General features: G+C 64.6%; 54 protein-coding genes (2 of these 54 running past the window's edge). 30 read left to right on the top strand and 24 right to left on the bottom strand.

From position 1 onward, the window contains the following. Nucleotides 1-190 carry the 5' portion of a hypothetical protein gene (locus J2X11_RS12970; protein WP_309971713.1) on the bottom strand. The gene continues 107 nt to the left of window position 1, outside the view, so 190 of the gene's 297 nt are visible here — the first part of the coding sequence; the start codon lies at nt 188-190; its stop codon lies beyond the left edge, outside the window. Continuing rightward, entirely contained in the window at nt 187-573 is a 387-nt protein-coding gene (locus J2X11_RS12965; protein ID WP_309971711.1) for a hypothetical protein, read from the bottom strand. The genes J2X11_RS12970 and J2X11_RS12965 overlap by 4 nt, the downstream gene beginning before the upstream one ends. Before the next feature lie 150 nt (nt 574-723). On the opposite strand from J2X11_RS12965, the gene J2X11_RS12960 reads away from it, so the two are divergent. The 7 genes from J2X11_RS12960 (at nt 724) to guaA (ending at nt 10,735) form a co-directional block, all read left to right on the top strand. Next, on the top strand, nt 724-1,368 hold the full coding sequence (locus J2X11_RS12960; protein WP_309971709.1) for a response regulator transcription factor: 645 nt from the start codon (nt 724-726) through the stop codon (nt 1,366-1,368). Further along, nucleotides 1,365-3,113 (top strand): sensor histidine kinase, encoded by a 1,749-nt coding sequence (locus J2X11_RS12955; RefSeq protein WP_309971707.1) that lies wholly within the window; start codon nt 1,365-1,367, stop codon nt 3,111-3,113. Before J2X11_RS12960 ends, J2X11_RS12955 begins: the two co-directional genes overlap by 4 nt. A gap of 106 nt (nt 3,114-3,219) precedes the next feature. After that, complete coding sequence (efeO, locus tag J2X11_RS12950; RefSeq protein WP_309971703.1) at nt 3,220-4,356, top strand: iron uptake system protein EfeO; 1,137 nt, start codon at nt 3,220-3,222, stop codon at nt 4,354-4,356. Between the two features lie 12 nt (nt 4,357-4,368). Then, nucleotides 4,369-5,664, top strand: coding sequence for an iron uptake transporter deferrochelatase/peroxidase subunit (gene efeB / locus J2X11_RS12945; RefSeq protein WP_309971701.1), 1,296 nt, complete (start codon nt 4,369-4,371; stop codon nt 5,662-5,664). 33 nt (nt 5,665-5,697) lie between these two features. Continuing rightward, the gene (locus J2X11_RS12940; protein WP_309971698.1) at nt 5,698-7,272 is read left to right on the top strand and encodes a succinic semialdehyde dehydrogenase; all 1,575 of its coding nucleotides are present in this window, start codon (nt 5,698-5,700) and stop codon (nt 7,270-7,272) included. Then, on the top strand, nt 7,269-8,963 hold the full coding sequence (locus tag J2X11_RS12935) for a GMC family oxidoreductase (RefSeq protein WP_309971695.1): 1,695 nt from the start codon (nt 7,269-7,271) through the stop codon (nt 8,961-8,963). Before J2X11_RS12940 ends, J2X11_RS12935 begins: the two co-directional genes overlap by 4 nt. A 212-nt stretch (nt 8,964-9,175) precedes the next feature. Next, entirely contained in the window at nt 9,176-10,735 is a 1,560-nt protein-coding gene (gene guaA, locus J2X11_RS12930; RefSeq protein ID WP_309971693.1) for a glutamine-hydrolyzing GMP synthase, read from the top strand. Between the two features lie 4 nt (nt 10,736-10,739). On the opposite strand, the gene J2X11_RS12925 is transcribed toward guaA, so the two are convergent. Continuing rightward, a complete protein-coding gene (locus J2X11_RS12925) occupies nt 10,740-11,618 on the bottom strand; it encodes a serine/threonine-protein kinase (RefSeq protein ID WP_309971691.1) in 879 nt (292 codons plus the stop codon). 89 nt (nt 11,619-11,707) lie between these two features. Then, the gene (nhaA, locus tag J2X11_RS12920; protein ID WP_309971689.1) at nt 11,708-12,964 is read right to left on the bottom strand and encodes a Na+/H+ antiporter NhaA; all 1,257 of its coding nucleotides are present in this window, start codon (nt 12,962-12,964) and stop codon (nt 11,708-11,710) included. A 69-nt stretch (nt 12,965-13,033) separates the two neighbouring features. On the opposite strand from nhaA, the gene J2X11_RS12915 reads away from it, so the two are divergent. The 3 genes from J2X11_RS12915 to J2X11_RS12905 all read left to right on the top strand — a co-directional run bounded on the left by J2X11_RS12915 (nt 13,034) and on the right by J2X11_RS12905 (nt 16,111). Next, complete coding sequence (locus J2X11_RS12915) at nt 13,034-13,543, top strand: VOC family protein (RefSeq protein ID WP_309971687.1); 510 nt, start codon at nt 13,034-13,036, stop codon at nt 13,541-13,543. Between the two features lie 17 nt (nt 13,544-13,560). Beyond that, complete coding sequence (locus tag J2X11_RS12910) at nt 13,561-15,030, top strand: gamma-glutamyltransferase (protein ID WP_309971685.1); 1,470 nt, start codon at nt 13,561-13,563, stop codon at nt 15,028-15,030. A 91-nt stretch (nt 15,031-15,121) separates the two neighbouring features. Beyond that, nucleotides 15,122-16,111, top strand: coding sequence for a glycerophosphodiester phosphodiesterase (locus tag J2X11_RS12905; RefSeq protein ID WP_309971682.1), 990 nt, complete (start codon nt 15,122-15,124; stop codon nt 16,109-16,111). Here J2X11_RS12905 and J2X11_RS12900 read toward each other — a convergent pair. From J2X11_RS12900 to J2X11_RS12890, 3 genes are read right to left on the bottom strand one after another with little or no spacing between them, the layout of a single operon-like run. Further along, entirely contained in the window at nt 16,062-16,322 is a 261-nt protein-coding gene (locus J2X11_RS12900) for a PspC domain-containing protein (protein ID WP_309971679.1), read from the bottom strand. The genes J2X11_RS12905 and J2X11_RS12900 overlap by 50 nt on opposite strands. Further along, the gene (locus J2X11_RS12895; protein WP_309971678.1) at nt 16,297-16,560 is read right to left on the bottom strand and encodes a hypothetical protein; all 264 of its coding nucleotides are present in this window, start codon (nt 16,558-16,560) and stop codon (nt 16,297-16,299) included. The genes J2X11_RS12900 and J2X11_RS12895 overlap by 26 nt, the downstream gene beginning before the upstream one ends. Then, complete coding sequence (locus J2X11_RS12890) at nt 16,557-17,711, bottom strand: PspC domain-containing protein (RefSeq protein WP_309971676.1); 1,155 nt, start codon at nt 17,709-17,711, stop codon at nt 16,557-16,559. The genes J2X11_RS12895 and J2X11_RS12890 overlap by 4 nt, the downstream gene beginning before the upstream one ends. 130 nt (nt 17,712-17,841) lie before the next feature. Between J2X11_RS12890 and J2X11_RS12885 the strand changes: the two genes are divergently transcribed. From J2X11_RS12885 to zwf, 3 genes are read left to right on the top strand one after another with little or no spacing between them, the layout of a single operon-like run. Beyond that, nucleotides 17,842-19,095 (top strand): PspC domain-containing protein, encoded by a 1,254-nt coding sequence (locus J2X11_RS12885; protein WP_309971674.1) that lies wholly within the window; start codon nt 17,842-17,844, stop codon nt 19,093-19,095. Beyond that, on the top strand, nt 19,092-19,733 hold the full coding sequence (locus tag J2X11_RS12880) for a response regulator transcription factor (protein ID WP_309971671.1): 642 nt from the start codon (nt 19,092-19,094) through the stop codon (nt 19,731-19,733). The genes J2X11_RS12885 and J2X11_RS12880 overlap by 4 nt, the downstream gene beginning before the upstream one ends. 51 nt (nt 19,734-19,784) lie before the next feature. Further along, entirely contained in the window at nt 19,785-21,221 is a 1,437-nt protein-coding gene (gene zwf, locus J2X11_RS12875; RefSeq protein WP_309971669.1) for a glucose-6-phosphate dehydrogenase, read from the top strand. On the opposite strand, the gene J2X11_RS12870 is transcribed toward zwf, so the two are convergent. Beyond that, the gene (locus J2X11_RS12870) at nt 21,222-21,575 is read right to left on the bottom strand and encodes a GntR family transcriptional regulator (protein ID WP_309971667.1); all 354 of its coding nucleotides are present in this window, start codon (nt 21,573-21,575) and stop codon (nt 21,222-21,224) included. Nucleotides 21,576-21,641: 66 nt separating this feature from the next. Between J2X11_RS12870 and pcrA the strand changes: the two genes are divergently transcribed. Further along, nucleotides 21,642-23,978, top strand: a complete 2,337-nt coding sequence (gene pcrA / locus J2X11_RS12865; protein WP_309971665.1) for a DNA helicase PcrA — start codon at nt 21,642-21,644, stop codon at nt 23,976-23,978. A gap of 21 nt (nt 23,979-23,999) precedes the next feature. Here the strand turns inward: pcrA and J2X11_RS12860 are convergent, their stop codons facing one another. Next, a complete protein-coding gene (locus J2X11_RS12860) occupies nt 24,000-24,659 on the bottom strand; it encodes a M23 family metallopeptidase (RefSeq protein WP_309971663.1) in 660 nt (219 codons plus the stop codon). A gap of 276 nt (nt 24,660-24,935) precedes the next feature. Between J2X11_RS12860 and J2X11_RS12855 the strand changes: the two genes are divergently transcribed. The 3 genes from J2X11_RS12855 (at nt 24,936) to sucD (ending at nt 27,380) form a co-directional block, all read left to right on the top strand. Continuing rightward, on the top strand, nt 24,936-25,223 hold the full coding sequence (locus J2X11_RS12855; RefSeq protein WP_309971661.1) for a hypothetical protein: 288 nt from the start codon (nt 24,936-24,938) through the stop codon (nt 25,221-25,223). A gap of 85 nt (nt 25,224-25,308) precedes the next feature. Continuing rightward, entirely contained in the window at nt 25,309-26,481 is a 1,173-nt protein-coding gene (gene sucC, locus J2X11_RS12850; RefSeq protein ID WP_309971659.1) for an ADP-forming succinate--CoA ligase subunit beta, read from the top strand. Nucleotides 26,482-26,483: 2 nt separating this feature from the next. Next, nucleotides 26,484-27,380, top strand: coding sequence for a succinate--CoA ligase subunit alpha (gene sucD, locus J2X11_RS12845; RefSeq protein WP_309971657.1), 897 nt, complete (start codon nt 26,484-26,486; stop codon nt 27,378-27,380). 50 nt (nt 27,381-27,430) lie between these two features. Here the strand turns inward: sucD and J2X11_RS12840 are convergent, their stop codons facing one another. Beyond that, nucleotides 27,431-29,242, bottom strand: coding sequence for a SigE family RNA polymerase sigma factor (locus J2X11_RS12840; protein WP_309971656.1), 1,812 nt, complete (start codon nt 29,240-29,242; stop codon nt 27,431-27,433). Nucleotides 29,243-29,310: 68 nt separating this feature from the next. Here J2X11_RS12840 and J2X11_RS12835 point away from each other — a divergent pair, with 68 nt between their 5' ends. Genes J2X11_RS12835 through J2X11_RS12820 form a run of 4 tightly spaced genes read left to right on the top strand, consistent with a single transcriptional unit; the run spans nt 29,311 to nt 33,509 of the window. Then, on the top strand, nt 29,311-30,522 hold the full coding sequence (locus tag J2X11_RS12835) for a cell division protein PerM (protein WP_309971654.1): 1,212 nt from the start codon (nt 29,311-29,313) through the stop codon (nt 30,520-30,522). Beyond that, nucleotides 30,461-31,060, top strand: a complete 600-nt coding sequence (gene purN / locus J2X11_RS12830) for a phosphoribosylglycinamide formyltransferase (protein ID WP_309972372.1) — start codon at nt 30,461-30,463, stop codon at nt 31,058-31,060. The genes J2X11_RS12835 and purN overlap by 62 nt, the downstream gene beginning before the upstream one ends. Beyond that, the gene (purH, locus tag J2X11_RS12825; RefSeq protein WP_309971652.1) at nt 31,057-32,610 is read left to right on the top strand and encodes a bifunctional phosphoribosylaminoimidazolecarboxamide formyltransferase/IMP cyclohydrolase; all 1,554 of its coding nucleotides are present in this window, start codon (nt 31,057-31,059) and stop codon (nt 32,608-32,610) included. Before purN ends, purH begins: the two co-directional genes overlap by 4 nt. 2 nt (nt 32,611-32,612) lie before the next feature. Beyond that, nucleotides 32,613-33,509 carry a DMT family transporter gene (locus J2X11_RS12820; RefSeq protein WP_309971649.1) on the top strand — a complete coding sequence of 299 codons (897 nt, stop codon included), beginning with the start codon at nt 32,613-32,615 and terminating at the stop codon, nt 33,507-33,509. Nucleotides 33,510-33,516: 7 nt separating this feature from the next. Here the strand turns inward: J2X11_RS12820 and J2X11_RS12815 are convergent, their stop codons facing one another. Then, nucleotides 33,517-34,164 carry a TetR/AcrR family transcriptional regulator gene (locus J2X11_RS12815; RefSeq protein ID WP_309971647.1) on the bottom strand — a complete coding sequence of 216 codons (648 nt, stop codon included), beginning with the start codon at nt 34,162-34,164 and terminating at the stop codon, nt 33,517-33,519. A 108-nt stretch (nt 34,165-34,272) separates the two neighbouring features. On the opposite strand from J2X11_RS12815, the gene J2X11_RS12810 reads away from it, so the two are divergent. Both J2X11_RS12810 and J2X11_RS12805 read left to right on the top strand, forming a co-directional pair. Further along, nucleotides 34,273-35,124, top strand: a complete 852-nt coding sequence (locus J2X11_RS12810) for a bifunctional methylenetetrahydrofolate dehydrogenase/methenyltetrahydrofolate cyclohydrolase (RefSeq protein WP_309971645.1) — start codon at nt 34,273-34,275, stop codon at nt 35,122-35,124. After that, nucleotides 35,121-35,396: a DUF3017 domain-containing protein gene (locus J2X11_RS12805; RefSeq protein ID WP_309971643.1), complete on the top strand. Its 276-nt coding sequence runs from the start codon at nt 35,121-35,123 to the stop codon at nt 35,394-35,396. Before J2X11_RS12810 ends, J2X11_RS12805 begins: the two co-directional genes overlap by 4 nt. A gap of 58 nt (nt 35,397-35,454) precedes the next feature. Here J2X11_RS12805 and J2X11_RS12800 read toward each other — a convergent pair whose 3' ends face one another. Further along, nucleotides 35,455-36,444, bottom strand: a complete 990-nt coding sequence (locus J2X11_RS12800) for a malate dehydrogenase (protein ID WP_309971641.1) — start codon at nt 36,442-36,444, stop codon at nt 35,455-35,457. A gap of 129 nt (nt 36,445-36,573) precedes the next feature. Here J2X11_RS12800 and J2X11_RS12795 point away from each other — a divergent pair, with 129 nt between their 5' ends. Both J2X11_RS12795 and katG read left to right on the top strand, forming a co-directional pair. Next, complete coding sequence (locus tag J2X11_RS12795) at nt 36,574-37,011, top strand: Fur family transcriptional regulator (protein ID WP_309971639.1); 438 nt, start codon at nt 36,574-36,576, stop codon at nt 37,009-37,011. 15 nt (nt 37,012-37,026) lie between these two features. Further along, complete coding sequence (gene katG / locus J2X11_RS12790; protein WP_309971636.1) at nt 37,027-39,264, top strand: catalase/peroxidase HPI; 2,238 nt, start codon at nt 37,027-37,029, stop codon at nt 39,262-39,264. Between the two features lie 54 nt (nt 39,265-39,318). Here katG and aqpZ read toward each other — a convergent pair whose 3' ends face one another. Beyond that, nucleotides 39,319-40,047, bottom strand: a complete 729-nt coding sequence (gene aqpZ, locus J2X11_RS12785; protein ID WP_309971634.1) for an aquaporin Z — start codon at nt 40,045-40,047, stop codon at nt 39,319-39,321. Nucleotides 40,048-40,196: 149 nt separating this feature from the next. Here aqpZ and J2X11_RS12780 point away from each other — a divergent pair, with 149 nt between their 5' ends. Then, nucleotides 40,197-42,422: an NADP-dependent isocitrate dehydrogenase gene (locus tag J2X11_RS12780; RefSeq protein ID WP_309971632.1), complete on the top strand. Its 2,226-nt coding sequence runs from the start codon at nt 40,197-40,199 to the stop codon at nt 42,420-42,422. A gap of 3 nt (nt 42,423-42,425) precedes the next feature. On the opposite strand, the gene J2X11_RS12775 is transcribed toward J2X11_RS12780, so the two are convergent. Beyond that, complete coding sequence (locus J2X11_RS12775) at nt 42,426-43,607, bottom strand: winged helix DNA-binding domain-containing protein (protein WP_309971629.1); 1,182 nt, start codon at nt 43,605-43,607, stop codon at nt 42,426-42,428. Between the two features lie 75 nt (nt 43,608-43,682). Here J2X11_RS12775 and J2X11_RS12770 point away from each other — a divergent pair, with 75 nt between their 5' ends. After that, a complete protein-coding gene (locus J2X11_RS12770) occupies nt 43,683-44,897 on the top strand; it encodes an MFS transporter (RefSeq protein WP_309971628.1) in 1,215 nt (404 codons plus the stop codon). Here J2X11_RS12770 and J2X11_RS12765 read toward each other — a convergent pair. The 9 genes from J2X11_RS12765 to galK all read right to left on the bottom strand — a co-directional run bounded on the left by J2X11_RS12765 (nt 44,859) and on the right by galK (nt 54,149). Continuing rightward, complete coding sequence (locus J2X11_RS12765) at nt 44,859-45,824, bottom strand: sulfate/molybdate ABC transporter ATP-binding protein (RefSeq protein ID WP_309971626.1); 966 nt, start codon at nt 45,822-45,824, stop codon at nt 44,859-44,861. The two genes, J2X11_RS12770 and J2X11_RS12765, sit on opposite strands and share 39 nt — an antisense overlap. Next, nucleotides 45,821-46,672, bottom strand: a complete 852-nt coding sequence (locus J2X11_RS12760) for a sulfate ABC transporter permease (protein WP_309971624.1) — start codon at nt 46,670-46,672, stop codon at nt 45,821-45,823. The genes J2X11_RS12765 and J2X11_RS12760 overlap by 4 nt, the downstream gene beginning before the upstream one ends. Continuing rightward, a complete protein-coding gene (gene cysT / locus J2X11_RS12755) occupies nt 46,665-47,513 on the bottom strand; it encodes a sulfate ABC transporter permease subunit CysT (RefSeq protein ID WP_309971622.1) in 849 nt (282 codons plus the stop codon). The genes J2X11_RS12760 and cysT overlap by 8 nt, the downstream gene beginning before the upstream one ends. A 26-nt stretch (nt 47,514-47,539) precedes the next feature. Continuing rightward, nucleotides 47,540-48,574 (bottom strand): sulfate ABC transporter substrate-binding protein, encoded by a 1,035-nt coding sequence (locus J2X11_RS12750; protein WP_309971620.1) that lies wholly within the window; start codon nt 48,572-48,574, stop codon nt 47,540-47,542. A 133-nt stretch (nt 48,575-48,707) separates the two neighbouring features. Next, nucleotides 48,708-49,553 carry a formyltetrahydrofolate deformylase gene (gene purU / locus J2X11_RS12745; RefSeq protein ID WP_309971618.1) on the bottom strand — a complete coding sequence of 282 codons (846 nt, stop codon included), beginning with the start codon at nt 49,551-49,553 and terminating at the stop codon, nt 48,708-48,710. 7 nt (nt 49,554-49,560) lie between these two features. Beyond that, entirely contained in the window at nt 49,561-51,072 is a 1,512-nt protein-coding gene (locus J2X11_RS12740; protein WP_309971616.1) for a DHA2 family efflux MFS transporter permease subunit, read from the bottom strand. Between the two features lie 21 nt (nt 51,073-51,093). Then, nucleotides 51,094-52,209 carry a GNAT family N-acetyltransferase gene (locus J2X11_RS12735; RefSeq protein ID WP_309971615.1) on the bottom strand — a complete coding sequence of 372 codons (1,116 nt, stop codon included), beginning with the start codon at nt 52,207-52,209 and terminating at the stop codon, nt 51,094-51,096. After that, a complete protein-coding gene (locus tag J2X11_RS12730; RefSeq protein WP_309971613.1) occupies nt 52,206-53,042 on the bottom strand; it encodes a prephenate dehydratase in 837 nt (278 codons plus the stop codon). Before J2X11_RS12730 ends, J2X11_RS12735 begins: the two co-directional genes overlap by 4 nt. Before the next feature lie 12 nt (nt 53,043-53,054). Continuing rightward, nucleotides 53,055-54,149 carry a galactokinase gene (gene galK / locus J2X11_RS12725; protein WP_309971611.1) on the bottom strand — a complete coding sequence of 365 codons (1,095 nt, stop codon included), beginning with the start codon at nt 54,147-54,149 and terminating at the stop codon, nt 53,055-53,057. Nucleotides 54,150-54,353: 204 nt separating this feature from the next. On the opposite strand from galK, the gene trpS reads away from it, so the two are divergent. Together trpS and J2X11_RS12715 are read left to right on the top strand one after the other, a co-directional pair. After that, on the top strand, nt 54,354-55,367 hold the full coding sequence (trpS, locus tag J2X11_RS12720; protein WP_309971609.1) for a tryptophan--tRNA ligase: 1,014 nt from the start codon (nt 54,354-54,356) through the stop codon (nt 55,365-55,367). Then, nucleotides 55,364-55,888 (top strand): 2'-5' RNA ligase family protein, encoded by a 525-nt coding sequence (locus tag J2X11_RS12715; RefSeq protein ID WP_309971606.1) that lies wholly within the window; start codon nt 55,364-55,366, stop codon nt 55,886-55,888. The genes trpS and J2X11_RS12715 overlap by 4 nt, the downstream gene beginning before the upstream one ends. Here J2X11_RS12715 and J2X11_RS12710 read toward each other — a convergent pair. After that, nucleotides 55,885-56,787, bottom strand: coding sequence for a LysR family transcriptional regulator (locus tag J2X11_RS12710; RefSeq protein WP_309971605.1), 903 nt, complete (start codon nt 56,785-56,787; stop codon nt 55,885-55,887). The genes J2X11_RS12715 and J2X11_RS12710 overlap by 4 nt on opposite strands. 87 nt (nt 56,788-56,874) lie before the next feature. Here J2X11_RS12710 and J2X11_RS12705 point away from each other — a divergent pair, with 87 nt between their 5' ends. Then, nucleotides 56,875-57,333: the 5' portion of a hypothetical protein gene (locus tag J2X11_RS12705; RefSeq protein WP_309971603.1), read on the top strand. Its footprint extends 375 nt past the window's final position; the window shows 459 of its 834 coding nt (coding positions 1-459); it begins with the start codon at nt 56,875-56,877; the stop codon falls past the right edge of the window.

The raw sequence follows: 57,333 nt of genomic DNA, 5'->3' as shown, positions 1-57,333 counted from the left end.
AGATCGGAACCGTGTCGGGATTCTTGGGGAATGCTGAGGTGTCGCCACCGACCCACTCCCGCGTGAGTGCGAGACCTTGGTAGGTGAAGGCCCAGAGGTAGGCGATTGCATACGTGACGTTCGCGTTGAGGTGCGACCTCAGCAAGAAGCCCAGCGGGAACGCGAGCAGCACGGTGACGACGGCAATCATGAGCGAACCTCCGACTGACGCTTCGAGGACGAGAACATCAGCACGACGATGACGACGGTGAGCACGACGCCGAGCGCCGAGATCGCCTTGATGTCGGACGAAACGTCGACGAAGAACACCGGTAGCGACGTCAGTGTGATGACGATGATGCTGGCCGCCGTGAGTCGAGCTGCTGGCCTGCTGCGCTGTCGCCAGGCGACGATGCCCGCAACGACGGCGACGACGGCGAGTAGCGAGGAGATGATGAGGATCGCCATCGGAGGGCTGTCCTCGCCGTCGCCTGTCGGGATCAGAAAGCTGGGAATGTTGGTGATCCCGTAGAAGATGGCAAGACCGAGACCAACCTTGTTCTTGGTTGACCACGGTGCGTCTGTGGTGTTCATGGTGACTCCTTGGTTGGGGTGTGACCTCCACGTTGGTCCTCGCACGACCCGTCCACATCCGTCGGCGTTCCTGATTCTCCGGGACATCTCCCGGGTCGTATAGGTGCAAGATCCCGGGTCATCAGACCGCGTAGGCGAGACACTGGTCTCATGGATCCCATCCGCGTGCTCCTCGCCGACGACCATCCGGTGGTGCGCAGCGGCTTGCGTGCCCTGCTCGACTCGTTGCCTGGGTATGACGTGGTTGCAGACGTAGCTGACGGAGAGGCAGCAGTCCGGGAAGCCCAGCTGACCAAGCCCGATGTCGTCCTCATGGACATTCGCATGCCGGGGATTGACGGCATCGAGGCGACTCGTCGGTTGCGAGCAGCGGTTCCCGACACGGCGATCCTGGTACTGACAATGTTCGACGACGACGACACGGTGTTCGCAGCCATGCGAGCTGGCGCCATGGGGTACCTGCTCAAGGGCGCCGAGCAGGACGAGATCGACCGCGGCATACGAGCGGTCGTGGCTGGCGAGGCGATCTTCAGTCCGGGTGTTGCGCAGCGCGTCCTCGGCTTCCTTAGCTCGCCGCGTGCTGGTGGAGATCCTTTCCCGGAGCTGACCGAGCGTGAGAGAGAGGTGCTGGATCTCGTGGCTGCGGGTCGACGCAATCAGGCCATCGCCGAAGAGCTCTTCCTCTCGCCGAAGACCATCGCCAACCACATCTCCTCGATCTTCGTGAAGTTGGCCGTGGCCGACCGTTCCGAGGCGATCGTTCGCGCTCGTCAGGGCGGGCTCGGTGGGCCGTGAGCGTGCTGCTGGCGGCCGCCATCGTGTTCGGCGTCTCTGCCGCAGTAGCCGGATGGTTCATCCTCAAAGGTTCGACGGCGCGGAGTTCCGGGACGCTGATGCTGCTCGGCGGTGTCGCGACGCTCGGCGGGTGCGCCGCCGTCCAGCTTGAGCTCGACGGTGCCGCAGCGGTTCTCTTCCGGGCTGCAGGATGCCTGGCGATTCCAGCAGCACTCGCCCTGTTTCCACGACCGCGCTGGAGCGAGCCGCTCGGCTTCGTCCTCATTACGGTGGTTGTGTCTGCCGGGGTCATCGCGACCACGTGGGCATCCGCGGTTGAGTCGATGGGATTTGTCATCGTTCCCGCCCTTCTGCTCGGTGTGTGGTGGGGACTGGAACGCGGGGACCAGGATGAGCGGCGAGCGCTGACGTGGTCGTCGCTGGTGTGGATCACGTGCGGCCTCGTCGCCACATTGATCGGATTCGTGCGGGAGTCGGCGGAGTCCGCTGAAGCGTTCGACATCGCCTCGCTTGCTGTGTTCCTCGCCAGCCTCGGGCCGCCCGCCATGGTGATCGGCGTGCTTCGCCCGGAGCTCGTGGACGTGCGGGGCCTGGTGACCCGCGCGGTCGTGGCGGCAACTGTGCTGTTCACGTTCCTCGCCGTGGCGATCGGACTGATCTCCGTGATCGAAGACCTTCGCGGCCAACCACTGCAAGCTGCGCCGGTGGCGGTCCTATGCGCGGTGTTGGCCTTCGGCGTACGCCCGCTTCAGGTGACGCTGCGCGGCGTCGTGGATCAGTTGCTGTTCGGTGATCGCCCAGATGCGCTCACGGCGGCCTCGAGCCTTGCAGATCGAATCGGGGACGACCCAGTCCTTGCCCTCGCCGCTATCCGCGAGGCCCTGGTCCTCCCGTACGCGAGCCTCCGCGTGGGAGACGAGACGCTGGCGACGTCCGGTTCCGAGGTGACGCACACCCGTGCGCTTCCACTACGCCTCGGAAACGACCTGCTGGGCGAGGTAGTCGTCGGGCTTCGCCCCGGTGACTTGGGGCTGTCGGCCGCCGATGAGGATGTCCTGCGGATCGTCGCACCGCTCCTCGCCCAGACCCTGAGAGCGCGGGCGCTCGCGAGCGATCTCAAGGAATCGCGCGGTGCAGCGATCACGGCCATCGAGGAGGAGCGTCGTCGGCTGCGCCGTGACATCCACGACGGGCTGGGCCCGACCCTCTCGGGAGTTGCTTTCTCGGCTGATGCTGCCCGCAACCAGATCCGAAGCGCGCCAGAGCGAGCGGAGGAGCTTCTGCTGGGTCTGCGTGCCGACACCGCAGGGGCGATTCTGGAGATCCGACGACTGGTCGAGGGGCTCCGACCTCCCGCCCTCGACGAGCTCGGTCTCTTTGGCGCCGTTCGCCAGCACGCGGCCGCTCTGCTCACTGACGGGGGAGCACCGTTGCAGGTGGATATCTCCACACCCGACGACCTGCCGACCGTCTCGGCGGCCGTGGAGGTTGCCGCCTATCGCATCGTCATCGAGGCACTGACGAATGTCGCGCGGCACGCGGATGCGACTCGCGCGTCGGTCAGCTTCACCTGCGGGGACGAGAACCTCCTTCTGGAGGTTCGCGACGACGGGCACTCGATCGGCGCGTGGACTTCGGGGGTTGGGGTGAAGTCGATGCGCGAGCGTGCTGAGGGTGTCGGCGGATCTTTGACCGCTGGGCCCGGCACCAACGGCGGGCGCGTCCGGGCGACCCTTCCCCTGTAGTCCGTCGAGAACATCACATTGCACCCGCTGGGCAACCGGGTCAGGCACCCCTTACGATGGTGAGGCTTGCCTTACAAAGGGCAACCTGAGCAGATGGACCCCCCCAATGACTTCACGATTTTCATTCCCGGCAGTTGGCGTCCTGACGCTGGCCGCGCTCACGCTTTCGGCCTGCGCCTCGGATGGCACCGCCTCCGGAGCCCTCACCGTCAAGGCCTCCGACTCGTCCTGCAATATCTCGTCGTCCAAGCTCGAGGCCGGACCGTCGACCTTCAAGGTCACCAACGGTGGCAGCAAGGTCACCGAGTTCTACGTCTACGCCGAGGGCGACCGCATCATGGGCGAGGTCGAGAACATTGGTCCCGGCCTCTCACGCGACTTGGTCGTCGACCTGCCCAAGGGCACCTACGAAGGCGCCTGCAAGCCGGGCATGATCGGCGATGGCATCCGGGAGACCCTCACCGTCTCCGGTGAAGCCGCCAAGAAGCTGTCCGACTCCGAGGAGCTCACGGCTGCCGCTGACAGCTACGAGCGCTACGTGAAGTCGCAGTCCGATGCGTTGATCGTCAAGACCGAGGAGTTCGTCGCTGCGGTCAAGGCCGGCAACGTCGACGAAGCCAAGACGCTGTTCCCGATCGCCCGTACCTACTGGGAGCGCATCGAGCCCGTAGCGGAGAAGTTCGGTGACCTCGACCCGATCACCGACGGACGCGAGCCCGACGCGATCGCAGAAGGCGTCGACTTCACCGGCTGGCACCGCATCGAGAAGCAGCTCTGGGTGTCCAACAACACCAAGGGCATGGACAAGTACGCCGATCAGCTCCTCGCCAACGTCAAGAAGATCGTCAAGCTCGGCCAGGACGCCCCGCTGACGGCGCTTGAGCTCGCTCAGGGCTCCAAGGCGCTCCTCGACGAGGTGGCGACCGGCAAGATCACCGGCGAAGAGGACGAGTTCAGCCACACCGACCTCTGGGACTTCAAGGCCAACATCGAAGGCTCGCAGGCAGCCATTGCCTCCCTGCGTCCGGTCCTCGAGGCCCAGGATCCCGAGCTGGTCAAGGATCTGGACGCCAAGTTCAAGTTGGTTGATGCCGAACTCAACCAGCACCAGGACATGACGACCGGTGACTGGAAGTTCTACGACGAACTCACCAAGGATCAGGTCAAGAAGCTCTCAGATGCTGTTGCAGCCCTGAGCGAGCCGATCAGCAAGGTTGCGGCCGTTGTCGCAGCCTCCGCCTGAGACACTCGGCGAGTGACCACAGACAGCTCAGCACCTGAGTCCGGCCTCTCCCGCAGGAAACTGCTGGGAGCGGCCGGGCTTGGTGCGTTGGCGGCCGGAGCCGTCGGTGCGGGCGCGGGATTTGCCATCGGCGACAAGCCGGTCGAGGTTGTGCCGGATCCCGATGCGCTGCCGATCCCGTTCGAAGGCAAGCACCAGGCTGGCATCGTCACGCCGGCCCAGGATCGTCTTTACTTTGCGGCGCTCGACCTCACTACCGAGAGCCGCGGCGACCTGATCCTCCTCCTCAAGGAGTGGACCGAGGCCGCGCGCAAGATGACGCAGGGCAACGACGTGGGTGAGTTTGGCGCAGTCGCCGGATCCCCGTTCGCGCCGCCGGAGGACACCGGCGAAGCGCTGGGTCTGCCACCGTCAGGTCTGACGATCACGATCGGTTTCGGTCGCGGCATGTTCGTCGACGGCAAGGGCAAGCCTAGGTTCGGACTCGACGGCAAGCTCCCGGATCGCCTCAAGGACCTGCCGCTGTTCTCGGGCGATCGGCTTGACGACGCTCTGTGTGGCGGAGACCTCGCCATCCAGGCCTGCGCGAACGATCCGCAGGTCGCGGTGCACGCGGTCCGCAACCTCGTACGCATCGCGTTCGGCCGCGCTTCGGTGCGCTACTCGCAGATGGGCTTCGGACGTACATCTTCGACGTCGTCCGCTCAGGTCACGGCTCGCAACATGCTCGGGTTCAAGGACGGCACCGCCAACATCAAGGCTGAGGACGCCAAGGATCTCGACGACTTCGTCTGGGTACCCAAGGGCGACGGTCCGGACTGGATGGTCAACGGCTCGTACCTCGTGACTCGCAAGATCGACATGCGGATCGAGATCTGGGACCGCGAGCCTCTCGAAGGTCAGGAAGCGATCATCGGCCGCACCAAGGGTTCGGGTGGTCCGCTGTCGGGCGGCGACGAGTTCGACAAACTCGACTTCAAGGCGAAGGGCGAAGACGGCGAGCTCGCGATCGGCAAGGTGGCGCACGTACGTCTTGCGCATCCGGACTTCAACAAGGGCGCCAAGATCCTGCGCCGCGGCTACAACTTCGTCGATGGATCCAACGGGCTCGGCCAGCTCTCTGCCGGGCTGTTCTTCATCGCCTATCAGCGTGATCCTGAGAAGCAGTTCGTCCAGATCCAGCGCAACCTTGCGGGCAAGCTCAACGACGTTCTCAACGAGTACATCGTGCACGTTGGCTCGGGTTTGTTCGCCTGCCCGCCGGGCGTGACGACCGAGGGCTACTGGGGCGAGAAGCTCTTCGCATAGTCGGAAAGGCATACCAGCGGTATGCTCGCCCCTATGTCTGTTGCTGAAGCCGCACCAAAAACTACTTCTTCGCTGGTCACACCTGAGAGGGTTGCCGAACTCACGGCGCTGATCCGGACCACCTCTGGCGAGACTCGTACGACGATTTCGCCGATGAATGGTGAGCCTGTCGCCGAGATCCCCGTCTCGAGCATCGCGGACGTCGAGGCGGCGTTTGCTGCTGCTCGTACGGCCCAGGAGGCGTGGTCCAAGACGTCACTGCGTGAGCGCAAGAAGGCGCTGCTTCGCCTGCACGACCTCGTACTTGAGCACCAGGACGAGCTGATGGACCTGATCCAGATCGAGTCGGGCAAGAGCCGCGCGCACGCGTTCGATGAGATCGCGCACGTGGCCCTGACGGCCCGCTTCTATGCGCGTCGCTTGAAGAAGCAGCTCAAGCCCAAGCGTCGCAACGGTGCGCTGCCGCTGCTGACCAGCGTCACCGTCATCCCGCAGCCCAAGGGTGTCGTCGGTTTGATCAGCCCGTGGAACTACCCGCTCACCATGGCCGTCTCGGACGGCATCCCTGCTGTCGCGGCTGGCAACGCCATCGTGCACAAGCCCGACAGCCAGAGCCCGCTCATTGCGCTGGCTGGCATCGAACTGATGCGCAAGGCCGGCTTCCCGGCCGAGATCTGGCAGGTCGTCAGCGGTGCCGGTTCGGTCGTTGGCACGGCGATCATCGAGCGCGCCGACTACATCTGTTTCACCGGATCCACCGCGACCGGCAAGCTCATCGCCCAGCAGGCAGCTGCTCGTTTGGTGAGCTGCTCTCTCGAGCTCGGTGGCAAGAACCCGATGATCGTCCTCCCGAGCGCCAACATCAACAAGGCCGCAGCAGGTGCGGTCGAGGCGTGCTTCTCCTCGGCTGGTCAGCTCTGCGTCTCGATTGAGCGCCTCTACGTACCGGAAGAGAAGTACGAGGAGTTCAAGACCGCGTTCGTAACGCGCGTCGAACACCTCGCGCTGGGCGCGGCTCTCGACTGGGATGCCGACATCGGCTCGCTGGTCTCGCAGTCCCAGCTCGAGACGGTTACCGCCCATGTGAAGGATGCTGTCGCCAATGGCGCGACAGTCCTGGCCGGTGGCAAGGGGCGCCCGGACCTGGGCCCATACTTCTACGAGCCCACGGTCCTCGAAGGCGTCACGGAGTCGGCCGAGTGCTTTGCTGGTGAGACCTTCGGCCCGCTGGCGTCGCTCTACCCGTACAAGACGACCGAAGACGCTGTGGCGCTCGCCAATGGCGGCGAGTACGGCCTCAACGCCAGCCTCTGGGGCAAGCCTCGCGAGGCCAAGGCGATCGCGTCTCGCATCAAGGCTGGCACGGTCAACATCAACGAAGGCTTCTCCGCGACCTTCGGCAGCGTCGACGCGCCGATGGGTGGCATGCGCCAGTCCGGTCTCGGCCGTCGACAGGGCGCCGAGGGCATCCTGCGCTACACCGAGCCACAGTCGATCGGCGTCCAGCGCCTCATGCCGATGAACGGTCCGAGCGCCCTGCAGGCCCGCACGTGGGCCAAGCTGCTCACAGTCGGACTCAAGGTCCTGCGTCGGACGCCGCGCGCATGAGCGCCGAGTTCGACTACGACGTCCTGGTCATCGGCTCGGGCTTCGGCGGCAGCGTTTCCGCGCTCCGGCTGACCGAGAAGGGCTACAAGGTCGCTGTTCTCGAGGCGGGCAAACGCTACGAGGACGCTGACTTCGCCAAGAGCTCGTGGCGGCTGCGCAAGTTCCTGTGGTTGCCCCAGCTCGGCTGCTACGGCATCCAGCGCATCGACAAGCTCAAAGACGTCTTGATCCTGTCGGGCGCGGGAGTCGGCGGAGGCTCGCTGGTCTACGCCAATACGTTGTACGAACCGCTCGACCCGTTCTACAAGGACTCCGCCTGGGGCCACATCACGGACTGGAAGGCGGAGCTCGCTCCGTACTACGACCAGGCCAAGCGCATGCTCGGCGTCACGGTCTACCCGTACGTGTCGCCGGCCGATGAGATCGTCAAGAAGGTTGCCGAACGCATGGGCGTCGGCGGCACGTTCCACCACACGCCGGTCGGCGTCTTCTTCGGTCAGCCGGGGGAGAAGGTGGCGGATCCGTTCTTCGGAGGTGCCGGGCCCGAGCGCAACGCCTGCCTCAACTGCGGCGAGTGCATGACGGGTTGTCGCCACAACGCCAAGAACACCTTGGTCAAGAACTACCTCCACCTGGCCGAGAAGGCCGGTGCAGAGGTGCACCCACTCACGACAGCCACCGCCGTACGACCGCTGCCCGGTGGCGGCTACGAGATCGAAGTGCGCCGTACGAACAAGCGATTCCGCCCGCGCAAGAAGATCACCGCCGAGCAGGTCGTGTTCTCCGCCAGCACGATGGGCACGCAGAAACTGCTGCACAAGATGAAGGACAAGGGCCACCTGTCGGGTGTCTCGGACCGCCTGGGCCTGCTGACGCGTACGAACTCTGAGGCGCTCCTCGGCTCGATCGCCGACGGCAAGGACGTCGACTACAGCGAGGGTGTGGCGATCACCTCGTCCTTCCACCCGGACGAGTACACCCACATCGAGCCGACCCGCTACGGCAAGGGCTCCAATGCCATGTCGCTGATGCAGACCGTGCTGACGGATGGCAGCTCTGACAAGGCTCGTTGGCGGGTGTGGCTCCGTGAGATGTGGGCCCAGAAGCGCTTCCTGTTCAAGCTCTACGACCTGCGCCACTGGTCGGAGCGCACAATCATCGCGCTGGTCATGCAGACGCACGACAACTCGATCACGACCTACACCAAGCGCGGAATCACCGGTCGACGCAAGCTGACCTCCAAGCAGGGCCATGGTGCACCCAACCCCGCGTTCATCGAGCCCGGACATCGCGCCGTACAGATGATGGCCGAGGAGATGGGCGGTACGCCGGGCGGCACGATCGGTGAGCCGTTCAACGTTCCGCTGACCGCGCACTTCATGGGCGGCTGCGCGATCGGCGACAGCCCCGAAAACGGTGTCGTTGACCCGTATCAGCGACTTTTCGGCCACGAGGGCCTGCACGTGGCCGATGGCTCGGCGATCACCGCCAACCTGGGCGTGAATCCCTCGCTGACGATCACCGCTCAGACCGAGCGTGCGATGTCGTACTGGCCCAACAAGGGTGAGGAAGACCTACGCCCCGCCGTGGGCCAGGCGTACCGCAAGATCGATCCGATCGCCCCGAAGAGCCCGGTTGTGCCCGCAGACGCCCCCGCGGCGCTGCGTTTGCCGATTATCGGCGTCAGCTGAGCGTACGAATTCCCTGCAATCACGGGAAAAAGTGCCACTAAAGCACAGAGCCCGACCGGGAGGGAGCTCACGGGTCGGGCCCTGTTGTGCCAACTAGAAGTGGGCACATGATCTAACGGGAGGGAGTTTTGTTAGATCCACTCTGTAAAACGAGGCGATACACACATGGTTACGTCGTTACCCAAGTAATTTTGCGCCGATAGACTGCCTGCGTGACCCCCGAACATGACCTTGTCCTTGTCGTTGATTTTGGGGCGCAGTACGCGCAACTGATCGCTCGCCGCGTACGCGAGGCTCGGGTCTATTCCGAGATCGTTCCGCACACCATGTCAGCGGCCGAAATTCTGGCTCGCAAGCCCGCAGCGATCATCCTTTCGGGTGGCCCGTCGTCCGTGTACGAAGAGGGCGCACCGCGGCTCGATCCGGCGATGTTGCAGGGCGATGTGCCCGTATTCGGTATTTGCTACGGATTCATGGCCATGGCGCAGGCGCTCGGCGGCAATGTCGCCAAGACCGGTCAGCGTGAGTACGGCCGTACAGCGGTCTCGGTCCTCGAACCCGGAACGCTGCTCGCTGGACTTCCCGAGACGCTGACGTCCTGGATGTCGCACGGTGACGAAGTCATCGGCGCTCCCGAGGGATTCACTGTCAACGCCAACTCCCCACGCGCGACGGTTGCCGCATTCGAGGACACCGGCCGCCGCCTTGCTGGCGTGCAGTGGCACCCCGAGGTCATGCATAGCGAGCACGGCCAGCAGATCCTCGAGCAGTTCCTCGTAGAGATCGCCGGCTGCCGCCAGACCTGGACCAGCAGCAACATCGTGGAGGAGCAGATCGAGCTCATCCGCAAGCAGGTCGGCGACTCCCGCGTCATTTCCGCGCTCTCGGGCGGCGTCGACTCAGCCGTCTCGACTGCACTCGTACAACGCGCGATTGGTGATCAGCTCACCGCCGTGTTTGTCGACCACGGACTCCTCCGCGAAGGCGAAGCCGAGCAGGTCGAGAAGGACTATGTGAAGGCAACCGGCGTTGACCTCAAGGTCGTCGATGCCAAGGACCAGTTCCTCGGCTTCCTCGCTGGCGTCAGTGACCCCGAGGAGAAGCGCAAGATCATCGGACGCGAGTTTATCCGCGTCTTCGAGGCTGCCGAGCGCGAAGTCCTCGCGACGCCCGGACCGCCCGTGAAGTTCCTCGTGCAGGGGACGCTCTACCCCGACGTCGTCGAATCCGGTGGGGGAGCGGGCGCGTCCAACATCAAGAGCCACCACAACGTTGGCGGCTTGCCCGAAGACCTTGAGTTCAGCCTGATCGAGCCGCTTCGTACGTTGTTCAAGGACGAGGTACGCGACGTCGGTCGGCAGCTCGGCATTCCCGAGGCGATCGTTGGTCGGCACCCGTTCCCCGGCCCTGGCCTCGCGATCCGCATCGTCGGCGCCGTCGATGCCGATCGTCTTCGCATCCTGCGTGCCGCTGACCTGATCGTCCGCGACGAGACGACCGCTGCTGGCCTCGACGGTGACATCTGGCAGTTCCCCGTCGTACTCCTCGCCGACGTCCGCTCCGTCGGCGTCCAGGGCGATGGCCGTACGTACGGTCACCCGATCGTGCTGCGGCCTGTCTCGAGTGAAGATGCGATGACTGCCGACTGGAGCCGTCTCCCGTACGACGTGCTCGAGCGCATCTCGACCCGGATCACCAACGAGGTCGACGAGGTCAATCGCGTCGTACTCGACATCACCAGCAAGCCGCCCGGAACCATCGAGTGGGAGTAGTCGCCTAGCTGAGGCGATCCAGCCGTTCCCTGGCCCTGGCCAGCTCCTTGTGAGCGGTATCGCGAGCCTTGGTGGCTTGAGCGACGGCTCGTTGCAGTCCTCGTGAGTCGGCATCCGCTTCAGCCGCGTCTTCCTGAAGTGTCTGGAGCTCCTTCTTCAGGTCGTCGATGCGCTGGTGCAACTCCGCCCGTGCCAGCTCATTGGCCTCGTACGCTGTCTCGCTCTCCTTGAGGTCGGTGTCGGCCTGGTCCGCCGCGTCGACTGCTTCGGCGACCAGATCGCGCGCGGCGTCCTCCTGAGCGACTTTGGGGTCTGGAAGATCGGGGACTGCGGTGAGCCGGCGCTCCCGGGGTCGGTCCTCACGTGGGTTCAGCTCGAAGCCTGGCAACGCCACGCTGTCTGACAGGTCGATGAAGCCCATTCCGGCTCCCGAGAGCGCTGACACCAGAAGTCCTGCCTGCACGGCTCGGGCAGCCTCGGAGCTGGCGAGCGCGGCTTTGATGGTCTCGTCGACACCGTTCGCGACCGCCGCGCTGAACGAGACACCGTGCTCACTGGCCAGCTCGGCTCCCTCGACGGCCACTTGCCTGAGCAGGGTCTTCCGTTCGCCGTTCAGCTCGCGTAGGCGTGCGCCGTCACCCTGCTCCTGGGCTTCGCGCAACTCTTCGCCAAGGTCAGCGACGTCCTGCAGGAGTTCTTCGCTGTTGCGGGCGAGCAGGTTGATCACCACCGCGGCGGAGCTGGGCTTGCGGAGCTCGCCGATCGCCTTGCTCAACGCCAGGTCGCCTGCGGTGCGAGCGGCAGCGACGCTCTCCTTGCGAGCCGCGATGAACTCCTCAGGAGGCACGGAGTAGAGATCGTGCGCAATCGAGCCGAGGTCCATGACCGCCACCCTAAACGGGCGGCAATCACAACGCGTTCCCACAGCGATATTCACAGTGTGGATAGTTCTTTAGAACTAGTTGGGCCTGGTCACTGGAACACGTCGGGAATGCCGTCGCTGTCGCTGTCGAGGCGCTCGCGGGCATCGATCTCGCGATAGCGGCGATTGCGGGAGGTCAGGATCAGCGCTGCACCAAGTGCCGAGACGACTGATCCGACAAGGACGCCGATCTTGACGTGCTCGTCGGTGAGGTTGCCGACGCCGTACGCGAGCTCGCCAATCAGCAGCGAGACCGTGAAGCCGACTCCGGCAAGCATCGCGACGCCGAATACATCGGGCCAGTCGAGGTCTTCATCGAGTTGGGCGCCGGTGAACGTCGCCATCAGCCAGGTCGCCAGGAAGATGCCGACCGTCTTGCCGAGGAAGAGTCCGGCGATGATGCCGAGGGTGATCGGTTCGGTCATCGCGTCCTTGAATCCAGCCCACCCTTCGACGTTCACTCCGGCCGCGAAGAACGCGAAGATCGGCACCGCGATTGCGGATGACAGCGGTCGGAAGAGGTGCTCGAAGTGCTCTGCGAGACCGACACCTTCACCGCCATCGCTACGCAGGACCGGAACGGCGAACGCGAGCAGAACGCCCGCGACGGTGGCGTGGACGCCTGAGGCGTGCACCAGCGCCCACGTGGCTCCGGCGAGGGGGAGCAGCAGCCACCACGAGCTGACCCGCCGTTGTACGAGGACCGTGAACGCCAGAAGTGGCAGCAGCGCCAGTAGCAGGTAGTTGAGGTGCAGTGACGAGGTGTAGACGACAGCGATGATGATGATCGCGATCAGGTCGTCGACCACCGCAAGGGTGAGCAGGAACGTACGAAGGCCGCCGGGCAGGTGGCTGCCGATCACGGCCAGGACGGCGAGGGCGAAGGCGATGTCAGTTGCCGTCGGGATCGCCCATCCCTTCAGGGAGCCGCCGAGGTTGAACAACACGAACACCAGAGCGGGTACGGCCATACCGCCGAGTGCAGCGACCACGGGGAGCGCTGCACGCTGCGGGTCGCGCAGGTCTCCGCCGACGAACTCACGCTTCAGCTCGAGCCCGGCGACGAAGAAGAAGATCGCGAGCAAGCCGTCGGACGCCCATCCGCCCAGGGTCAGGTGGAGGTGCAGCGACTCTGGTCCGAATGCCGTGTCGCGGAGATTGGCATATCCGTCGCCGAGGTTGGCGAAAAGGATGGCTGCAGCCGTGGCAATCAGCAGCAGCACTCCGCCGAGCGTCTCCTGACGAAGGATGTCGGCTATGCGTGATGCTTCGGGCCACGAGCCCCGTCCGAATAGCCGAGAGACCATGCGCCCAGCCTAGCCGTGTGCCTAGTCGTGATAAGATAAATGAAGATTCAACTAACTAGGAGAACGATCATGCCCGTCACTCGTCTCAACCACGCAGTGCTTTACGTCCGCGATGTTGATGCCAGCGTCGCGTTCTACGCCAGCACGCTGGGGTTCAAGACCGTCATGGCTTTCCCCGGAGCTGCGTTCCTGCAGGCCAATGGCAGCAACAACGACCACGATCTCGGGCTCTTCCAGATCGGCGCCCAGGCAGGGGATTCGGGAGCCGGTCGTACGACGGTCGGCCTGTATCACCTGGCATGGGAGGTCGACACGCTCGACGAGCTCGCCGCCACACGCCAGCGACTGGTCGACGCAGGAGCCCTCGTGGGCGCCACCGATCACGGAACGACCAAGGCGCTGTATGCCCAGGATCCCGACGGCATCGAGTTCGAGGTCAGCTGGCTCGTGCCAGCCGACCGGCTCACCCAAGAGGTTCTCGACTCGCGGAAGGCCACGAGCCCGTTGAACCTCGAGGCAGAGATTGCTCGGTTCGGCGGTCAGACGCTCGGTGGGATCGGCATCTCGATCAACGTGTGACCCGATAACCTTCCGGCATGCCCGACGTCGCGATCTCTGCGCCGAACGAGGCTGCCGCTGACGCCGGTGAACAGATTGCGTTGGCGGGCGGCAATGCCATCGACTCCGCGATCGCCACGACTCTGGTGACGATGGTCAATGAAGTTGGCATCGTCTCGTTGAGCTCCGGCGGGTTCATCACGGTCCAGCCGCCCGACGGCAGCGCGCCACATACGGTCGACGGCTGGATGGACATGCCCGGCCGAGATCGCGCGCTCGGCGGCGGTACGTGGGATATCTACACCGACTACGGCGGGGGTGTCACCGTCACGATCGGCGCTGGCTCCGTCGCCTGCCACGGCTCAGTGGCGGCGTTCGGAGAGGCGCATCAACGCTGGGGGAGTGTGCCCTGGCGGGAGCTTGTTGCGCCGGCGATCGAGGTCGCCCGTGGTGGCTTCCAGCTCGGTACGGCGTCGCGCTTCTATCTCGACTACGTCCATGACGACATCTTCGGCTGGGACGACCAGAGCCATGCCGCCGTGCACCACGACGACGGCACCATCTCGACGGGTCTGGTCAACCTGCCCGATCTGGTGGGTGCGCTCGAGCTGATCGCTGAGGAAGGGCCGTCGGCGCTGCACACGGGTGACCTGGCAAGGCTGATCAGCGACGACGTGATCGACCGTGGCGGGATTCTGGGTCCCGCCGATCTGGCGGCGTACAGGCCCATCGTCAGACCATCCCTGATGAGCACGGTCGGCGAGTGGCAACTCGGTACCAACCCGCCTCCTTCGGTCGGCGGCGTGTGCGTCGCGGCGATGCTGCGGCTGCTTGAGGATCACCCGAGCGCGGATGTCGACCACCTCGTACGCGTACAGCGCGCAGTGCTGGGGCACCGACTCGACACCTTGGACCACAGCGAAGATCTTGAGCGCGATGCTGCAGCGTTCCTCGAGCTGATCGACCGCGACCACCTCGCGGTTCTCGAATCCGGATCGACGGCGCACGTCTCGGCGACCGACAGTGATGGAGGGGCCTGCGCCATCACGGTGTCGTCCGGCTACAGCTCGGGAATGATCGCCAAGGGCACCGGCATCTGGCTCAACAACTGCCTCGGTGAGCAGGAGCTCAACGCCAAGGGGCTGCACGGCCTTGCTCCGGGTACGAGGTTGCTGTCCAACATGGCGCCGACTGTTGGCCACCACCCCGATGGATCGTCGATCGCGATCGGATCGCCCGGTGCGGACCGCATCACGACGGCGATCGTTCAGGTGCTTGCAGGATTCATCAATGGCGGACTCGGGCTCCAGGACGCCGTCAACCACCCGCGAGTCCACGTACACCGCGCTGGTCGCCCGGACGAGGACGTGAAGATCGAGACCACGCCGTCGATGTATTACGGCGGCGTTGGCGTCACCCTGCGCAAGCCGGATGGACGCCTGGTTGCCGCGGCAGATCCGCGGCGCGACGGCGCTGTTCGCCTCGTCCATGGACGAGATGGGGTGTGACGGGAAGCGTGAACGAGCGAAGCGAGAGAACCATGATGCCGTTTTCACGCCGTAGCCTCCGTACCGTGTCCTTTCTGACGGAGGTGAAGGCGTGAAGGTCCCACTCGTCATTGCCCATCGTGGTGTTCCGGGCCATCGGCTCGAGCACACCCGCCCGTCGTACCTCCTCGCCATTGAGCAAGGCGCCGACTTCATTGAGCCCGACGTCGTCAGTACCAGCGACCACATCCTCGTGGTACGCCACGAGAACGAGATCGACGGCACGACGGACGTGGCCGAGCGCCCGGAGTTCGCTGATCGCAAGGCCACCAAGGTCGTCGACGGTGTCTCGCACACGGGTTGGTTCACCGAGGACTTCACCTTGGCCGAGCTCAAGACGCTGCGTTGCAAGGAACGCATCCCGGATCTTCGCCCCAAAAATGTCGCGCTTGCGGGTACCGAGGAGATCCTCACCCTTGACGAGGTCCTCGACATCGCTGAGGACGCGGGAGGAGAAGCGCCAGTCGGCGTCTACATCGAGACCAAGCACCCGAGCTATTTCGAAGCCCTGGGCATCAGCCTCAACGACCTGCTGATCGAAACGCTCGAACGCCGAGGGTTCAACGATCCTGATTCAACGATCGTGATCCAGTCCTTCGAGTCAGCGAACCTCCGCGCGCTTCGCCCGCGTACTCCAGCGATGCTCGTACAGCTGATGTCGGTCGAAGGTCAGCCGGCGGACTTCACAGTCGCGGGTGACGCCCGTACGTACGACGACCTCCGCTCCGACGAAGGTCTCGCCTTCGTGGCCGAATACGCCGACGCGATCGGCCCGTACAAGGAGCTCGTGGTGGCGCCGGACTCTGGGCCGACGAGACTAGTCGAGCGCGCTCACGCCGCTGGACTTGACGTCCACATCTGGACGATGCGCAACGAGAACACTTTCCTGCCCCCTGCGTTTCGTATGGGAACTGAAAAGCTCGCCCACGGCGATGCCAGGGGCGAGCTCCTTCAGTTCTTCGACGCCGGAGTTGACGGTGTCTTCTCCGACTTCACTTCGACGGCTGTGCAGGCTCGCTCTCAGTGGTTGCAGAGTCACTAGCCTCAGCCCATACGGTCTGAGCTGCAGCCGGTCGGGCCGGCATGAGCACCCAGGCGACGATGTAGGCGAGGATCAGCGAGCCGGCGCCGAGCAACGTGCACACGACGACGATCAGGCGAACCAGGTTGGCATCGATGCCGGTGTAGTCGGCGAGGCCTCCGCAGACGCCTCCCAGCCACTTGTCATCAGGATTGCGTGTCAGCTTCTTCATTTTCACTTCTTTCTGAGGAAGAGTTTTCTTCCAGGTTTGGAGTTGAGGTGAGCTGCTTGGGCTTCCAGAACGTCGCGACGACACCCAGAAGTCCGAGCCCGATGAGTACGCCCGAGGAAGCCAGGCTGAGCTCGCGTGGAGTCAGCCAGTCCTGCTTCCACACGGCCCACTGTCCGACGCCGGCGAGGAAGAGCAGACCGAATACGAGGCTGCTCCAGCGGAACGGATGACGTGTCATGACCGGACCACCTCGACGTTGCCGACTCGCTGGTCGATCTTGATTGTCAGGGCCTCGCCCTTGCCGGTTGCCGCAGTGTTGACCTGAGCGTCCTGGCCATGATCCTTGCGTCCGAACACCGAGATCTCGCCAAGATCCATCTCAGCGTCGACCTCGACGTTCAGGCCGTCGGGGACGATGACCCTGGTCTCTCCGATTCCGGCGTCGAGGGCAATCGTCCGACCGAGCAGTTCGGTGGGATCGGAGACACCGGTGAGATCCAGCTCGAGCAAGCCGATGCCGTGTTCGTATCGCGCTTGGACACCGTCGGCGGTTGTCGGGTCGGGCCGCTGCTCTCCAACACGGCCGTGGGGCAACGCCGAGCCAATCGCGAGTACAAGACCCAGGACGATGCCCAGGAAGATCAGCGGACCGCCGTATCCCCAGAACGTCCCGATCACGAGGCCGATGCCGGTGATGGCGAGGGCGACCGCGACATACGTCGTCCAGTTGACGTCGTGTGTGTCGGCGTAGATGCGGGTCGATGCGACACCGATCGCGATGAGTGACAGCGTGAGCAGCGGCAGAGCCTTGGACTTGCGCTGCCGAGCGTGCGCGATCTTCTCGGCGACCTTCTTGTCGATCTTGGCTTGGACCTCAGCGGTGATCTTCTCGGTGGTCGGCATCTCGGCCATGACCTGTGCCTTGATGGCCTCTCGGTCACCCTTGCGCGGCCGTACGACGAAGAAGTAGTAGAGCGCTGCCAGCGGGACGAGCAGCCAGCCGGTGCCCCACCACCAGTCGCCGTGGCTTCCGAGAACCGAGAAGGCGGCGATGACGCCGGCGGCGACCAGTCCGATCTTGCGGACCTGCTCCTCGTTGTCGTCGAGCTTGAACCAGCCGGCGGCGATGCTCTTGTCTGCGTCGTCGGACGGCAGCAGCAGCCATGCTGCGCCGTACAGGATGGCGCCGGCGCCGACGATCGTGAGCACGGCGATGACGATGCGCACGATGACGGGGTCGATGTTCAGGTACTTGGCAACGCCCGAGCACACACCGGCAACCCAACGGTCTTCGGTGGATCGCTTGACGTCAGCGATGGTGCGCAGCTTGTGCGGATCGAACTCGTCGTCCGGTCCGGTAGCGCGAGGCGCTTCTTGTGTGTCATTCATATCTCCATCGTGGCCGACCGCCGCTCGCGTCACCATCGGGTACGACCCTGAAACCGCTGGAACGACACTCAGGGTGGACAAGGGTCGTCCCTAGTAGCGCCTGCGCGCGCGTACGTGTGACGATCGTTGGGTGACCCCCATCAGCGCGAGCCCCTATCGCCGTGCCTACCGACCGGCAGACCGCCGGCTGGTGGGCGGTGTAGCGACCGGTCTCGCCGATCACCTCGGAGTCGGGGTTCTCTATGTCAGGCTCGCGTTCGTCGTGGCGACCTGGCTCAGCGGCGTCGGCATCATCGCCTACTTGCTGCTGTGGCGCTTCCTGCCGCTGCGCCAGCCCGAGCTGACTCCGGGCCTCGAGGCGGCCACCCGACAGGGACTGCGTACGAATCCCAACCGTCCCGGTTCAGCCGAGATCCTTCAGACCCTGGCCATCGGCATGGTCGGTGTTGGAGTACTGCTGTTCCTCCAGGTCACCGGACGCGGCATCAGCGATGCCCTGGTCGGTCCCGCTTTGGTTGCGGTCATCGGCCTGACCGTCATCTGGCGCCAGTTCGACGATGTCGCCTGGCGGCGCTGGATGCGGCAGACCAGCGGGATTGGCTTTGCCGTACGCATCGCTGCAGGTGGCGTACTGATCGCGCTTGCCGCTCTCTACTTCTTGACGCAAGAGCGCGGCTGGGGCGCCATGGTTGACCTCGCCGCTGCACTGGGTATCGCCCTGATCGGTCTCGCACTGATCCTCGGCCCGTGGATCACCAAGTTGCTTGGCGACCTGACTGAGGAGCGTCGGGCGCTCGTACGTTCCCAGGAGCGCGCAGATGTTGCGGCGCACCTGCACGACTCCGTGCTCCAGACCCTGGCGCTACTGCAGAAGAACGCGGGCGACCAGGCCGCCGTCGCCACACTGGCCCGACGTCAGGAGCGCGAGCTGCGCGCGTGGCTGTACGGCACGGACGAGCAGGCCGGTGACTCACTGGTCGCGGCACTGCGTGCATCAGCGGCTGACGTCGAGGACGCCCACCAGGTACCCGTCGAAGTCATCGCCGTGGGCGACGCCGCGCTCGACCCCGATGTCAGCGCAGTCGCCAAGGCCGCGCGCGAAGCGATGATCAACGCCGCCAAACACGCCAAGGTCGACCGCATCGACGTCTACGCCGAAGCCAACAAAGAGACCGTCCAGGTATTCGTTCGTGATCGTGGAGTCGGCTTCAACGTCGACAAGATCGCCGAGGACCGTATGGGCGTGCGCGGCTCGATCGTCGATCGGGTCGAGCGCCACGGGGGTACCGTGACGATCCGCAGCAAGCGCGGCCAAGGCACCGAGGTCGCGATGACCGTGCCTGTACGCGACGCCGACCACGTATTCGAGGAGACCAGTTCATGACCACCCTGCGCGTCGCGATCGTCGACGACCACGCGATGTTCCGGCGCGGAGTCCGTGCCGAGATCGACGGACCCGTCGAGATCGTCGCCGAGGCCGAGGACGTCGAGAGCGCCGTCGAGGTGTTGGTCGAGACCAAGCCGGACGTGGTGCTGCTCGATGTGCACATGCCGGGCGGGGGAGGGCTTGAGGTCATTCGACGTCTGCACCTTCGCCATCCCGACATGAAATTCCTCGCCTTGTCGGTCAGCGACGCTGCCGAGGACGTCATTGGGATCATCCGCGCCGGTGCCCGTGGCTATGTCACCAAGAACATCTCCGGACCCGAGCTGCTCGATGCGATCGACCGCGTCGCCGCTGGTGACGCGGTGTTTTCGCCGCGGCTCGCCGGATTCGTGCTGGACGCTTTCGCTGGCACGATTGAGGTCGCCCAGATCGACGAGGACTTCGATCGGCTCACTGAGCGCGAGCGCGAGGTCATGCGTCTCATCGCCCGTGGCTACGCGTACAAGGAAGTTGCCAAGGAACTCTTCATCTCAATCAAGACGGTCGAGACCCACGTGTCGAGCGTGCTGCGCAAGCTCCAGCTTTCGAGCCGTCACGAGCTGACGCGTTGGGCGAACGATCGTCGCCTCATCTAGCTCGTTTCTGAAGTTCACCTGCGCGCAATCTTGCGGGTCTAGCCTGAAGAGGTGAACGAGTCTCATCTGATCGTGCTCTTCGGCGCCACGGGCGACCTTGCCCGTCGCAAGCTGTTGCCCGGGCTGATGCATTTGCTGCAGTCAGGACTCGTACCGGACTCGCGCATCATCGGCGTCTCGCTCGACGAGTTCGACGACGAGTCGTTCCGCGCCTTCGCGGAGGAGGCCTGCCGCGAGTTCAGCCCGCGCAAGGTCAAGGACGAGCAGTGGACGGCCTTCGCGCGCAAGCTGTCGTACGTCAACGTGAAGGACGGCGCTGAGGTGCTCGCCAAAGCGGCGAAGCTGCACGAGGACGAGCTCGGCGGCAGCCCGCGACGCCTGCACTACCTGAGCGTTCCGCCCAAGGCTGCGCTCGACGTCGTACACACGCTGCGAGACGCCGACCTAGTCGAGCGGGCGCGAATCATCATGGAGAAACCGTTCGGCACGGACCTCGCCAGCGCCAAGTCACTCAACTCACAGATCCACGAAGTGTTCTCGGAGGACCAGATCTTCCGAATCGATCACTTCCTCGGCAAGGAAGCCGCGCTCAACATTCTGGCGTTCCGCTTCGCCAACGGACTTTTCGAGCCGATCTGGAACCGAAACTTCATCGACCACGTGCAGATCGACGTGCCCGAGACACTGTCACTCGAGGGGCGCTCCGGGTTCTACGAAGGCACCGGCGCCTTCAAGGACATGGTCGTGACGCACCTGTTCCAGGTACTCGCGTTCATGGCGATGGAGCCGCCAACATCGCTGGACTCCGACTCGATCAGCGAGGAGAAGAACAAGGTCTTCCGCTCGATGCTGCCGCTCGACCCGAAACACGTCGTACGCGGTCAGTACGACGGCTACCGCGACGAGCCGGGAGTGGCCGCAGACTCTGAGACCGAGACGTTCGTGGCGCTGAAGGCCGAGATCGACAACTGGCGCTGGGCCGGAGTGCCGTTCTTCTTGCGTACGGGCAAGAAGATGGCCGAGGGGGCGCGCATCATCTCGATCGCCTTCCGCGAGCCACCCAAGAGCATGTTCCCGAGTGGCTCGGGTGTCGGCCTTTCCGGCCCGGATCACCTGACGTTCGACCTCGCCGACTCGTCGAAGATGTCGCTCTCGTTCTATGGCAAGCGCCCGGGCCCAGGCATGCGGCTCGACAAACTCAGCATGCAGTTCGCAATGCACGAGACCGAGCGGGCAGGCGATGTGCTCGAGGCGTACGAGCGGCTGATCCACGACGCAATGCGTGGTGAGCGGACGCTCTTCACGACAGCCGAGGGCATTGAGCGGTTGTGGGAGATCTCCGAGCCGTTGCTGAACGACCCGCCACCCGTACGGCCCTATCCGTCGGCGACCTGGGGTCCCAACGCAGTGCACCAGCTCATCGCGCCTCGGGCGTGGCGTCTGCCGTTCGAGCGCAGTTGGCGCAAGCCCAACACGATGGCCGAATAGCTAGCTCCAGTGCTGCTCGACGAGCCTCGTGGCCTCGTCGATCGAAAGTCCTTGACGCCGTGCAATGAGCGCGTAGGTCGCGGCAGCGTCGTCTGCCTGAGCGTCGCCGATCTTGCGCGTCGCAATGAGTGTCCCGCCACGACCATGGGTCTCGATCACGCCGTCGGTTTCTAGCGCTCGATAGGCCTTCGCGACGGTGTTGACGGCGAGGCCCAGGTCAGCGGCGAGTGTGCGTACGGGCGGCAGCTTGTGACCGGCCTTGAGTGTCCCTGAAGCTGCACCCTCGGCGATCTGACGACGTACCTGCTCGTACGGCGGCTCAGCGGCGTTGCTGTCGATCGTGACGAGGCTCATGTCGCCATTGTCGCGTGCGAGCCGCCCCCGTCGCTGTCTGCCGCGGCAACTAGGCTGGAGGGCCTGATGACATCGCCATTCCCCGTGCCCCAAACCGCGGAGAAGAAGTCTGCCCAAGAGGCCGAAAAGAAGCGCGCGCGCTCCGACATCCTGCTTGAAGGACTCAACGACGCGCAGCGCGATGCTGTGTCACATCCGGGTGGTCCGCTGCTCGTTGTCGCTGGCGCTGGCTCGGGCAAGACCCGCGTTCTGACGCGCCGTGTGGCCTGGTTGATTGCGGCTCGCGGGGCGCATCCCGGGTCGATCCTGGCGATCACCTTCACCAACAAGGCCGCCGCCGAGATGCGCGAGCGAGTTGCGGAGTTGGTCGGTCCCCGCGCTCGGATGATGTGGGTTTCGACGTTCCACTCAGCTTGCGTTCGCATCTTGCGGCGTGAAGCGACGAAGTTCGGGTTCACCTCCACGTTCACGATCTACGACTCGGCCGACCAGCGGCGGCTCATGACGCAGGTGTGCCGCGACATGGATCTCGACCCCAAGCGGGTCAACCCACGAGCGGTCCTCAACTGGATCTCCAACCTCAAGAACGAGCTCGTCGATCACGAAGCCGCGGGGAGCAAGGCGGTCAACCCGACCGAGGAGCTCTACGCCGAGGCCTATACGACCTATCAGGCACGGCTCCGCGCTGCCAACGCGATGGACTTCGACGACCTGATCATGAACACGGTCCACCTGTTCCAGGGCTGGCCCGACGTAGCGGAGACCTACCGGCGCAGATTCCGGCACATCCTGGTCGACGAATACCAGGACACCAACCACGCGCAATATCAGCTGATCAAGGAGCTGACCGACGCTGACTCCGACCTACTGGTAGTTGGCGACTCCGACCAGTCGATCTATGCGTTCCGCGGCGCCAACATCCGCAACATCCTCGAGTTCGAGGACGACTTCCCGAATGCGTCGACAATCCTGCTTGAGCAGAACTACCGCTCGACCCAGACGATCCTGTCGGCCGCCAATGCCGTCATCAGTCGCAATGCCGGCCGCAAGGACAAGCAGCTCTGGTCCGCCGAGGGCGATGGCGAGAAGATCGTCGGCTACGTCGGAGACGACGAGCGTGACGAGGCGCAGTTCATCGCCGAGGAGATCGACAAGCTCAGCGATGAGAGCGGCATTGCCGCCAAGGACGTCGCGATCTTCTATCGCACCAACGCACAGAGCCGAGTATTTGAAGAAGTCTTCATCCGGGTTGGCCTGCCCTATCGCGTGGTTGGCGGAGTCCGGTTCTACGAGCGCAAGGAGATCAAGGACGCGCTCGCTTACGTACGCGTGCTCATCAACCCACGCGACGCCGTCTCGCTCCGCCGCATCCTCAACGAGCCCAAGCGTGGCATTGGCGATCGTGCCGAGGCCGCTATCCAGCGCCTGGCCGATCGTCACGAGATCAGCTTCTGGGAGGCGATGACTCGGGCCGCCGAGGCTGATGACCTCGCGACTCGGTCGCTCAACGCGATCCAGACATTCACCCAGACGATGTCGGAGCTCATGGCGATGGCCGAGAGCGGAGCACCCGCCGACGCCGTGCTCGAAGCAGCACTCACTCGCAGCGGTTATCTCAACGCCCTCGAGCAGAGCACTGACCCGCAAGATGAGACCCGGGTCGAGAACCTCGCCGAACTCGTCGCCGTAGCCCGAGAGTTCGTGGTCGGTGCCAGCACGTTGGATGACGACGCTGATTCAGAAGCGGTCGCCGATGCTGCGGCCGACCTCGCGCCGGGATCCCTGGCGGCATTCCTCGAACAAGTTGCGCTGGTGGCTGACGCTGACCAGATCCCCGACGAGGGCGACGGCGTTGTCACGCTGATGACGCTCCACACCGCCAAGGGACTCGAGTTCCCGGTGGTGTTCCTCACCGGACTCGAAGACGGAGTCTTCCCGCACATGCGGTCGCTCGCCGACAACACTGAGCTCGAGGAGGAGCGCCGGCTCGCGTACGTCGGCATCACCCGAGCCCGTACGCGCCTTTACGTCACGCGAGCGCAGACTCGCGCCGCGTGGGGCGCCCCGTCCTACAACCCGGCGTCGCGCTTCCTCGACGAGCTTCCTGAGGCACTCGTCGATTGGCGACGAGTCGCCTCGTCGCCGACTCAGTGGACGCCGAACAGTCCGTCCGTCACGTCGCAGTCGTCGTTCCGGTCGAGCAATGTTGCTGCGCGCTCCAAGCGGGCGACGCGCGAAGTCGTCTCGTTGGCGCCAGGAGATCGGGTGTCGCACGACAGCTTCGGACTCGGCACCGTGGTGGCGGTCGACGGCCAAGGCGACAAGGCGCAGGCGTCAGTCGACTTCGGATCGCAGGGAGTCAAGCGACTGCTGCTGCGATACGCGCCGGTCGAGAAGCTTTAGCCAGTCGACAAGCGCTGAGAGCTACGGGCGAATGCCGTGCTGTACGAGTACGGCGTACGGGTCAACGGGTCCGCCGCCGCCCGGGTGCACTTCGAGGTGCAGGTGCGGGCCGGTGACATTGCCGGTCGAACCGGTGTAGCCGATGACCTGGCCGGGGCCGACCTTCTCGCCAACGCTGACGGCGATGCGGCTCTGGTGGCAGTACCAGATGTCGGTGCCGTCGAGGAGAGTGATGACGGTGCGGTTGCCGTATGCGCCTTCGTAGCCCGTGGACTTGACGGTGCCTGAAGCAACCGAGCTGATGGCCGATCCCGAAGGTCCGGCGAAGTCGAGGCCCGTGTGCATACGTGACCAGAGGCCGCTGCGCTGGCCGAAGCGAGCTGACAGGTGGTAGCCGGTGACCGGAAGGACCCACTGGTTCTTCTTGGCTTCGGCGGAGGTCTTCTTGATGAGGTCGTCGCGCTCTTCGAGGGCGATCAACATCTGATCTGCCTGGATCTTGCCCTGCTCATCGAGCTTGCGGTCGAAATCGCGGCTGACATCAACGCTGTTGATGTCGTCGCCGGTGTAGGTCTCGGAAATCGTCTGGTAGTCGCCGGCCGACAATGTGGAGTCGTCCACGTGGCCACCAACGACGGCGGAACCAAAACCAGCCATGATGAGCGCGAATGCGCCTGCCATGGCTGGGGTGAGTCGAAGGGAGCGCTTGCGAGCTCGGCGCCTTTCGGCGACTCGCTTCCCGCTCGAAGCCCGCTTAGGGGTCTCCTGGCGTACATCCAGTCGGCGTTTAGGCGCAGACGAAGACACGCAAAAAACCTCCGAAAGGGGACAGCAGGACTCGACGAGCCTAGCCCAACGGCAGGTGCAGGCGAAACCGAATCCACACATTGGTCAGGCGTTCCCGCGTGAAAAGTCGACATTATGTGACGACCTTCACCCTCATGACACGATGCGTCCATGGCGAAACAGCGCATTGTTGTCGGCGCGACAGGCGACGGGGACGAAGCGCTCGCAGTCGCTCGTACGCTGCGGGACGCTGGCCGCGAGGTAGTTCTTGCCGGGGGAGGGCAGTCCGCGGAACAGCTCATCCGGACGGCTCTGGCCGAGGATGCGGACGAGGTTGTGGTGTGTGGAGACGTCGACTTTGCAGCGTTGGAGTCCGTGCGCGATCAGCTTGGCGCCCAGCACGTACGCCTGACGGCTGCCCCGGGTGTGACCGACCCGACACGTCAGGACCCCCTTTGAGCGAGTAGAGTCGCCACGCTCAATTTTTGTGGCCAATAGGCCGACATCTGAGCCAATCAGGACGTCAACAAGGGACGGACACACCGTGGATTTGATGGAATATCAGGCGAAGGAACTCTTCGCCAAGCATGGCGTCTCGACGACGCTCGGCATCGTCGTACAGACACCAGAAGAAGCCAAGGCTGCCGCTGAGCAGCTCGGCGGCGTGACCGTCGTCAAGGCTCAGGTCAAGGCAGGCGGTCGCGGCAAGGCTGGCGGCGTCAAGCTCGCCAAGACGCCCGACGAGGCCTTCGAGCACGCGACGAACATCCTCGCGCTCACGATCAAGGATCTGCCGGTCAACCGCGTTCTGGTTACCCCGGCGACTCCGCCGGTCGAGGAGTACTACTTCTCGTTCCTGCTGGACCGCTCGAACCGCAGCTACCTCTGCATCGCCAGCGTTGAGGGTGGTGTCGAGATCGAAGAGGTCGCGAAGACCAACCCCGAGGCAGTGCGTCAGATCCCGATCGACGCCGGCACCGGTGTCGACGAGGCGAAGGCTCGCGCGATCGTCGAAGAGGCCAAGTTCCCCGCTGAGCTCGCCGATCAGGCCGTAGCGATGGTCCAGGCGCTGTGGAAGGTCTTCGTTGAAGAAGACGCCACGCTCGTCGAGGTCAACCCACTGGCTCGTCTCGAAGGCGACAAGCTCGAAGCACTCGACGGCAAGGTGTCGCTCGACGACAACGCCTCCGAAGTGCGTCACCCCGAGCACGAAGACTTCGTCATCCACGAAGAAGCTGACCCGCTCGAGGCGAAGGCCAAGGCCAAGGGCCTCAACTACGTCAAGCTCGACGGCGAAGTCGGCATCATCGGCAACGGCGCAGGGCTCGTCATGAGCACGCTCGACGTTGTCGCCTATGCCGGTGAGAACCACGGCGGCGTCAAGCCGGCCAACTTCCTCGACATCGGCGGAGGCGCCTCGGCGCAGGTCATGGCCGACGGCCTTGACGTCATCCTCGGTGACGAGCAGGTCAAGTCCGTGTTCGTGAACGTCTTCGGCGGCATTACCTCGTGCGACGCAGTCGCCAACGGCATCAAGGGCGCTCTCGAGCTCCTCGGTGACAACGCCACGAAGCCGCTGGTCGTACGTCTCGACGGCAACAACGTCGACGAAGGCCGCGCGATCCTCAACGAGCTCAACCACCCGCTCGTGACCCAGGTCGAGACCATGGACGGCGCTGCCGACCGGGCTGCCCAGTTCGCACACGAAGGAGCCTGAACATGTCGATCTTTTTGAACAAGGACTCCAAAGTCATCGTCCAGGGCATCACCGGCGGTGAGGGTTCCAAGCACACCGCTCGCATGCTCGCAGCCGGTACCCAGGTCGTCGGTGGCGTCAACGCACGCAAGGCCGGCACGACCGTCGAGCACGTCGACGCGTCAGGCACCAAGGTCGAGCTTCCGGTCTTCGGATCGGTCTCCGAGGCCATCGAGAAGACTGGCGCCGACGTGTCGGTCGCTTTCGTGCCGCCTGCGTTCACCCAGGACGCTGTCGTCGAGGCAATCGACGCCGAGATCGGCCTGCTGGTGATCATCACTGAAGGTGTCCCGATCCAGGACAGCGCCGAGTTCTGGGCCTACGCCCAGGGCAAGAAGACGCGCATCATCGGTCCGAACTGCCCCGGCATCATCACCCCCGGCGAGGCGCTCGCAGGCATCACGCCCGCGAACATCGCTGGCACGGGTCCGATCGGTCTCGTCTCCAAGTCGGGAACGCTGACCTACCAGATGATGTTCGAGCTTCGCGACTTCGGTTTCTCGACCGCTATCGGTATCGGTGGTGACCCCATCATCGGCACCACGCACATCGATGCGCTCGAGGCATTCGAGGCTGACCCCGACACCAAGGCGATCGTCATGATCGGCGAGATCGGTGGCGACGCCGAGGAGAAGGCAGCCGCGTACATCAAGGAGCACGTCACGAAGCCGGTCGTCGGCTACGTCGCAGGCTTCACGGCTCCCGAGGGCAAGACGATGGGCCACGCTGGCGCCATCGTCTCCGACGGTGCCGGTACGGCGCAGGGCAAGAAGGAAGCGCTCGAAGCAGCGGGCGTCAAGGTCGGCAAGACGCCGTCCGAGACGGCTGAACTGATGCGAGAGATCCTCAAGAACCTCTGAGGTACGTACGGCGAGAGCCCCTCTTCCGCCTGGCGGGAGGGGGGTTCTTGCTATTCGCCGAAGCGCAGCCGAGCGCCCGCACGGGCGGCGACGGCCTCGAACACCTTGGACGACACGTCGAACTTGCCTGACGGCGTGAACGTCACCTGGGCGACGTCCGAGCCTCGCCTGATGATCGCGCCGCGGAAGGTGATGCGGTGCCCCTTGGTGACTTCAAGGCTGATGCGCCAGGTCTTGCCGACGTACTGGGTCGTCCTGAACGAGTCGCGCTGGTCGACTTCGGCGGTCAGGTTCTTGACCCCACACTCATTGACCCGGTCGCTGATGGTCTGGACGAATTCCTTGGCCAGCTTTTCGCTGGGGAAGTGGCCGATGGTCTCGGCGACACCGAACTCCTTGGGGAGGTCCTTGGCCTGGGGAATCACAAACAACTTGGACTTTGCAGTCTTGATCGCGGAGAAGTCGGCTCGATCGCAGCCCGTTGCGGCGGGGTTGACCTTGGCCGCCGAGAAGGCCTTGACGCCCACCCAGACTCGATCGATCTCGGCAATCGGTGGAAGGTCCACGATGCCGAGGAACGCAGGATCCTCCGAGGTACGCGGGGGCTCCGTCCGCTGGTATGAGATCAGGTCCGTGCAATTGCCGCCGGTGTCGGCGCACAGGCGTGAAACGGAGTTGTTGAGCGTACGGGCGAAGGAGCCGATTCTCGGTCCGATCGCACCGTCAACCTCGTGCACAAGCGTGCTGGTGACGTTGCCGGAGTGGCTGAAGCCGACCGTGAACGTACGTACGGGAGTCGAGTGCGAGCGCAGGAGCAGGATTTGGAAGTCGCCGGCTGGTCGCTTCACCGAGTACGAGTCGACGAGCTGTACGCGGGGGTGCTGGCAGTCGGAGTACCAGCGCACCAGACGGCGGTAGGCGGCGTCGGCGATCTTGGTGCTGCGAGAGACCTCAATGGCCTGTGCGACGCGCTCCTTGTCCTTGCCGTTCGCTGTCCAGGTGCGTACGAGCACCTTGAGAGGGTCGCTGTCAGCGAAACGCTTGACCGGGCACGTCGCGTACGGCGTCGTGTTGTCGATGTTCTCGTCGGTGTTTTCAACCGACCACACACTCTGGACGTCGAGCTGGCCAACCTGCTCGAGCGTCAGCAGGTTGCCGCTGTCAATGTTCTCGGCATCGAGCACCACGTCTGTTCGCTCCGCACCGATTTTCTCGCGGTAGGGGAGCGAGGCGCGGCTGTCGAGGGCGTCACCTTCGGTGACGATGAATCCGCCGCCGATCGCGAGCGCGACCGATGCGGCGACCAGGATCACCGTGTTGCGCTGGCGTCCGCGCTTGGCTGCCTTGCGGATTGTGGCGGGTGTCGGCTGCTGGAACGAAGCGGTGGCCTGGCCGAGTCCGTTCATACGGCGTTCGATCTCGTCGATCGATTGGCCGAGCTTGGTCTCGAGCGCGGCGAGCGCGTTGGTGACGCTCTCGATGCCCTCCTCGGCGGGCAGGTTGACTTCCTGCGACGCCTCTTCGAGGTCGGTGTTGCCGAGCGTCATGAGCACGATCAGGCGTCTGTCGGTGACCGTCATCTCGCCGAGGGCCTCAAGGAGCTGGATGTCGCTGTCTTCTTCGTGCTTGCGGCGCAGCGGGTGAGTGCCTCGGCTCAGGCCGGTCAGCTTCCACGCTTCGTTACGTACGTATGCGAGTGGGTTGCCCTCGCGGATCTTGGACCAGTCGCGCCAGGCGCGGCGGTAGGCGTCGACGGTCGACTCGAATGCGACCTGACGGTCACCGCTGACGGCGTACATGACTTGGAGGGCCTGGGAGAAGGTGGAGGTGTAGAAGCTGTTGAACTCGTCGACGCGAGTCATGTCCAGCCTCCCTCGTCGTCCCGGCGTGCCTGTCTACAACGCCGCAACTTTACAGGGAGGATGAAGTGGTGCCTGAGCCGTCCACGCCGTCCTTCTTGCGGCCCGCATTCCTGACGGCGATCCTCTCCGCGGTCGGGTCTCTCGCCGTCTCTGCGGTGTTCGTCCTCGCAGCACGGGGTTCGGACGACTTGTCGTTCTCCGGGTTCTCCCGATCGTCTGCTCGTACGTGGTTGGTCTCGCTGGGGTCGGGGTTGGACGCGGGAGACGTTTCGCTGGGTCTCGTACCGGTTGGTGCGACCTTGATGTGCCTCGCGATCGTGGCGGTCACCACGCAGTGGGTGGTCGCCGATCCGGTCGAGCTGCCAGCTTTTGCGGCAGCGACGGCGGGCGCGTACGGAGTCGTTGCTGGCGTCACCTCGGCGGCATCCAATGCGGGCGACATTCACACCTCGGCGGTACGCGCAGCCATCGGCGCATTCATCGTTGGCGGGATCGGCGCGGCCGTTGGTGCGGCTATGCGACACAAGGCAACCGCCGACCTGTGGCCGACTCCCAATGTCGACGCCCGCGCTGTCCTACGCGCGTCAGTGCCGGCGATCATTGCCGTACTGGCATCGTCCGCGACGATCGTGCTGGCACTGCTGGTCCTCCACGTCTCACGCGCTGGTGACCTCTGGGCCGTACTCGATCCGGGATTCGGTGGGGGCCTGGCGCTCGCGGTCGGGTGCCTGCTGGCGATTCCGACGCTCGTCCTGTGGACCGCTTCGGCTCTGATCGGTCCTGGTTTTGCTCTCGGCACTGACACCAGCGTCGACCTGACTGGCGCCCAATTGGGTGAAGTTCCCGGCCTGCCGATCTTTGCTGCGCTTCCAGCGCCGGGGGAGTTTGCGGGTTGGGTGTTCCTGCTCGGTCTCATCCCGCTGGTCGCAGGCATGATCGCCGGCTGGCGGGTCGAAGTACGTGATCGCGAAGACCTGCTGACCCGTGTTGGTCTGGGCGCGGCAGCCGGGGGAGTCGCCGGGTTGGCGCTCGGATTGCTGATCGCGGTGTCGGGTGGAGCGATTGGACCCGGCCGCATGGCCGATGCTGGTCCGCCGACACTGACTCCGCTTCTGGTCGCCGTACCCGTGATGGCGCTGGGCGGCGCACTTGGCGCAGTGCTCGGCCACTATCGTGGTGACCGTGCCACGAAGCCCGGAGTCACCAGCTCGAGTCGTGGTGCTCGTCTCTGGAAGCGGGACAAATCTCCAAGCCCTGATCGACGCGTCGACCAAACCTGACTACGGCGTCGAGATCGTCGCCGTCGGTGCGGATCGCGGCGACATTCTGGCTCTGGAGCGCGCAGAGAAGCACGGCATCGAGACGTTCGTCCTCGAGACGAAGTCGTACGCCGATCGCGCGGCCTGGGACGTTGCCCTCGCCGAAGCCGTCGCTGCTCATGCGCCGGATCTCGTCGTACTCGCCGGATTCCTGAAACTGACCGGCCCCGCATTCCTCGCCCGCTTCGGCGGCCGAACGCTCAACACCCACCCGGCGCTCTCGCCCGCCTTCCCAGGCATGCATGGGCCCCGCGATGCCCTCGCGTACGGCGTGAAGGTCACCGGCGCGACGCTGTTCGTGGTCGACGAGGGTGTCGACACTGGACCGATCGTGGCTCAGGTTGCAGTGCCTGTGCTCGACGATGATGACGAAGAGAAGCTGCATCAACGCATCAAGACCAGCGAGCGGGCCATGCTCGTCGAATGGGTCGGCACGCTGGCCCGTTCAGACTTCCATATCGATGACCGGGCCGTGCGCCTCGGAGGAGCTCCTACATGACAACCCGTCCCCTCAAGCGTGCCCTGATCTCGGTCTATGACAAGACCGGCCTCGAAGAGCTCGCCCGCGACCTGCACGCAGCAGGCGTTGCGATCGTGTCGACTGGTTCCACCGCCAAGACGATCGAGTCGGCAGGCGTACCGGTGACTCCTGTCGAGCAGCTGACGGAGTTCCCCGAGTGCCTCGATGGTCGGGTCAAGACGCTGCACCCGCGCGTACACGCCGGCATCCTGGCCGACCTGCGACTCGACTCGCATGTCGCCCAGCTCGCCGACCTCGGCATCGAGCCGTTCGACGTCGTGATCGTCAACCTCTACCCGTTCACCGAGACCGTTGCCTCCGGAGCGACTCCGGACGAGTGTGTCGAGCAGATCGACATCGGCGGACCGTCGATGGTTCGAGCGGCGGCCAAGAACCACCCGAGCGTTGCCGTCGTGACGTCGACGGCTCAGTACGACTCGCTCCGCGAGGCACTCGCCGCCGGCGGGTTCACGCTTGAACAGCGCAAGCAGCTCGCTGCCCAGGCGTTCGCACACACTGCGGCGTATGACGTCGCGGTCGCGTCGTGGTTCGCGTCGGCGTACGTACAGCCCACCGATTCGATCTTCCCGGACTTCCTGGGTGCGACGTGGGAACGCTCAGCTGTCCTGCGGTACGGCGAGAACCCGCACCAGCCTGCCGCGCTCTACACGTCTGGCCGCGGCGGTCTCGCGAATGCCGTGCAGCTGCACGGCAAGGAAATGAGCTACAACAACTACGTCGACACGGACGCTGCGCGGCGCGCAGCAGGCGACTTCGAGGCGCCAGCAGTGGCGATCATCAAGCACGCCAACCCGTGTGGGATCGCAGTCGGAGCTGATGTTGGCGAGGCGCATGCCCGAGCCCATGCGTGCGACCCCGTATCGGCTTTTGGTGGCGTCATTGCCGCCAATCGTCCGGTCAGCGTCGCGATGGCCCAGCAGGTCGCTGAAGTCTTCACCGAGGTCATCGTCGCTCCGGACTATGAGCCCGGCGCGCTGGAGATCCTCCAGGCCAAGAAGAACATCCGCATCCTCCAGGTACCGGTCGACGCCGGCCGCTCACCAGTTGAGCTGCGCCCGGTGAGTGGCGGCGTACTGCTCCAGAAGGTGGACCGCGTTGATGCCGAGGGTGATGCCCCGTCGAGCTGGACGCTCGTTGCTGGCGAACCCGCTGACGAGGCCACGCTCGCCGACCTCGCGTTTGCCTGGACTGCCTGCCGTGCTGTGAAGTCCAACGCGATCCTGCTGGCCAAGGACGGCGCCTCGGTCGGCGTCGGCATGGGTCAGGTCAACCGTGTCGACTCGTGCAAGCTTGCTGTGGAGCGGGCCGGGTCCGAGCGCGCGGTGGGTTCCGTCGCTGCGTCCGACGCATTCTTCCCGTTCCCCGATGGTCCTGAGATCCTGATTGCTGCCGGCGTACGCGCGATCGTGCAGCCCGGTGGATCGATCCGTGACGACTCGGTGATCGAGGCAGCCAACGCTGCAGGCGTGACCATGTACGTCACCGGTACCCGGCACTTCTTCCACTGACCATGTCCGAACGCATGGTCGGGGCGCTGCTGGTCGCGTTGTCCTCGGCCGCGTTCGGATCGATGGCGATCTTCGGAGTCTGGGCGCAGGACGACGGCACGAGCACGCCCGCGCTGATCTTCGTACGCTTCACGGCTGCCGCGCTGATCCTCATCGTATTCATGCGCGTACGGGGTATTGCACTCCCTTCGCTGCGAGACTGCCTGCCGGTCGCCGCCATGGGCGGGATCGGCTACGTCGGGCAGGCCTATTGCTACTTCCTCGCGCTCGAGCATGCGCAGGCCAGCCTGGTCGCGCTGCTGCTCTACCTGTTCCCAGCGTTCGTCGCGATCCTCGCCGCAGTGTTCCTGCACGAACGCATCGGGCTCGTGACGGCGCTGGCGCTGGCGCTGGCCCTCGCGGGCACGTTCCTCGTCGTCGGCGGAGGCACGGGCAAACCGCTCGGCATCGCGCTGGGTATCGGCGCCGCAGTCATCTATTCGATCTACATCACGGTGGGCTCGGTGGTCACCCGTGGACTGGACGCGATCGCGGTCTCGACGGTGGTCTGCGTTGCCGCCGCATTCGTCTCGGGCGTGATCGTCGCGGTCCTCGCCGGGGCAGGTCGCCCAGCCTCGTTCCCAGAGTCTGCGAAAGGCTGGTCGTCGTTGACGGCCATTGCGCTGGTGTGCACCGTGATGGCGATCTTCGCGTTCTTCGCCGGACTGCGTCTCCTTGGTCCGACCTCGACGTCAGTCCTGTCGACGCTCGAGCCTGTCGTCACCGTTGGGTTGGCGACCTGGTTGCTCTCGGAGTCGCTCTCGACCGTCCAGGCGATCGGCGCCGCGCTCGTGCTTGCTGCAGTCGTCTGGCTGGCACTCAGCCAGCGCCCCGCACCGTCTGAAGCCCCACCGGTCTAGCGGACGGTCAAGGCTGGCTCTCGCGGAGCTCGGCGAGCTTTTGGTCGACGCCCTCCGGACCGAGAGCGTGTGCTGCCACCAGATTGCGGATCGCTGCCGTGAGAAGGCGAGCCTCGACCTCTTCGGTGTAAAGGTTGGACTGACGCCGCAATGCAGTACCGGCGATGAGCGCAACGATTGCCCCGGCGAGCTCACCTGGAGCATCGATGCCAACGCGAGAGAGCACGGAGCCCGCCAAGGACTCGAATGCCTGCATGGCGCGAGTCGCCTGGTCACGCAGCTCGGGCTGACGGGATGCTGCAAGGAAAATCGACAGTTCCAGCGCGGCCACTTCCGGCCCGCGGGTGGCGAAGACCATCGAGATGAACCCGGCCGCGTCGTCCAGGCTGACATCGACGTCGATGTCGACCTTGGACAGCGCTTCGAGGTCGGCAGTCCACTGGTCGATGTGCGCCCCAAGCGCTTCGCGAATGAGTTCGTCAATCGACTCGAAATAGTACGTCGTGGTTGCCGACGGCAGCCCGGCGCGCAACGAGACCGCGCGGTGCGTAATGGCACGTGACCCGCCCTCTGCGAACAGCTCGATCGCCGCGTTGAGGAGCTCATCGCGTCGCAGACGGCTGCGCTCCTGCGAGAGCTGCGCGCGAGTTGGCATGAACGATCCTTCGAAGTGCGGGAGAGTGCTGGGGGAAGTCTATGTGCCGCGGCATGGCGGTCCCCGACCCGTCACGATCAGAGACGGCCGTCGTGAAAGACTCGTGCCGTGACGGCACAGATCCTCGACGGCAAGGCGGCTGCGACCGCAATCAAGGCTGAGCTCCGCGAGCGCGTGAGCGCGCTTGCGACCAAGGGGGTCGTTCCCGGGCTCGGCACGATCTTGGTCGGCGACGATCCGGGCAGCCAGTGGTACGTCGCGGGCAAGCACAAGGACTGCGCCGAGGTCGGCATCAACTCGATCCGCATCGACCTTCCCGCGTCGGCGACACAGGCCGATGTCGAGGCGGCTGTCGACCAGCTCAACGCCGATCCGGCATGTACGGGCTACATCGTGCAGTTGCCGCTGCCCAAGGGCCTCGACGAGAACGCTGTCATTGGACGCATCGACCCGGCCAAGGACGCTGACGGTCTGCACCCGACCAACCTCGGCTGGCTCGTGCTCGGCAAGGAAGCGCCGCTGCCCTGCACTCCGCGCGGCATCATTGAACTTCTCCGTCGCAACGACGTGGCGATCGCCGGCAAGCACGTGGTGGTCGTCGGACGCGGCATCACTGTGGGTCGGCCCATGGGTCTGCTGCTGACGCGTCGCAGCGAGAACGCCACGGTCACCCTGTGCCATACGGGTACGAGTGACCTCGGTGCGGAAGTTCGACGTGCTGACATCGTGATCGCCGCCGCAGGCGTGCCGGGGATCATCTCCGCAGACATGGTCAAGCCCGGCGCCGCCCTGCTTGATGTGGGTGTCAGTCGGGACGAGAACGGCATCGTCGGTGACGTCGATCCGGCTGCGTACGAAATTGCGGGCTGGATCTCACCCAACCCAGGCGGAGTCGGTCCGATGACTCGCGCAATGCTCCTGTCCAATGTCGTCGACAGGGCCGAGGGGCTCAACCCGTGAAGGGTCCGCGCAGTCGCGGTTCACAGTTCTATCTGCTGCAGCTTCTCGCTGTCGTGAGCGGACTGGCGTTGGTCGTAGCTGGACCGTGGAGGGCGGGCGTCGCTGTTGTGGGTGGAGCGTTCATCGTCGGAGCCATCGCGCGATCGGTTGTACCGGTGAGCCATACAGGCATGCTGCGCGTTCGCGGCAAGGCATTCGACATGCTCTGGATGACCTTGCTCGGCGTCGCACTCGTCGTGCTGGCGCTGGTCATCCCCGACCAGCCAGGCTGAACATGACACTGCCCCACCTCCGAGACGGAGATGGGGCAGCGTTCGAAGTCTGCGAGCCTCAGATCAGGCCGAGCTCCTTGACCGCGTCGCGCTCTTCGATGAGCTCGGCGGCGGTCGCGTCCATACGAGCGCGGGAGAAGTCGTCGATCTCCAGACCCTGGACGATCGACCAGTCGCCGCCCGTGGTCGTGACGGGGAACGAGTAGATCAGACCCTCGGGAATGCCGTACGAACCGTCGGACACGACCGCCATCGACGCCCAGTCGCCTTCGGGCGTACCGAACAGCCAGTCGTGAGCTGCGTCGATCGTGGCCGAAGCAGCGGAAGCTGCCGAGGACGAACCGCGTGCCTCGATGATTGCGGCACCACGCTTGGCGACGGTCGGGATGAAGTCGTTCTCAATCCAGGCCTGGTCGTTGACGGTCTCGGCGGCGTTCTTGCCGCCAACCTCGGCGTGGAAGATGTCGGGGTACTGGGTGGCCGAGTGGTTGCCCCAGATCGTCATCTTCTTGATGTCGGTCACGCTGGCGCCGGTCTTGGCAGCGAGCTGCGAGATGGCGCGGTTGTGGTCGAGGCGAGTCAGGGCGCTGAAACGCTCCTTGGGGATGTCAGGTGCGTTGGTCATTGCGATGAGTGCGTTGGTGTTGGCCGGGTTGCCGGTGACACCAATGCGTACGTCGCTTGCCGCGACCTTGTTGAGTGCCTTGCCCTGGGCCGTGAAGATCGCGCCGTTGGCTTCGAGCAGATCGCCGCGCTCCATGCCCGGTCCGCGGGGACGGGCGCCGACGAGCAGGGCGAGGTTGACGCCGTCGAAGATCTTCTCGGCGTCGTCGCCGATCTCGACGCCAGCAAGAGTCGGGAACGCGCAGTCATCGAGTTCCATGACGACGCCCTCGAGCGCCTTGAGGGCCGGGGTGATCTCGAGCAGCTGGAGCTGGATCGGGGTGTCGGGCCCGAGCAGTGAACCGCTCGCGAGGCGGAACAGCAGGCTGTAGCCGATCTGACCGGCAGCTCCGGTGACGGCGACCTTGACGGGGGTTGTGCTCACGAATGTGCTCCTTGATGCATGGGGGACTCATCCGAAACTAACCCACTGCGACTGCAGGAATGTGCTCGGGTCGGACGAATGTGCGTGTCTAATCTTGAATCGTTCCAGAAAAGGTGCTTGCATGTGGTCATGCAGACCGTCGAAGACCCCGTGGAGTTGTTGCGGGGTGCCGGCATGCGTGTCACTCGCCCTCGGGTCGCAGTGATCTCGGCACTCGCGCTGGCTCCTCACTCTGAGGTCGATCGGATCGCCGCCGACGTACGCACCGAGCTTGGGGGAGTGTCGACCCAAGCGATCTATGACGTGTTGCGGGCCCTGACCGATGTCGGACTCGCTCGGCGGATCGAGCCTGCTGGTTCGCCCGCGCTGTTCGAGCTGCGCGTCGGCGATAACCATCACCACGTCGTCTGCCGCCAGTGTGGTGCCGTCGCTGACGTCGACTGCGCCCACGGCAGCGCCCCCTGTTTGACCGCATCTGACGACCACGGCTTCACGATCGACGAAGCCGAGGTCACCTACTGGGGCACCTGCCCCGAGTGCACAGCAGCTCTTGAGACATCCATTTGATCCGGAAGGAACGACATGCCTGACAATCAGGACCCCAACGCCGTCGTCGGCGAAATGAACGATGAGAACGAGGCCAAGTGTCCCGTCGCTCACGGACGAGTTCACCCGACTGAGGGTTCGTCTAACCAGGAGTGGTGGCCCAACCAGCTCAACCTCAAGATCCTGCGCAAGCACACCGATGTCGCCAACCCGATGGACGACGGCTTCGACTACACCGAGGCGTTCAACAACCTCGACCTTGACGCGCTGCGCGCTGACCTCGCGGCACTTATGACCGACTCGCAGGACTGGTGGCCCGCTGACTTCGGCCACTACGGACCGTTCTTCATCCGTATGGCCTGGCACAGCGCCGGCACCTACCGCATTCGCGACGGTCGAGGCGGCGCCGGCGCCGGTATGCAGCGCTTCGCTCCGCTCAACAGCTGGCCCGACAACGGCAACCTCGACAAGGCACGCCGCCTCCTGTGGCCGATCAAGAAGAAGTACGGCTCGGCGATCTCGTGGGCCGATCTGATGATCCTCACCGGAAATGTCGCCCTCGAGACCATGGGCTTCAAGACGTTCGGCTTCGCCGGCGGTCGTCCCGACGTGTGGGAGCCCGACGAGGACGTCTACTGGGGTCCCGAGGCTGAATGGCTCGGCGGTGACAAGGGTGGCGAAGAGCGCTACACGGGTGACCGCGAGCTCGAGAGCCCGCTCGCAGCGGTCCAGATGGGCCTGATCTACGTCAACCCCGAGGGTCCTGAAGGCAACCCCGATCCGCTCGCGTCGGCTCGCGACATCCGCGAGACGTTCAGCCGCATGGCCATGAACGACGAGGAGACCGTTGCGCTGATCGCCGGCGGTCACACGTTCGGCAAGGCGCACGGTGCAGCCGACCCCGAGCAGTACGTCGGACCCGAGCCTGAAGCAGCTCCGCTCGAAGAGCAGGGACTTGGCTGGAAGCAGTCGTTCGGCAGTGGCAAGGGCCGCGACGCCATCACCAGTGGCCTCGAGGTCACCTGGACTGCGACACCGACGACGTGGGACAACACGTTCTTCGAGACGCTGTTCGCGCACGAGTGGGAGCTCACCAAGAGCCCTGCCGGCGCACATCAGTGGCAGCCCAAGGACGGTGCCGCAGCGAACACGGTTCCGGATCCTCAGGACGGCTCGCTGTCGCGTCCGCCGACGATGCTGACCTCGGACCTCGCGCTGCGTTTTGATCCGATCTACGAGCCGATCTCGCGCCGCTTCCTGGAGAACCCGGATCAGCTCGCCGATGCGTTCGCTCGTGCTTGGTACAAGCTGACGCACCGCGACATGGGTCCGATCCAGCGCTACCTCGGTCCTCTGGTCCCGCAGGAAGAACTGCTCTGGCAGGACCCGCTCCCCGCTGCGACTGGCGAAGGGATCACGGCCGGTGACATCGCGTACCTCAAGGGGCAGCTCATCGCATCCGGGCTGACGGTCTCGCAGCTCGTGTCGACCGCGTGGGCCTCGGCCTCGTCGTTCCGCAGCAGCGACAAGCGTGGCGGCGCCAACGGAGCGCGCATCCGGCTCGAGCCGCAAAACAGCTGGGAGGTCAACAACCCGGACCAGCTGGCGACCGTGCTGCGCACCCTCGAGAGCGTTCAGCAGGCGTTCAGCGCGGGCACCAAGCATGTCTCGCTCGCTGACCTCATCGTGCTCGGTGGTGCAGCGGCGATTGAGAAGGCGGCCGCGGACGCAGGTCACGATGTCGTGGTCCCGTTCACTCCGGGTCGTACGGATGCAACTCAGGAGCAGACCGACGTCGAGTCGTTCGCCGCTCTGGAGCCGGTCGCCGACGGATTCCGCAACTACCTCGGCAAGGGGCAGCGCCTGCCGGCGGAATACCTGCTGATCGACAAGGCCAACCTGCTTGGCCTCAGCGCACCTGAGCTGACTGTCCTCGTCGGCGGCCTCCGTGTCCTCGACACCAACTACGACAGCTCCTCGACGGGTGTCCTCACCGACAAGCCGGGATCTTTGACGAACGACTACTTCGCCAACCTCCTCGACCTCGGTACGACGTGGACAGCCGCAGCGGCCGACTCGTCGACGTACGAGGCGCGCGACGACTCGGGCGCCGTGAAGTGGACCGGAAGTCGTGCCGACCTCGTGTTCGGCTCGAACTCCGAGCTGCGCGCAATCGCTGAGGTCTACGCGAGCGACGACGCCAAGGGCAAGTTCGTCACGGACTTCGTGGCTGCCTGGGCGAAGGTCATGGACCTCGACCGCTACGACGTCTAAGACACATACGAAAGGCCCGGTCGCGATGACCGGGCCTTTCGTACGTTCGGGTGTCTAGCGCTTGCCTTCGATCTCGACGCCAGAGCGCGCACCGCCGGTGAGCAGCGTGTAGACGATGCCGCCGACGATGCCGCCGACAATCGGCGCCACGATGAACGCCCACAGCTGTTCGATGCTGTCGCCGCCAGCCAACAGGGCGGGACCGAGTGAGCGGGCCGGGTTGACCGAGGTGTTGTCGACCGGGATCGTCACGAGGTGAATGAGCGTCAGCGCCAGGCCGATCGCGATGGGTGCAAATCCGTCAGGCGTACGTCCGGATGTCACGGCGAGGATGATGAACACGAACAACGCCGTGAAGATGACTTCGGTGGTCAACACAGACAGCAGCGAGTAGCCGCTGAGCACGTCACCCCATCCATTCGACGCTGATGCGAACGACGACTTGCGGTCGAAGTCGGCATTGCCCGAAGCGATCGCCCAGATCGCGAGGACGCCCAGCACTCCACCGACGACTTGAGCAGCGACGTAGAGCAAGACGTTGCTCCACTCGAATCGCTTCGCGGCTGCGAGGCCGACCGTGACTGCTGGGTTGAAGTGGCCGCCTGAGATGGGTCCGACGGCGAACGCCATGGTCAGGACCGTGAGGCCAAACGCAAGTGCGACGCCGTGAGCGCCGATTGCCTTGCCGGCGATGATCGCGCTGCCGACACCGCCGAGCACAAGGACGAACGTGCCGAGCGCCTCTGCAGCGAGCCGAGATGACATCGGGGTGGTTGTAGCCATGATGAGACTCCTCCACTAGGGGGTCGCCCCCTGCGACCATTTCGAGTCTAGGACTGGAAAGCTCTGCGAGAAGGTTCCGTCAGGTGTGTCGACATCCGTGAGATATCTTGATGTCAAACGAATTTTTCTGCGCCGAGGAGGCTGGCCCTATGGCCAAGATCATCTACACCCACACCGACGAAGCGCCGTTGCTGGCCACGTACTCGTTTCTCCCCGTCATCGAGGCGTATGCCTCGACTGCCGGCGTTCAGGTCGAGACCCGCGACATTTCGCTGGCTGGCCGCATCATTGCCCTGTTCGGAGATCGTCTGACGCCGGAGCAGCAGATTGGCGACGCGCTGTCTGAGCTGGGAGACCTCGCGAAGACGCCCGAGGCCAACATCATCAAGCTGCCCAACATCAGCGCCTCGGTCCCGCAGCTCGAGTCCGCGATCGCTGAGCTCCAGAGCCAGGGCTACGCACTGCCTGACTACCCGGACAACCCGCAGACAGACGAGGACAAGGAAGTCCGCGCGCGCTACGACAAGGTCAAGGGCAGCGCCGTCAACCCGGTCCTCCGTGAAGGCAACTCCGATCGCCGCGCACCTGCATCGGTGAAGAACTTTGCCAAGGCTCACCCACACTCGATGGGTGCCTGGACCGCCGACTCCAAGACGAACGTCGCCACGATGGACGCTGATGACTTCCGCGACAACGAGAAGTCAGTCGTGCTTGAGGCCGACGACGCTCTGACAATTCAGCTCGTGGGCGCTGACGGAACCACGACAGTTCTCAAGGAAGCGTTCCCCGTTCTCGCTGGCGAGATCGTTGACGGCACCGTCATGAGCGCTGCCGCTCTCGACACGTTCCTGGCCGCGCAGGTCGAGCGCGCCCGTGCCGATGGAGTTCTTTTCTCGGTCCACCTCAAGGCCACGATGATGAAGGTCTCGGACCCGGTCATCTTCGGTCACGTCGTGAAGGCGTTCCTGCCCGACGTATTCGCCCAGTACGGCGACGACCTCGCGGCTGCTGGCCTGAGCCCGAGCAACGGCCTCGGTTCGATCATCGCCGGTCTCGACGAGCTCCCCAACGGTGCTGAGATCAAGGCCGCGATCGACGCTGGCATTGCTGCCGGACCGCCGCTCGCGATGGTCGACTCCGACAAGGGGATCACCAACCTCCACGTCCCCAGCGACGTCATCGTCGATGCCTCGATGCCCGCCATGATCCGCACGTCGGGCCACATGTGGGGCCCCGACGGCGCTGAGGCTGACACGCTCGCCGTCATCCCCGACAGCTCCTACGCCGGCATTTACCAGGTCGTCATCGACGACTGCCGCGCCAACGGCGCGTACGACCCCACGACGATGGGATCCGTGCCGAACGTCGGCCTCATGGCGCAGGCGGCCGAGGAGTACGGCAGCCACGACAAGACCTTCGAGGTCCCAGCAGCGGGAACGGTGCAACTCGTCAACCGCGCTGGCGACGTACTGATCGAGCACGCTGTGGAGCAGGGTGACATCTGGCGCGCCTGCCAGACCAAGGACGTGCCGATCCGTGACTGGGTCAAGCTCGCCGTGACCCGTGCGCGTGCGTCCAACACCCCCGCGGTGTTCTGGCTCGACTCGTCACGTGCCCACGACACGAATCTGATCGCAAAGATCAATGCCTACCTGCCCGAACACGACACTGAGGGCCTGCAGATCGAGATCATGTCGCCGATCGAGGCGACGCAGTTCTCGGTTGACCGCATCCGCAAGGGTGAGGACACCATCTCGGTGACCGGCAACGTGCTTCGTGACTACAACACCGACCTGTTCCCGATCCTGGAGCTCGGCACGAGCGCCAAGATGCTCTCGATCGTCCCGCTCATCAACGGCGGCGGACTCTTCGAGACTGGCGCTGGCGGCTCCGCACCGAAGCACGTGCAGCAACTCGTCAAGGAGAACTACCTGCGCTGGGACAGCCTCGGTGAGTTCCTCGCGCTGGCATCCAGCTTCGAGCACATGGCTACGACGACCGGCAACGCGCGTGCACAGATTCTTGCTGACACGCTCGACCGGGCGACCGGGACGTTCCTCAACGAGAACAAGTCACCCGGCCGCAAGTTGGGCACGATCGACAACCGCGGCAGCCACTTCTACCTCGCCTTCTACTGGGCGCAGGAGCTGGCCAAGCAGACCGAGGATGCCGAGCTCGCAGCGGGCTTTGCGGCCATCGCTGGCGCACTGGAGTCGAACGAGCAGAAGATTGTCGACGAGTTGCTGGCCGTACAGGGAGCGCCTGCTGACATTGGCGGCTACTTCCGACCGGACGATGCCAAGACGAACGCCGTGATGCGCCCGTCGGGCACGTTCACCGGCATCCTCAAGGACCTGGTCGACCGTCTCGGCTGACGCCTAGGCGCGTAGCTGCTTCTCCGACGGGGTCCAACCTCGGGCGCGCGCTTTGAGGCGCACGTCCCCGAGTAGTGACGTGAGCGAGGAGGCGACCAGGTCGACGGCCTGAGTCGCTTCCTTGCCTACGTCGGCAATGAGGTTGACCACGACCTCGCCAGAATCGAGCTGGGCCCAGCCCCCGACTACCTCGCCGTTGGACCAGACAGTGGGTCCGGCGTTGCCGTTGATGTCGAACAGCTGCTCACGGTGGGGACCAAGGTAGAAGTCGCGGTGCTTCCAGCCCATGACCGTCGGATCGAGCGCCGGGAGCAGTGCCACCCATGGCTCGTCATCAGTGGCTCGCTCTTCGTCGCCTGGAAGGACGTATCCAACCTGTCCGTCGAGATCGACCTCGACGACTTCACAGCGAGCCAGCGCGGCACGCGTACGCGCCTTGGTCCAGCCAGCCCACCACGCGAGGTCGTCCTCGGTTGCCGGTCCGTAAGACGCGAGCCAGCGTCGGGCAAGCTCGGCGGCGGCATCGTCGACAGTCAGATCTGCCACGGCCTCGGGTGACCAGTTGTCGAGAGTGCTCCAGCGGAACTGAGTTGAGGTCCACGTGCCACGTGGCTTGGCCCGGATGATCTCGCCCTCAGCCGACATCAGCGTGAGGATGCGACTCGCAACCGCCGTAGATGTCTCGTACTTCGTGCCGGGAGCGATGACCAGACGAGTCGCGAGGCGCTCGTCGACCTTGCCGAGCTCGGCACTGGTGATCTCGCCCGCCGCGGCAACTGCCGCGACGGCAACGCGCTCGACCTCCCGGAGCCAGGTGGAAGGGTCGTCCGTGACCTCTGCCTCAGAAAGCATCTTCTCGAGCAGTCGCCGCTGATCGCGGGCGACAGTGTCGGCTGCTCCGGCATGGCACGCAGCGACGAAATCGACAGGGACAGCGAAGACGGTGCGCCTCATGGCGAGCACTCGTACGAGTGACCGGTCGTCGTACAGCGCCTTCTCGATGTCGACGATCGAACCATCATTCATCCGGGCCAAGGCGGCAAGGAACGTCGTGGCGGGATCGGTGCCGTGGAGGGCGACGACGCTGCGCGCAGCGCCAACGGGATCGGCCGCCCGATGGGCCGGCGAGAGTGCGTGACGTTGGCCGAGACGTACGCGGCGCTCGGCAGCGGTGAAAGTTCGCACGGCTCAGCCTCGCACGATGCTCAGACAGAACTAGGCGGGGAATAACACGCCGAGACCAGCGGCTTGAATGAACATGTGAGTACTCCCGAGATCCCCGTCAGCACCCGCCACCTCTCATTGGCCCTACTGGCGCTGGCACTGGGTGGATTTGCGATCGGTACGACCGAGTTCGTGACGATGGGACTGCTTCCGGACATCGCCGAAGGTATCGACGAGTCGATCCCCACGACGGGTCATCTGATCACTGCGTACGCCTTCGGCGTCGTGATTGGCGCTCCGGTGATCGTGTCGCTCGGTGCTCGGTTGCCCAAGAAGGAGCTGGCGATCGGGCTGATCCTGGCTCTCGGTGTCGGAAACGCTTTGACGGCTGTATCGAGTGGCTACCTGCCCGTGATGGCGGCCCGCTTCGTCGCGGGGCTGCCGCATGGCGCCTATTTCGGCGTCGCCTCGCTACTGGCCGCGTCGCTCGTACGTCCGGAGTACCGCGGTCGCGCTGTCAGTTCCGTGATGCTCGGCCTGTCGGTCGCCCTGGTCGCTGGCGTTCCAGTCTCGAACTTGCTTGGTCAACAGCTCGGCTGGCGTAGCGCCTACTGGGCCGTCCTCGCGATCGCAGCGCTTGCTGCGGCGATGATCGTCGCCTTCGTGCCGCACTCGCCGGCCAATCTCGACGCGACGCTCCGCGGCGAACTCGCGGCACTCAAGCGCCCGCAGGTCTTGTTTGCTGTGGCGGCAGGGCTGGTCGGATTCGGTGGTCTGTTCGCGATGTACAGCTACATCGCTCCGATCGTCACGGATGTCACCGATCTGTCACGTGGGTGGATCAATGTCTTCCTGCTGGTCTTCGGCGTCGGGTCGGTGTTCGGTTCGTGGGCTGCGGGCGTACTGGCCGACTGGGACATCGAACGATCTGTCCTGGGTGGGTTTGCTGCGACGGTCGTGGTGCTCGCCGCGTTCTACTTCGCGGCCGGTGCCACCGTGCCCGCGCTCGTACTGGTCTTCTTCGTAGGCAGCCTTGGCTCGGTCGTCGCGATCAACCTGCAGATGCGACTGATGGACGCCGCCGGTGATGCGCAGATGCTGGGCGCGGCGCTCAATCACTCGGCACTCAACATCGCCAACGGGCTGGGCGCCTGGCTCGGCGGAGTGGTCATCTCCGCAGGTCACGGCTATCGCGCTACCAGCCTCGTCGGTATTGGTCTTGCCGCAGCGGGACTCGCGGTCTTCGCCATCGGCCTGGCGACCGATCGACGTTCAGCTCACAACTCGGTCAGCGCCGACCTTCACGCGTAGCCACACTCGGTCGCCTTCGTGCAGGCCGAGAGTGGTCGCTTCGGAACGTGTGACAACCACCTGGATCGGCGTCTTGTCGCCCTCTTCGGGAGTGACCTCGAGGCGGATCTCGAAGCCAACGCGAGTCCAGCGGGTGATGGTTCCGACCGCAGCGGCAGCCTGCTCGTAGCGCGAGATCTCGATGTCGTGCGGACGTACGAGCGTGCCACCCAATGTCGTGACTGGCCCGAGGAATGACAGGACGAAGTCGCTGGCGGGACGGTCGTACAGGTCGTCAGGCGTGCCGATCTGCTCGATGCGCCCCTCGTTGATGATGACCAGACTGTCAGCGACCTCGAGGGCCTCCTCCTGATCGTGGGTCACGAACACAGTCGTCACGTGCATCTCGTCGTGCAGTCGACGTAGCCAGTCGCGCAGTTCCTTGCGGACCTTGGCGTCGAGGGCGCCGAACGGCTCGTCAAGCAGGAGCACCGTCGGCTCGATTGCCAGGGCGCGGGCGAGGGCCATGCGCTGACGCTGACCACCGGAGAGCTGGGACGGCAGGCGCTGCGACCACTGCTCGAGGTGCACGAGCTCAAGGAGTTCCTGAACGCGCTTCTTCACCTCGTCCTTGGGGCGCTTGCGGATCTCAAGGCCGAACGCGACGTTCTTGGCGACGGTCATGTGCTTGAAGGCCGCGTAGTGCTGGAACACGAAGCCGACGTTGCGCTTCTGGACCGGCAGCGCCGTCGCGTTGGTGCCTTCGATCTCGATCGTGCCGGTGTCGGCTTCCTCGAGTCCCGCGATGATGCGGAGGAGGGTCGTCTTGCCTCCACCGCTCGGTCCGAGCAGTGCAGTGAGGCCACCCGTGGGGATGGTGAGGTTGATGTCGTCGAGGGCAACGAAGTCGCCGAAGCGCTTCGTCACGTTCGAAACCACAATGCTCATGCTGAGTCCTTCGGGTATGCGTGACGCTGGCCGCGGGCGCGCAAAATGTAGACGACGATGATGCTGACCACTGAGACGCTGGCCAGCAGGAATGCGATGGCGTACGCGCCCTCTTGATCAAAGTTGAGGTACTTCTCCTCGACCGCGAGGGTGGCGGTACGAGTCTCGCCGAGCACGTTGCCCGACACGACCTTGACGGCGCCGAACTCGCCGAGCGAACGCGCCAACGTGAGAACGACTCCGTAGATGACGGCCCATTTGATGCCGGGCAAGGTAACTCGCCAGAAGGTCTGCCAGGCGTTAGCTCCCAAGCTGCGGGCTGCTTGATCCTGCTCGATGCCGATCTCTTCGAGCACGGGCACAACCTCGCGGATGACGAGGGGGAGAGCGACGAACGCCGTGGCGAGAATGATGCCGGGCGTCGAGAAGATGATTTGCAGACCCCAACTGTCGAGAGTCGGCCCAAACCAGCCGTCTCTTCCGCCGTAGACCAGCACGAGGGCCAGGCCCACCACGATGGGCGAGACCGAGAGCGGCAGGTCGAGCAAGGCGCTGAACAGGCGCTTGCCGGGGAACTCGTTACGCACGAGGAGGAGCGAGACGCCGACGCCGAACACAGTGTTTATTGCCGTGGCAATGATTGCGGCGATCGCACTGAGCTGGAGAGCGGAGACGAGATCAGGGTCGCTGAAGATGGCGTTGAGTGCGTCGAAGCCGTGCTCGAACGTGTTGCTGACGACCAACGACACTGGCCAGGCCACCAGCAGGAACAGGTAGACAATGACCAGGACCCGTACGACGTACATGACGGGTCCGCGCTTGTTGCGTGTCAGTTTCGAGTCAGCCACGGTTCGCGATCCTTCGCTGGAGGACATCGAGGATCACGATGACAAGAAGCGAGATGACCAGCAGCAGCGTGGCGATCGAGGCCGCACCAGCGGGATTGTCGTTCTCGATCGCGCCCAGGATGCGTACGGATGCCACTTCCGACTTGAACGGCAAGTTGCCCGAGAGTAGGACGAGTGATCCGTACTCGCCCACTCCGCGAGCAAAGGAGAGCGCTGCTCCGGCTGCGATGGCCGGTGCAAGGCTCGGCAGGATGATGCGGCGGAACGTAGTGAAGCGGCTCGCGCCCAGAGCGGCAGCGGCCTCCTCAACCTCGAGATCCAGCTCTTCCAGGACGGGCTGCACCATGCGCACGACGAACGGCAGGGTCACGAACAGGAACGCCAGATAGACCGATGCGCCGTTGTTCGCGACGTTGATGCCCAGGGGACTGTCGTTGCCGTAGAGCGACAGTAGGACCAGGCCAGCCACGATGGTCGGAAGCGCGAATGGGATGTCGATGACGAGCTCAAGGAGCGCCTTGCCGAAGAACCTGTCTCGTACGAGCACCCAGGCGATCGCCGTACCGGCAAAGACGTTCACCACGGTCACGACCGCAGCTGCCAGAAGCGTCAGCTTGATCGCGTGAGCCGTCTGCTCGTTGGTGATGGTGCGCCAGAAGTTGGCCCAGCCTCCCTCGGAGGCTGTGACGATCACAGCGGTGAGCGGTATCAGGACGAGCAGGCTGAACCACAGCATCGCGATGCCGAGGCCAATTCCAGATCCCTTTGTCAGGGTGCTCGAGAAGACCGGCCGGGAGAGTCCCGGCCGGTCCTTCGTCGAGTTTTCACTCACAGTTGCCATACCTTCTTGGTGCTGAGTCGTCCTAGTTACTGAGTTGCCTTGCCGGACTTCTCGATGGCGATGGTGACGATGCCCTTGGGCTTGCCATCCGTGCCATCACCGAACAGGCGATCCTTGACGCCTGCCCAGCCACCGAAGTCCTTGTCGAGAGTAAGCAGGTGGCTCACCTTCGGGAAGGGGTTGCTCTCATCCTTGGCACCCTTGACCTTGCCACCGAAGTCGACATCGTCACGGATGGGGCGGAATCCCTTGAGGGCGAACTGCTTCTGACCAGCATCGCTGATCACGAACTTCAGCCAGTCCTCAGTCACCGGAGAGGCAGCCTTGGTGACGGCGCCCGGGTTCTCGATGAGGATCGTGGTCTCAGGCGTGACGTACTCGAAGCCCTGACCGTTCTGAGCAGCGAGGATGGCCTCGTTCTCGTAGGCGAGCAGTACGTCACCGGTGCCGCCGAGGAACGACGTCGTGGCGTCACGACCGCTGTTGGTCAGCGAGACGACGTTCTTGAAGAGCTTGGTGATGAACTTGGTTGCATCGGCGTCCGAGCCACCGTTCTGGGTGATGTGGCCCCATGCCGCGAGCGCGTTCCAGCGAGCAGCACCCGACGAAGCGGGGTTGGCCGTCACGATCTCGACGCCAGGTTTGACCAGGTCGTCCCAGCCCTTGATGTTCTTGGGGTTGCCCTCACGAACACCGAGAACGACGATCGAGCGCGAGACGATGCCCTTGTTCTCGCCCTTGTCCCAGGTCTCGTCAACGAGTCCGGCCTTCACGAGGCGGTCAACGTCGGTGCCTACCGAGAAGTGGACGTAGTCGGCCTTGAGACCGCCTTCGACGGCACGACTCTGGTCGCCCGAGGCGCCGTATGAAGTCTTGAACGTGACGCCCTTGCCGGCGTCGGTCTTGTTGAACTCGGTGGCAATCGCCTTGTTGGCGGCCTCGGGTACTGCGAATCCGACGATGTTGATGGTACTTGCGGAGCCAGCGTCAGATCCGCCACCGCAGGCTGCCAGCACCGCTGCGCTGAGAGCTAGTGCGGTCGCTACGCGGATGATCTTCATGTTCCTGCCTCTGGTCAGGCACGCCACGGCGCGTGCTCTGGGCATCAAGTTAGGGCGATCCGGCGCCTCGAAATACCAATCTCACTATTTGGTATTGCATGCCAGATGCTGAGATTCTTCGCTAAGAACCGGGTCAGGCGAAGACGACAGTACGCGGACCGTTCATGAGGACGCGCGACTCCGCATGCAGCTTGACTGCTCGCGAGAGCGTCTGCGCCTCCACGTCGCGACCAACGCGCGCAAGATCTGCTGCAGACATCCGGTGGTCGACGCGCATCACACCCTGATCGATGATCGGGCCTTCATCGAGTTCGGCAGTGACGTAGTGTGCCGTCGCGCCGATCAGCTTGACGCCGCGATCGTGTGCCTGCTGATAGGGGCGGGCGCCTTTGAAGCTTGGAAGGAAACTGTGGTGGATGTTGATCGCTCGGCCATCGAGCGCTCGGCACGTCTCATCCGACAGGATCTGCATGTAGCGAGCGAGCACGACTAGGTCGATCGAGAGCTCGTCGACCAGCTCGAGCAGGCGAGCCTCGCTGGTTGCTTTGTCGTCGGTGGGTACGTGATGGAACGGGACCTCGTACGCCGCGGCGAGCCGCTCAAGGTCGCGATGATTGGAGACGATCGCCGGGATCTCGATGCCGAGAGATCCGGCGCTCTGCCGGTAGAGCAGGTCGTTGAGGCAGTGTCCTTCTCGGGAGACGAGCACCAGAGTCCTGGCCGGAGTCTCAGCGATGACCAGCCGGAAGTTCATCTGATGCTCCGTGGCCACCTTCGCGAAATGCTCGCTTAGACCTTCCGGTGCAGGATCGTCCGGCATCGTGAAATGGACACGCAGGAAGAACTCGTTGTCACTGGTGTCGGAGAACTGTTGGCTGTCGAGGATGTTGCCGCCAGCCTCCGCGATCCACCGCGTGACCGCGAAGACGAGCCCGGGGCGGTCCGGGCAGGAAAGCGTGAGTACATAGGTCGGAGTCATGAGGTCGTTAGTCAACTATGACTGCGGGCGCCGTGGCGACCGCTGGCTTTCCGCCGTGGCCGGCGTGGGTCGGGCGCTGGAAGAACAGCACCAACACGATGCCGATTGCGAACGCCAGGACCGGCAACAACAGTGACTGGGCCATGGCATCGGAGAATGGACCCTGCACAGCTGCAGGCATGGCTTGGTCGGTCGACTGGAATGCCTCCGACGAACCCGGCAGGCCGTTGGCGGTGAGTCGGGCCTGGATGATTGCTGCGATCGCGGCACTGCCCAACACGGCACCCACCTGTCGAGTCGTGTTGTAGACGCCGGCGCCGGCGCCGGCCGAGCTCATCGGAAGGTTGCGCGTAGCGGTCGCTCCGAGCGGAGCCCACAGACATGCGTTGGAGACTCCGAACAGCGCCATCGGCAGGATCAACTGCCACACGGGGGAGTCGGGGGAGATCACTCGTGAGAGCCAAAACATCGCAACGGCTGCGGTGCCGAATCCGACGAGCGTGATGCCGCGGGGATGGACGCGGTCGACGAGCTTGCCGACGAACGGAGCCAGCAGCATCAGCACGATTGCCATCGGCGCCATCAGGAACGCGGATTCGGTCGGGGTCCAGCCGCGGACTCCCTGCGCGTAGAAGAAGAACGGGAGTGACATCGCGGTGATGGCGAGCGAGACCAATGCGATCCCGGCGTTGCCGAGTGAGAAGTTGCGATCCCGAAAAAGGCCGAGGGGTACGAGAGGTTCCGTCCTGATGCGGCTCTGCCACCACAGGAATCCGGCGACGACGAGAAGTCCGACGATGATCAGCGCGGGGACCGAGAGGATCCCGTCGATCGTGCCCCAGTCGTAGCGTTCACCCTCCTGGATGCCGAACACCAGCAGGAACATGCCGACCGCGCTGAGCCCAACTCCGACCCAGTCGAAGCTGTGTGAATGAGTGGCGAGAGTTGGTACGAGACGCCACGCCAGGACGAAGGCGACGATGCCGACGGGCACGTTGATGAAGAAGATCCACTCCCAGCCAAGGGTGTCGACCAGGACGCCGCCGAGAATCGGACCGACGAGGGTGGCGACACCAGCCGTCGCTCCCCAGAGCGCCATCGCGCTGCCGCGATTGGCGGGCGCGAACGTACGGGTGATGACCGCCATGGTCTGCGGCGTCATCAAGGAGGCGCCAACACCTTGTACGACGCGAGCGACGATGAGCATCTCGATGCTGCCGGTCAGACCGCACCACAAGGACGCCACGGTGAAGATCGTGAGCCCGATCAGATAGACGTTTTTGGGACCGAAACGGTCGCCGAGCCGACCTGTGACCAGCAGTGGCACGGCGTAGGCCAGCAGGTAGGCGCTGGTCACCCAGATCACGGTGCTGACGTCCGACTCGAGCTCGCGCGCGATGGCGGGAGTCGCGACGGACACGATGGTGTTGTCGACCAGGATCATGAAGAAGCCGATGACCATGGCCCAGAGTGCCGGCCAGGGCTTGTAGTCAGCGGGCAGGTCATTCTGAGTGCTCATACCCGCAACTCTAGGTCGCGCCTACGACAGTCGGAGCAGCTCGTAGCCGCGGAGATCGACGTATGTGCCGTCGCCGAGCCGTTCGGCGAGCTTCTGTGTGCCGTAGTGACGGAATCCGGCGGCCTCGGCGACCTTGTTGCTGCCCTCGTTGCCTTCGGCGGCGTACAGGACGAGGCGGCGGCGATCGAGACCCTCAGAGTTGAAGGCATGCGCGACCACCAGGCGTACGGCCTCCGTCATCACACCCTTGCCTCGTGCGTCGGGATGCATCCAGTAGCCGATCTCGCCGGAGGTCGGATTGGGTCCGAGCAAGTCCATCACCGCGACGTTGCCGAGCAGCTGATCCGTCACCCGGTCGGCGATCGCCCACGTCGCCTTCACTCCCTTGGCGGCCTGCCACACGCAGGTGTCGACGTATTCGCGCGCCGAAGTTTCCGTGTAGGGGTGAGGGAGGCTGCTGAGCCAATGCTGTGATTCGAGGTCGCTGCACGCCTCGGTGATCCGCGACAGATCAGCTTCGCTATTCGCTCGCAAAATGAGGCGCTCAGACTCGAGCACGGTCGACTCGGCCCAATTTGTCCGCGGCATGGGCGCATCTCCGAACCGGATGGATGCTGTCCACGCGTCTAAGACGGCGCCACGCTCGAGCAGGCTTCCCGGAGTGGTGCCATGGAGGGTGAATCCCGCCGAATGGGCGACGCGGAGCGAGGCCTCGTTGCCGACGTGCGACCGCCAATGCACGATCTCGATGCCGCCCTCGTTGAATGCCCAGTCGACGGCCAGACGTACGGCGCGAGCCATCAACCCCTTGCCGCGCGCCCATGGATGGAGCGCAAACCCAATGTCACCGATCGGGCCCTGTCGTATGTCGACGTTGCCGGCGAAGCGGCCGTCGGCCTCGATCGCCCAGATGCGATTGGTGCCCTCGTCCCAGCCGCGAGGAATGATGCCGAGCGCGAAGTCCTCGCTCATCTCTCTCGTCTGAGGAGTGGCGACCGACGTCCAGCGAACCATTTCGGGATCGTTGGCCATCTCGAGCATCGCGTCGATGTCTGCCGGTACGTGCGCGCGCAGCGTCACCAAGCCGTCCGACAGAACCGGCACGTTGAGCGGCCAGATCATCTCGGGCACGGTCATGCGCGATAGGGATCGGCTGGGTAAACACCCAAAATCGTCACGTCAGTGGTGAAGAACGTCAGCTCTTCGAGAGCACGCTTGAGTGGGAGGTCGTCAGGATGTCCGTCGACTTCAGCAAGGAACTGAGTCGCGGTGAACTCGCCGCCCACCATGTAGCTCTCGAGCTTGGTCATGTTGACGCCGTTGGTCGCGAAGCCGCCGAGTGCCTTGTAGAGGGCCGCGGGCAGGTTGCGCACGTTGAAGATGAAACTCGTGACGACCGGACCGTTGCCAGCCGGAGCAACGATCGGATCGCGCGAGAGCACGACGAACCGCGTCGTGTTGTGGTCCTCGTCCTCGATGTCCGTGGCGAGCACATCGAGTCCGTAGATCTCGGCAGCAAGCGGCGGCGAGATGGCGGCCTGTGTCGGATCGTTGGCGTCGGCGATCTCACGTGCGGCACCAGCTGTGTCACCGGAGATCACGGTCGTGAGGCCGTACTTCTTGATCACCTTGCGGCACTGACCCAGCGCGTGGACATGGCTGTGCACGGTCTTGATCGTGTCGAGACTCGAGCCCGGCACGCCCAGCAGGCTGAACTGAATCCGCAGGAAGTGCTCGGCGATGATGTGCAGCCCGGACGTGGGCAGGAAGTGGTGGATGTCAGCGACGCGGCCGGCGATCGAGTTGTCGATCGGGATCATTGCGAGCTCAGCCTCACCCGACGCGACAGCGGCAAAGACGTCCTCGAACGAGGCGCAGGCCACTGCTTCGGCGTCGGGGTAGTGCTCGCGCGCCACGATATGGGAGTTCGAGCCAGGCTCTCCCTGATAGGCGATCCGAATGTCGTTCACGCAACCAGTGTTTCAGACGAGGCGCGCTCCTCCGGCGGCGTGCACGACGAATGCCTCGGGTGCGGGCCAGTCGCGGACGGCGTAGCGGGCCTCGACGCGCTCTCGTATGGCTGCAACTTTGTCGACCGGCACGAGCGCGATGACGCTTCCGCCGAACCCGCCACCCGTCATACGAGCTCCCAGAGCACCGGCCTCGATCGCCGCCTCAACTGCGGTGTCGAGCTCGGGACAGCTGACCTCGAAGTCATCCCGGAGCGACTCGTGCGATGCGGTGAAGATGGCACCGAGCTGGGGCCAGGCGCCGCGGTTCAGCGCGCTGACGGCAGCTCGTACGCGGGCAGTCTCAGTCAGTACGTGACGCGTGCGGGCCTTGAGCACCTCGTCGGTGAGCTTGAAGGTGGCGTCGAGCCCTGCCTGCGACAGGTGTTCGAGTCCAAGCTCTGTTGCGGCGCGCTCGCATTCGTCACGACGAACGGCGTATTCGCCGTCAGCAAGGGAGTGGTGGGCGCCGGTGGCGATGACGAGAAGGACCAGCCCGGCGTCGCCCCACCCGAGCGGCACAGACCGAGTGACTGGCGGATCCGTCGCAAAGTCGATGTGCAGTCCACTTCCAGACTCGGCGAGCAGGACTGCGTACTGGTCCATCAATCCTGTCGGCGCGCCGACGAACCCGTTCTCAGCAACACCTGCCGCGAGTGCGAGCTGCTCAGGCGGGTGTCCGTAGCCCGCGAGTTCGTTGATGGCCAAGGCAATGCCGGAGGTCAATGCCGCGGACGAAGCCAACCCAGCTCCCGATGGCAAGTTCGACTCGATCACCAGATCCAGACCTGGCACGTCGAGCCCCCATTGACGGAACGCCCAGACAACCCCGGCGGCATACGCGGCCCAGCCGTCGACGTCTCCGGGCTGGACCGAGACGGGGAACGACGCCTTGGCCGAGTCGGGTTGATCGGTCCAGACGTTCACGGTGTCGTCGTCGCGGCGGCGGACCTTGACGGTCAGCGTGCGGTCGATCGCCATGGGAAGAACCGGACCACCGTTGTAGTCCAAGTGCTCGCCGATCAGGTTGACTCGCCCGGGCACGATCCACTGGCGTACGTCGGTCACCCGCTAAACCCTAGGCCGTGCCCGGTAGCCCGCACCGCGCCCGGTCGCCCCCGCATCCCGGCTGCCTGCGTTCTCGGTCCTCGCGAGACAACCCTGGTATGGCTTCGGCCCTCGGCCTTGGCAGTCGGGCGCGGATGACGCCCGGATCGAAAGCGCGGGCTACCGGGCACGGCCTAGGCCACCGGCGGCTGGCAGAATGCGCACATGCCTGCTGACCGCCGACCTCGCGTGCTGTCCGGTGCCCAGCCGACTGCCGACTCCTATCACCTGGGCAACTACTTCGGTGCTTTCAGGCAGTGGGTCGAATTGCAGGACGAGTTCGATGCCTTCTACTTCATTCCAGATATGCACGCGATCACGGTCGAGTACTCGCCGACGGACCTGCGCGAGCGTACGTATATCGCCGCAGCTCAGATGCTCGCCGCCGGTGTTGATCCCGCCCGCAGCGCGCTCTTCGTGCAGAGCCACGTGCCCGAGCATGCTCAGCTCGCCTGGGTGCTTGGCGGTGTGACGGGCTTCGGCGAAGCAAGCCGTATGACGCAGTTCAAGGACAAGTCGTCCAAGGGCGGTGCTGAGAGCTCGTCGGTCGGACTGTTCACCTATCCGATCCTGATGGCTGCCGACATCCTGATCTATCAGGCTGATCAGGTACCGGTGGGCGAGGACCAGCGTCAGCATCTCGAGCTTGCCCGCAATCTCGCCCAGCGCTTCAACCACCGCTTCGGTGAGACGTTCAAGGTCCCTGAGGCTTACATCGTCAAAGAGACCGCGAAGATCTACGACCTTCAGGATCCGACAGTCAAGATGAGCGGTTCTGCGGCCTCGCACAACGGCGTCGTGAACCTGACCGACGATCGCAAGAAGGCTGCCAAGAAGGTCAAGTCTGCGGTGACTGACTCCGGCGACGAGGTCCGCTTCGACGAGAAGGAGAAGCCAGGGGTCTCCAACCTCTTGGTGATCTACTCGGCGCTGACCAAGCGCACGATCGCCGACATCGAGCGCGAGTACGTCGGACAGCAGTACGGCGCCTTCAAGGTCGCGCTGTCCGAACTGGTGGCCGACTTCGTCGGGCCGTTCGGCGAACGCACGCGCGAACTGCTCGACGATCGTGCCGAGCTCGACCGCATCCTCAAAGCCGGCGCTGAGCAGGCCCGAGCCGTAGCGGCCCAGACCCTCGAGCTCGTCTACGAGCGCTCCGGATTCGTACGACCCACATGACCCAAACCATCGGTGTCGCCATCCCGGTTCCAGAGCCGTACGGCACATTGCTGCGCAACAAGCGTGCGGAGTTCGGCGATCCGATGGCCCGTACGGTGCCGAGCCACGTCACCTTGATTCCTCCGACCGAAGTCACCGTCGAGGAACTCCAAGGCGTCTGCGAAGCACTCGAACGCGCCTCAGCAACCCTGCCACCGTTCCCCATGCGACTGCGCGGAACAGCGACCTTCCGGCCGATCTCGCCGGTGGTTTTCATCGCTGTCAGCCAGGGCATTTCGTACACGGAGATGCTGGCGAAGTCCGTACGTTCTGCGCTCAAGATCCCGGAGCCGGAGTTCCCCTTCCACCCGCATGTCACCGTTGCGCACAACCTCGACGATGCGAGCCTCGACCGCGCGTACGACGAGCTGAGCGGATTCGAGTGCCAGTTCAACGTTGACGGGTTCGCGCTCTATGAGCACGACGATGTCAACGGCTGGGTACCGAAGCGAACCTTCGCTCTCGGCCCCGAACCCCGCTAGACCACGATCGAGCCGTCGCCCACGGTCGTCAGGTGTTCGAACAGTTCAGCCTTGAACGCGCGAGCCGCGAGCGGCAGTGCTTCAGAGCTTCGATGTGCCAGGGCGATCACTCGGTCGAGCGGGGGATTGTCGAGCTGTGAGGCGCGCAGCTGTGGGCGGTTGGTCAGCACCATGCTCGGCACGACCGCGTAACCGAGCCCGGACTCCACGAACCGGAGGACGGCGCTCATCTCTCCGCCTTCGACGGCAAAGCGCGGCTCAAATCCGGCGGCCCTGCACGCCCTGAGCGTGACGTCGCGAAGGTAGTAGCCCTCACGGAACATCACCAGCGGCATGTCCTTGAGGTCTTTGACGTCCATCCGCTCCGGAAGGTCAGAGTCTGCGGGACTCGCCAATACGAGCTTCTCGCGCAGCACAGGCGTCGTCTCGATATCGGGATCGTCGGTGATGAGCGGAACGATCAGGAGGGCCACATCGAGTCGCCCTTGGACGAGTTCGCGAGTCAGTACCTGAGAGCCGGCCTCCTGGACCTCGAGGTCGATGTCGGGGTATTTGCTGTGGAACCGGTGCAGCGCTTCGGGCAGCAATCCGTCGCAGAGTGACGGCGTCGCGCCGAGACGTACTCGGCCACGTCGAAGGTTGGCCACTTCCTTGACGGTGCGCTCAGCACTCTCGACGTCGATCAGGATGCGCTGCGCGTGTGGAAGCAGTGCTGCGCCGGCACTGGTCAGCTCGATCGCTCCACGATTTCGTACGAACAGGGGAGTGCCGAGCGAGTTCTCAAGAACCCGGATCTGCTTGGAGAGGCTGGGCTGCGAGACGCCCGTGAGCTCGGCTGCGCGGGTGAAGTGCCGCGTACGCGCGACGGCCACAAAATAGCTGAGCTGCTGGATTTGCATGGATCCATTCTTTCATAGCCATTGGCTATGAAACGTCGCCTCACTATGACTTTGCGCGAATGAGCGGACAGTCCTAAGGTGTGGGCCGTGACCACCACCTCACCAGCTCCCTCGTCTGGAGCACCGTTGAAGGGGCCCAATGGGGCCGGCCGCGCGGCAATTGCCGCCCGAACACTGCGAAACGACCGGTGGTGGCTTCCACCGCTCGCCACTGCGCTGGGCCTCGGTGCCTGGGTCGCGTACGCGACCGTGCGTGCGTTCATGCAGAAGGACTACTTCGTCGCGCAGTACGAGTACCTCACTCCGTTCTACTCGCCGTGTGTCTCCAAGGGTTGTATCCCGGAGTCCTCACACTTCGGCCAGTTCCTGCCCGATCAGTGGTGGCTCCCGTACGCCGCATTGACGCTGCCGTTCCTGCTGTTGTTCCGCATGACGTGCTACTACTACCGCAAGGCCTACTACCGCGCGTTCTGGCTGTCGCCGCCCGCGTGCGCCGTGGCTGAGCCGCACCAGAAGTACACCGGTGAGACGCGCTTCCCGCTTCTC

The organism is Aeromicrobium panaciterrae, assembly GCF_031457275.1.
Classification (GTDB): domain Bacteria; phylum Actinomycetota; class Actinomycetes; order Propionibacteriales; family Nocardioidaceae; genus Aeromicrobium; species Aeromicrobium panaciterrae_A.
The sequence above is the reverse complement of the archived record's forward strand: the minus strand, read 5'-3'. Positions and strand labels throughout refer to the sequence as shown.

Coding starts and splice junctions, on each gene's coding strand:
- J2X11_RS12965 (WP_309971711.1), bottom strand. CDS start 573: ATGAACACCACAGACGCACCGTGGTCAACCAAGAACAAGGTTGGTCTC.
- J2X11_RS12960 (WP_309971709.1), top strand. CDS start 724: ATGGATCCCATCCGCGTGCTCCTCGCCGACGACCATCCGGTGGTGCGC.
- efeO (WP_309971703.1), top strand. CDS start 3,220: ATGACTTCACGATTTTCATTCCCGGCAGTTGGCGTCCTGACGCTGGCC.
- J2X11_RS12940 (WP_309971698.1), top strand. CDS start 5,698: ATGTCTGTTGCTGAAGCCGCACCAAAAACTACTTCTTCGCTGGTCACA.
- J2X11_RS12935 (WP_309971695.1), top strand. CDS start 7,269: ATGAGCGCCGAGTTCGACTACGACGTCCTGGTCATCGGCTCGGGCTTC.
- J2X11_RS12925 (WP_309971691.1), bottom strand. CDS start 11,618: ATGGACCTCGGCTCGATTGCGCACGATCTCTACTCCGTGCCTCCTGAG.
- nhaA (WP_309971689.1), bottom strand. CDS start 12,964: ATGGTCTCTCGGCTATTCGGACGGGGCTCGTGGCCCGAAGCATCACGC.
- J2X11_RS12915 (WP_309971687.1), top strand. CDS start 13,034: ATGCCCGTCACTCGTCTCAACCACGCAGTGCTTTACGTCCGCGATGTT.
- J2X11_RS12910 (WP_309971685.1), top strand. CDS start 13,561: ATGCCCGACGTCGCGATCTCTGCGCCGAACGAGGCTGCCGCTGACGCC.
- J2X11_RS12900 (WP_309971679.1), bottom strand. CDS start 16,322: ATGAAGAAGCTGACACGCAATCCTGATGACAAGTGGCTGGGAGGCGTC.
- J2X11_RS12895 (WP_309971678.1), bottom strand. CDS start 16,560: ATGACACGTCATCCGTTCCGCTGGAGCAGCCTCGTATTCGGTCTGCTC.
- J2X11_RS12890 (WP_309971676.1), bottom strand. CDS start 17,711: ATGAATGACACACAAGAAGCGCCTCGCGCTACCGGACCGGACGACGAG.
- J2X11_RS12880 (WP_309971671.1), top strand. CDS start 19,092: ATGACCACCCTGCGCGTCGCGATCGTCGACGACCACGCGATGTTCCGG.
- J2X11_RS12870 (WP_309971667.1), bottom strand. CDS start 21,575: ATGAGCCTCGTCACGATCGACAGCAACGCCGCTGAGCCGCCGTACGAG.
- pcrA (WP_309971665.1), top strand. CDS start 21,642: ATGACATCGCCATTCCCCGTGCCCCAAACCGCGGAGAAGAAGTCTGCC.
- J2X11_RS12860 (WP_309971663.1), bottom strand. CDS start 24,659: ATGGCAGGCGCATTCGCGCTCATCATGGCTGGTTTTGGTTCCGCCGTC.
- J2X11_RS12855 (WP_309971661.1), top strand. CDS start 24,936: ATGGCGAAACAGCGCATTGTTGTCGGCGCGACAGGCGACGGGGACGAA.
- sucD (WP_309971657.1), top strand. CDS start 26,484: ATGTCGATCTTTTTGAACAAGGACTCCAAAGTCATCGTCCAGGGCATC.
- J2X11_RS12840 (WP_309971656.1), bottom strand. CDS start 29,242: ATGACTCGCGTCGACGAGTTCAACAGCTTCTACACCTCCACCTTCTCC.
- purH (WP_309971652.1), top strand. CDS start 31,057: ATGACAACCCGTCCCCTCAAGCGTGCCCTGATCTCGGTCTATGACAAG.
- J2X11_RS12820 (WP_309971649.1), top strand. CDS start 32,613: ATGTCCGAACGCATGGTCGGGGCGCTGCTGGTCGCGTTGTCCTCGGCC.
- J2X11_RS12815 (WP_309971647.1), bottom strand. CDS start 34,164: ATGCCAACTCGCGCGCAGCTCTCGCAGGAGCGCAGCCGTCTGCGACGC.
- J2X11_RS12795 (WP_309971639.1), top strand. CDS start 36,574: ATGCAGACCGTCGAAGACCCCGTGGAGTTGTTGCGGGGTGCCGGCATG.
- katG (WP_309971636.1), top strand. CDS start 37,027: ATGCCTGACAATCAGGACCCCAACGCCGTCGTCGGCGAAATGAACGAT.
- aqpZ (WP_309971634.1), bottom strand. CDS start 40,047: ATGGCTACAACCACCCCGATGTCATCTCGGCTCGCTGCAGAGGCGCTC.
- J2X11_RS12780 (WP_309971632.1), top strand. CDS start 40,197: ATGGCCAAGATCATCTACACCCACACCGACGAAGCGCCGTTGCTGGCC.
- J2X11_RS12765 (WP_309971626.1), bottom strand. CDS start 45,824: ATGAGCATTGTGGTTTCGAACGTGACGAAGCGCTTCGGCGACTTCGTT.
- cysT (WP_309971622.1), bottom strand. CDS start 47,513: ATGGCAACTGTGAGTGAAAACTCGACGAAGGACCGGCCGGGACTCTCC.
- J2X11_RS12750 (WP_309971620.1), bottom strand. CDS start 48,574: ATGAAGATCATCCGCGTAGCGACCGCACTAGCTCTCAGCGCAGCGGTG.
- purU (WP_309971618.1), bottom strand. CDS start 49,553: ATGACTCCGACCTATGTACTCACGCTTTCCTGCCCGGACCGCCCCGGG.
- J2X11_RS12740 (WP_309971616.1), bottom strand. CDS start 51,072: ATGAGCACTCAGAATGACCTGCCCGCTGACTACAAGCCCTGGCCGGCA.
- J2X11_RS12735 (WP_309971615.1), bottom strand. CDS start 52,209: ATGACCGTGCCCGAGATGATCTGGCCGCTCAACGTGCCGGTTCTGTCG.
- trpS (WP_309971609.1), top strand. CDS start 54,354: ATGCCTGCTGACCGCCGACCTCGCGTGCTGTCCGGTGCCCAGCCGACT.
- J2X11_RS12715 (WP_309971606.1), top strand. CDS start 55,364: ATGACCCAAACCATCGGTGTCGCCATCCCGGTTCCAGAGCCGTACGGC.
- J2X11_RS12710 (WP_309971605.1), bottom strand. CDS start 56,787: ATGCAAATCCAGCAGCTCAGCTATTTTGTGGCCGTCGCGCGTACGCGG.